This window comes from Brenneria uluponensis, assembly GCF_032395385.1.
Taxonomy (GTDB): Bacteria; Pseudomonadota; Gammaproteobacteria; order Enterobacterales; family Enterobacteriaceae; genus Prodigiosinella; species Prodigiosinella aquatilis.
Genome location: NZ_CP135917.1, coordinates 4,780,727 through 4,838,397 on the forward strand (window position 1 = coordinate 4,780,727; position 57,671 = coordinate 4,838,397).

Annotated in this window: 51 protein-coding genes and 1 riboswitch (2 of these 52 running past the window's edge); of the genes, 27 read left to right on the plus strand and 24 right to left on the minus strand. The window is 49.1% G+C overall.

Annotated features, from left to right (window positions below; all coding sequences use genetic code 11):
* The 8 genes from RS889_RS22295 to RS889_RS22330 all read right to left on the minus strand — a co-directional run.
* Window positions 1-16: the 5' end (the start) of a GvpL/GvpF family gas vesicle protein gene (locus RS889_RS22295; protein WP_084297577.1), read on the minus strand. The gene continues 806 nt to the left of window position 1, outside the view; only the first 16 of its 822 coding nucleotides appear in the window; the start codon lies at window positions 14-16; the stop codon falls past the left edge of the window.
* 195 nt (window positions 17-211) lie between these two features.
* Window positions 212-529: a hypothetical protein gene (locus tag RS889_RS22300; protein ID WP_021013975.1), complete on the minus strand. Its 318-nt coding sequence runs from the start codon at window positions 527-529 to the stop codon at window positions 212-214.
* A gap of 5 nt (window positions 530-534) precedes the next feature.
* Window positions 535-1,524 (minus strand): gas vesicle protein GvpN, encoded by a 990-nt coding sequence (gene gvpN / locus RS889_RS22305; protein WP_315708735.1) that lies wholly within the window; start codon window positions 1,522-1,524, stop codon window positions 535-537.
* A gap of 227 nt (window positions 1,525-1,751) precedes the next feature.
* Entirely contained in the window at window positions 1,752-1,985 is a 234-nt protein-coding gene (locus RS889_RS22310; protein ID WP_157831354.1) for a hypothetical protein, read from the minus strand.
* Between the two features lie 95 nt (window positions 1,986-2,080).
* Window positions 2,081-2,575: a hypothetical protein gene (locus RS889_RS22315; protein WP_021013973.1), complete on the minus strand. Its 495-nt coding sequence runs from the start codon at window positions 2,573-2,575 to the stop codon at window positions 2,081-2,083.
* 99 nt (window positions 2,576-2,674) lie between these two features.
* Window positions 2,675-2,893 carry a gas vesicle structural protein GvpA gene (gvpA, locus tag RS889_RS22320; protein ID WP_021013972.1) on the minus strand — a complete coding sequence of 73 codons (219 nt, stop codon included), beginning with the start codon at window positions 2,891-2,893 and terminating at the stop codon, window positions 2,675-2,677.
* Between the two features lie 762 nt (window positions 2,894-3,655).
* Window positions 3,656-4,420, minus strand: a complete 765-nt coding sequence (locus RS889_RS22325) for a 4'-phosphopantetheinyl transferase family protein (RefSeq protein ID WP_315708736.1) — start codon at window positions 4,418-4,420, stop codon at window positions 3,656-3,658.
* 332 nt (window positions 4,421-4,752) lie between these two features.
* Window positions 4,753-5,460 (minus strand): ABC transporter ATP-binding protein, encoded by a 708-nt coding sequence (locus RS889_RS22330; protein WP_021013970.1) that lies wholly within the window; start codon window positions 5,458-5,460, stop codon window positions 4,753-4,755.
* Window positions 5,461-5,476: 16 nt separating this feature from the next.
* Between RS889_RS22330 and RS889_RS22335 the strand changes: the two genes are divergently transcribed.
* Together RS889_RS22335 and RS889_RS22340 are read left to right on the plus strand one after the other, a co-directional pair.
* Window positions 5,477-5,704, plus strand: a complete 228-nt coding sequence (locus RS889_RS22335; protein ID WP_315708737.1) for a hypothetical protein — start codon at window positions 5,477-5,479, stop codon at window positions 5,702-5,704.
* Between the two features lie 440 nt (window positions 5,705-6,144).
* Complete coding sequence (locus RS889_RS22340; RefSeq protein ID WP_021013968.1) at window positions 6,145-6,702, plus strand: helix-turn-helix transcriptional regulator; 558 nt, start codon at window positions 6,145-6,147, stop codon at window positions 6,700-6,702.
* 478 nt (window positions 6,703-7,180) lie between these two features.
* Here the strand turns inward: RS889_RS22340 and argG are convergent, their stop codons facing one another.
* A complete protein-coding gene (argG, locus tag RS889_RS22345; protein WP_021013967.1) occupies window positions 7,181-8,533 on the minus strand; it encodes an argininosuccinate synthase in 1,353 nt (450 codons plus the stop codon).
* Between the two features lie 563 nt (window positions 8,534-9,096).
* Here argG and RS889_RS22350 point away from each other — a divergent pair.
* Window positions 9,097-9,672, plus strand: a complete 576-nt coding sequence (locus RS889_RS22350) for a DJ-1/PfpI family protein (RefSeq protein WP_315708738.1) — start codon at window positions 9,097-9,099, stop codon at window positions 9,670-9,672.
* A 47-nt stretch (window positions 9,673-9,719) separates the two neighbouring features.
* On the opposite strand, the gene xylR is transcribed toward RS889_RS22350, so the two are convergent.
* The 4 genes from xylR to xylF form a co-directional block, all read right to left on the minus strand.
* Window positions 9,720-10,904 carry a D-xylose utilization transcriptional activator XylR gene (gene xylR / locus RS889_RS22355; RefSeq protein ID WP_021013965.1) on the minus strand — a complete coding sequence of 395 codons (1,185 nt, stop codon included), beginning with the start codon at window positions 10,902-10,904 and terminating at the stop codon, window positions 9,720-9,722.
* Between the two features lie 118 nt (window positions 10,905-11,022).
* A complete protein-coding gene (gene xylH, locus RS889_RS22360; protein WP_315708739.1) occupies window positions 11,023-12,207 on the minus strand; it encodes a xylose ABC transporter permease XylH in 1,185 nt (394 codons plus the stop codon).
* Complete coding sequence (locus tag RS889_RS22365) at window positions 12,185-13,726, minus strand: xylose ABC transporter ATP-binding protein (RefSeq protein ID WP_315708740.1); 1,542 nt, start codon at window positions 13,724-13,726, stop codon at window positions 12,185-12,187. Before RS889_RS22365 ends, xylH begins: the two co-directional genes overlap by 23 nt.
* Before the next feature lie 207 nt (window positions 13,727-13,933).
* Complete coding sequence (gene xylF / locus RS889_RS22370; protein ID WP_315708741.1) at window positions 13,934-14,932, minus strand: D-xylose ABC transporter substrate-binding protein; 999 nt, start codon at window positions 14,930-14,932, stop codon at window positions 13,934-13,936.
* Window positions 14,933-15,417: 485 nt separating this feature from the next.
* Between xylF and xylA the strand changes: the two genes are divergently transcribed.
* From xylA to RS889_RS22390, 4 genes are all read left to right on the plus strand, one after another.
* Complete coding sequence (gene xylA / locus RS889_RS22375) at window positions 15,418-16,737, plus strand: xylose isomerase (RefSeq protein WP_315708742.1); 1,320 nt, start codon at window positions 15,418-15,420, stop codon at window positions 16,735-16,737.
* 295 nt (window positions 16,738-17,032) lie between these two features.
* Window positions 17,033-18,490 carry a xylulokinase gene (gene xylB / locus RS889_RS22380; protein WP_315708743.1) on the plus strand — a complete coding sequence of 486 codons (1,458 nt, stop codon included), beginning with the start codon at window positions 17,033-17,035 and terminating at the stop codon, window positions 18,488-18,490.
* Between the two features lie 222 nt (window positions 18,491-18,712).
* Window positions 18,713-19,264: an isochorismatase family protein gene (locus tag RS889_RS22385; RefSeq protein ID WP_315708744.1), complete on the plus strand. Its 552-nt coding sequence runs from the start codon at window positions 18,713-18,715 to the stop codon at window positions 19,262-19,264.
* A gap of 7 nt (window positions 19,265-19,271) precedes the next feature.
* Window positions 19,272-20,198: a GlxA family transcriptional regulator gene (locus tag RS889_RS22390; protein WP_021013958.1), complete on the plus strand. Its 927-nt coding sequence runs from the start codon at window positions 19,272-19,274 to the stop codon at window positions 20,196-20,198.
* A gap of 2 nt (window positions 20,199-20,200) precedes the next feature.
* Here the strand turns inward: RS889_RS22390 and RS889_RS22395 are convergent, their stop codons facing one another.
* The gene (locus RS889_RS22395) at window positions 20,201-21,193 is read right to left on the minus strand and encodes an acyltransferase (RefSeq protein ID WP_315708745.1); all 993 of its coding nucleotides are present in this window, start codon (window positions 21,191-21,193) and stop codon (window positions 20,201-20,203) included.
* 179 nt (window positions 21,194-21,372) lie between these two features.
* Complete coding sequence (gene exaC, locus RS889_RS22400) at window positions 21,373-22,911, minus strand: acetaldehyde dehydrogenase ExaC (RefSeq protein WP_315708746.1); 1,539 nt, start codon at window positions 22,909-22,911, stop codon at window positions 21,373-21,375.
* A 358-nt stretch (window positions 22,912-23,269) separates the two neighbouring features.
* On the opposite strand from exaC, the gene fdhD reads away from it, so the two are divergent.
* The 3 genes from fdhD (at window position 23,270) to RS889_RS22415 (ending at window position 27,102) form a co-directional block, all read left to right on the plus strand.
* Entirely contained in the window at window positions 23,270-24,061 is a 792-nt protein-coding gene (fdhD, locus tag RS889_RS22405; protein ID WP_315711162.1) for a formate dehydrogenase accessory sulfurtransferase FdhD, read from the plus strand.
* Window positions 24,062-24,286: 225 nt separating this feature from the next.
* Window positions 24,287-24,913 (plus strand): superoxide dismutase [Mn], encoded by a 627-nt coding sequence (sodA, locus tag RS889_RS22410; protein ID WP_021013954.1) that lies wholly within the window; start codon window positions 24,287-24,289, stop codon window positions 24,911-24,913.
* A gap of 296 nt (window positions 24,914-25,209) precedes the next feature.
* On the plus strand, window positions 25,210-27,102 hold the full coding sequence (locus RS889_RS22415) for a methyl-accepting chemotaxis protein (RefSeq protein WP_315708747.1): 1,893 nt from the start codon (window positions 25,210-25,212) through the stop codon (window positions 27,100-27,102).
* Between the two features lie 793 nt (window positions 27,103-27,895).
* On the opposite strand, the gene RS889_RS22420 is transcribed toward RS889_RS22415, so the two are convergent.
* From RS889_RS22420 to RS889_RS22440, 5 genes are all read right to left on the minus strand, one after another.
* On the minus strand, window positions 27,896-28,258 hold the full coding sequence (locus tag RS889_RS22420; protein WP_021013951.1) for a YibL family ribosome-associated protein: 363 nt from the start codon (window positions 28,256-28,258) through the stop codon (window positions 27,896-27,898).
* Window positions 28,259-28,395: 137 nt separating this feature from the next.
* Window positions 28,396-28,992, minus strand: coding sequence for an MltR family transcriptional regulator (locus RS889_RS22425; protein WP_425475164.1), 597 nt, complete (start codon window positions 28,990-28,992; stop codon window positions 28,396-28,398).
* A 79-nt stretch (window positions 28,993-29,071) separates the two neighbouring features.
* A complete protein-coding gene (locus RS889_RS22430) occupies window positions 29,072-30,220 on the minus strand; it encodes a mannitol-1-phosphate 5-dehydrogenase (RefSeq protein WP_037381046.1) in 1,149 nt (382 codons plus the stop codon).
* 60 nt (window positions 30,221-30,280) lie between these two features.
* Window positions 30,281-32,191 carry a PTS mannitol transporter subunit IICBA gene (locus tag RS889_RS22435; protein ID WP_315708748.1) on the minus strand — a complete coding sequence of 637 codons (1,911 nt, stop codon included), beginning with the start codon at window positions 32,189-32,191 and terminating at the stop codon, window positions 30,281-30,283.
* A gap of 492 nt (window positions 32,192-32,683) precedes the next feature.
* Complete coding sequence (locus RS889_RS22440) at window positions 32,684-33,394, minus strand: DUF3053 domain-containing protein (protein ID WP_315708749.1); 711 nt, start codon at window positions 33,392-33,394, stop codon at window positions 32,684-32,686.
* Window positions 33,395-33,844: 450 nt separating this feature from the next.
* Window positions 33,845-33,939: riboswitch (guanidine-I (ykkC/yxkD leader) on the plus strand.
* 68 nt (window positions 33,940-34,007) lie between these two features.
* On the opposite strand from RS889_RS22440, the gene RS889_RS22445 reads away from it, so the two are divergent.
* From RS889_RS22445 to RS889_RS22510, 14 genes are all read left to right on the plus strand, one after another.
* Window positions 34,008-35,060, plus strand: a complete 1,053-nt coding sequence (locus RS889_RS22445) for a putative urea ABC transporter substrate-binding protein (RefSeq protein WP_315708750.1) — start codon at window positions 34,008-34,010, stop codon at window positions 35,058-35,060.
* Window positions 35,061-35,075: 15 nt separating this feature from the next.
* The gene (locus RS889_RS22450) at window positions 35,076-35,888 is read left to right on the plus strand and encodes an ABC transporter permease (protein ID WP_315708751.1); all 813 of its coding nucleotides are present in this window, start codon (window positions 35,076-35,078) and stop codon (window positions 35,886-35,888) included.
* Between the two features lie 12 nt (window positions 35,889-35,900).
* Window positions 35,901-36,677 carry an ABC transporter ATP-binding protein gene (locus RS889_RS22455; protein WP_021013944.1) on the plus strand — a complete coding sequence of 259 codons (777 nt, stop codon included), beginning with the start codon at window positions 35,901-35,903 and terminating at the stop codon, window positions 36,675-36,677.
* A 14-nt stretch (window positions 36,678-36,691) separates the two neighbouring features.
* A complete protein-coding gene (locus RS889_RS22460) occupies window positions 36,692-37,411 on the plus strand; it encodes an urea amidolyase associated protein UAAP1 (protein WP_021013943.1) in 720 nt (239 codons plus the stop codon).
* Window positions 37,412-37,413: 2 nt separating this feature from the next.
* The gene (locus tag RS889_RS22465) at window positions 37,414-38,049 is read left to right on the plus strand and encodes an urea amidolyase associated protein UAAP2 (RefSeq protein ID WP_021013942.1); all 636 of its coding nucleotides are present in this window, start codon (window positions 37,414-37,416) and stop codon (window positions 38,047-38,049) included.
* Window positions 38,050-38,139: 90 nt separating this feature from the next.
* Window positions 38,140-41,766, plus strand: coding sequence for an urea carboxylase (uca, locus tag RS889_RS22470; protein ID WP_315708752.1), 3,627 nt, complete (start codon window positions 38,140-38,142; stop codon window positions 41,764-41,766).
* A 310-nt stretch (window positions 41,767-42,076) separates the two neighbouring features.
* On the plus strand, window positions 42,077-43,297 hold the full coding sequence (locus RS889_RS22475; RefSeq protein WP_315708753.1) for a PfkB family carbohydrate kinase: 1,221 nt from the start codon (window positions 42,077-42,079) through the stop codon (window positions 43,295-43,297).
* Window positions 43,298-43,367: 70 nt separating this feature from the next.
* Window positions 43,368-44,318, plus strand: a complete 951-nt coding sequence (locus RS889_RS22480) for a tripartite tricarboxylate transporter substrate binding protein (protein ID WP_021013938.1) — start codon at window positions 43,368-43,370, stop codon at window positions 44,316-44,318.
* Window positions 44,319-44,357: 39 nt separating this feature from the next.
* Window positions 44,358-44,795 carry a tripartite tricarboxylate transporter TctB family protein gene (locus RS889_RS22485; RefSeq protein WP_021013937.1) on the plus strand — a complete coding sequence of 146 codons (438 nt, stop codon included), beginning with the start codon at window positions 44,358-44,360 and terminating at the stop codon, window positions 44,793-44,795.
* Between the two features lie 9 nt (window positions 44,796-44,804).
* Complete coding sequence (locus tag RS889_RS22490) at window positions 44,805-46,310, plus strand: tripartite tricarboxylate transporter permease (RefSeq protein WP_315708754.1); 1,506 nt, start codon at window positions 44,805-44,807, stop codon at window positions 46,308-46,310.
* A 37-nt stretch (window positions 46,311-46,347) separates the two neighbouring features.
* Window positions 46,348-47,349 (plus strand): dihydroxyacetone kinase subunit DhaK, encoded by a 1,002-nt coding sequence (locus RS889_RS22495; protein WP_315708755.1) that lies wholly within the window; start codon window positions 46,348-46,350, stop codon window positions 47,347-47,349.
* Window positions 47,346-47,948 (plus strand): dihydroxyacetone kinase subunit L, encoded by a 603-nt coding sequence (locus RS889_RS22500; protein ID WP_315708756.1) that lies wholly within the window; start codon window positions 47,346-47,348, stop codon window positions 47,946-47,948. Before RS889_RS22495 ends, RS889_RS22500 begins: the two co-directional genes overlap by 4 nt.
* Before the next feature lie 42 nt (window positions 47,949-47,990).
* Window positions 47,991-48,902 carry a dihydrodipicolinate synthase family protein gene (locus tag RS889_RS22505; protein WP_315708757.1) on the plus strand — a complete coding sequence of 304 codons (912 nt, stop codon included), beginning with the start codon at window positions 47,991-47,993 and terminating at the stop codon, window positions 48,900-48,902.
* A gap of 356 nt (window positions 48,903-49,258) precedes the next feature.
* The gene (locus tag RS889_RS22510) at window positions 49,259-50,260 is read left to right on the plus strand and encodes a WaaS/CpsH family glycosyltransferase (RefSeq protein ID WP_315708758.1); all 1,002 of its coding nucleotides are present in this window, start codon (window positions 49,259-49,261) and stop codon (window positions 50,258-50,260) included.
* 216 nt (window positions 50,261-50,476) lie between these two features.
* Here the strand turns inward: RS889_RS22510 and glyS are convergent, their stop codons facing one another.
* The 3 genes from glyS to RS889_RS22525 all read right to left on the minus strand — a co-directional run bounded on the left by glyS (window position 50,477) and on the right by RS889_RS22525 (window position 54,455).
* A complete protein-coding gene (gene glyS, locus RS889_RS22515) occupies window positions 50,477-52,606 on the minus strand; it encodes a glycine--tRNA ligase subunit beta (protein ID WP_315708759.1) in 2,130 nt (709 codons plus the stop codon).
* Between the two features lie 9 nt (window positions 52,607-52,615).
* Window positions 52,616-53,530 (minus strand): glycine--tRNA ligase subunit alpha, encoded by a 915-nt coding sequence (gene glyQ, locus RS889_RS22520; protein WP_021013930.1) that lies wholly within the window; start codon window positions 53,528-53,530, stop codon window positions 52,616-52,618.
* A 118-nt stretch (window positions 53,531-53,648) separates the two neighbouring features.
* Window positions 53,649-54,455, minus strand: coding sequence for a sulfite exporter TauE/SafE family protein (locus tag RS889_RS22525; RefSeq protein WP_021013929.1), 807 nt, complete (start codon window positions 54,453-54,455; stop codon window positions 53,649-53,651).
* Between the two features lie 208 nt (window positions 54,456-54,663).
* Between RS889_RS22525 and RS889_RS22530 the strand changes: the two genes are divergently transcribed.
* The 3 genes from RS889_RS22530 to ghrB all read left to right on the plus strand — a co-directional run bounded on the left by RS889_RS22530 (window position 54,664) and on the right by ghrB (window position 56,976).
* Window positions 54,664-55,212, plus strand: coding sequence for a DNA-3-methyladenine glycosylase I (locus RS889_RS22530; protein ID WP_315708760.1), 549 nt, complete (start codon window positions 54,664-54,666; stop codon window positions 55,210-55,212).
* A gap of 11 nt (window positions 55,213-55,223) precedes the next feature.
* A complete protein-coding gene (locus tag RS889_RS22535; RefSeq protein ID WP_315708761.1) occupies window positions 55,224-55,655 on the plus strand; it encodes an N-acetyltransferase in 432 nt (143 codons plus the stop codon).
* A 358-nt stretch (window positions 55,656-56,013) separates the two neighbouring features.
* Entirely contained in the window at window positions 56,014-56,976 is a 963-nt protein-coding gene (gene ghrB / locus RS889_RS22540; protein WP_315711164.1) for a glyoxylate/hydroxypyruvate reductase GhrB, read from the plus strand.
* Between the two features lie 155 nt (window positions 56,977-57,131).
* Here ghrB and RS889_RS22545 read toward each other — a convergent pair whose 3' ends face one another.
* A protein-coding gene (locus RS889_RS22545) for an aldose 1-epimerase family protein (RefSeq protein ID WP_315708762.1) crosses the window boundary here: on the minus strand, window positions 57,132-57,671 show its 3' portion. 669 nt of this gene lie beyond the right edge of the window; 540 of the gene's 1,209 nt are visible here — the last part of the coding sequence; its start codon lies beyond the right edge, outside the window; its stop codon occupies window positions 57,132-57,134.

Genomic DNA, 57,671 nt, shown 5'->3' on the forward strand with positions numbered 1-57,671 from the left:
TATCAATACTCATCATGCACTCCTCAATGAAATACGTTTACTTTTGGCGCATTGCACACGGTTCAATCGTCGATATTCTTCTAAATAAATACGTCCAAAATCAGCGAGAATTTGTGACTTCCCCGTCATGTTGACGCATGTGCGAAAGCTCTTCACCATACGCGGTGTACGGATATGAGCGAGGGTGCGAATTTTGTTCATAATGACAACCTCAATACTTGATTCGCAAACCAGAAGACTTTTTCTTCTTCTCGGCCGCCTCTGATTTATCATTATTTTCAGCCACAGCACTCGCCGCTGTCGCGTCTGCAAGCAGCGCTGCTTTTTCTTTATCAATATCCGCGATACGCTCATCAATACTGGCAATACGCGATGAGGCAGCCTCACGTTCTCGTGTTCGCCGCCAACGCTCTAATTCCAGCGCACCTATCTGAAAATAATCACGATAGGTTTGATGCTCACCACTCACTCGACCTGAATGAGTTTTTATGTCTGACAGTGTTCTGAGAGGACGAGTACTTATAGCCATGATAATTACTCCACTGCTTTTATTTTTTGTGCGGATGCTTTAACCGTGTCTGAACCTATTGGTGGACAGATTTTACGAATAACGCCATCGACCATTTCACGGTATATAGAACGTCCAGCGTGTTGTATTTTGGCAGCGTCCATACTCAAGACGTCGTAGCAGATAGCATGGAATAATTTGTCACCATAACGTGGTTTTATTCCTTGCTGGTGTAGGATGTGGGCGATGGCAATTCCTGCACGTAACCCATGTTTGGTTTCGTGTTCGTTACCACGCAACTCTCTGATTATATCAACGATATATGCCGCTTCTTTTAATTCCAATTCAGAGCGCGCATGCAGTATCTGTAGTTCAGTATCCCGATCGACAAGACCAATGTTGATAGTAATCATACGATCCATCAGAGCGTCCTGGGTCTTATGCGTACCGGCATACTCTTCTGGATTGGAGGTAAAAATAGCGCGAAATTCTGGGTGTACATCGAGATACCCTTCCCCTACACCACGTAAACCAGGAAGGTTTAAAATCCCTTCGGATAATACGGATAACAGCACATTATTGGTTTCTGCTTTGGAACGATTGAACTCATCATAGATCAGCATGTCGCCGTTACGACACGCGGTGGTCAAACGGTTATCCACCCACATGCGGTTCATCTGTTCTTCAGTTTTAAGTACTGAATGAATGTAGTTATCCACCAGGCTGCTTTTACGATAGCCGATGTCTTTCCCCGTCAAATCGGAGCTCACAAATTCTTCGTTACCTTGCAACATGGTAACGGGACGACCCCATAGTGCTGCGAGATGAAATGCCAGGGTTGTTTTCCCTATCCCAGATGGGCCGGCAAAATGCACGGGATAGCCAGCGCGTAAATAAACCAATGCGCGTTCTATAATGTCGTTCACATAAGAAGTCGCTACAAAATGTTCACTCGCTTCCGGAACGACAAGATCATCGTCTACGGTATACTGCGAAACGGTATTTTGCTTAATCATGGAAATACTCCTGTGCCAAACCGTGTACGCCCTAGCCAACACCAGTTCTACGAAATGGCCAAATCAGTGATCGTCTTAGCCGCTAGAATCGGTCGATTTTAGCGGCTTCTTATATTTCGATTTAACTCAGCGATTAATCGAAACTGTATGCCCAATAATGTCACTCCGTGTTTGTGAGCAGACTGTTCATCCACCTCACCCTCCATGGACGACAGAGGCTAATACCGCTACTTACCTTTTTTCGGGCCTAAATACTCACCGAGTTTCTTCTTAGGCTTTTTAGTTTGTTTATCGACTGTATGCTCAGCAACGTTCTTTTTCTCAAAAACCGTCGCTGGTGGCGTGGTTGGCAATGTCGGTGCGGTCGTTTGCACAATTTCGGGTAACGCTGGTTGTTCACTGCTAGGGGCTAATGAACCTTTGCTATCAGGTACTAACGAATCTTCGCTGCCAAGTGCCAACGGATCTTCACTGCGGAGGACTACCGAACTTTCACTGCCAGGCGCCGACAAATCTTCACTACTTACCGCCAGAGTATTATCAAGAGGACGAGTGGCTAGACTGCGAGGCTCGTTTTTTTTTTAGCCAGGGTCATGCCGAAAAATACAGCATGGGCAGCCATTCTGTCCTTCTCAGAAGCACTAAGAAAAGCAGCGACATCGTTTGCCACGTTGGCAATGAAATCAGCTCGTTCTTTAGCACAGCGTTCAGCCATACTTTTACGCTCAGCATTAAAACCGTCTAATAAAGCTAGCGTTTTCTTCGACATATCCGTCACGAAGGTGGCACGTTCTTCACTCTGTTGACGACTCATTACCTCGCGGGTATGACAGAAGTCACTCAACATCCGATTAACGCCTCTGACATTATCGGCAACGAATGTCGCGCGTGCGCGTGCGTCTTGAGCCGCGTTTCTAGCCCGAGTTGTAGAAAAACCGGCAATCTGCGCACTCACACTGGAAACTCGCGCATTTTGCTGTGCTATGCGAGATTCATGACTGTCATCAATATTCTTACGCAGCTGCGCCATACCGTCTGTTAAGCATCCCATAGGATTCTCCTTATGTGATAGAGCACTCTTGAAGCGTTGAAAAGTACTCAAGCAGCTGAATGACTCAGCCACTTGGGCACTTTTATTCTGCTTACTTAATTACGCTGGAGTCGCTGCACTGGCTGTAAGGCCAATCGCTTCTGCGTATTTCAAATAAGTTTCAACAGAAGCAATAACAACACGTGCTTCGATGGATAACAGTTCAATACCAACCAATGAGACTTTGACCCAAGCGTCAATCACAATGCCTTTGTCCAGAATACGGTCTACTACTTCAGCCAAGCTGGAAGAGTCTGTTGATTTTTGTACTTTAGCCATGATGGCGTCTCCTAGAAAATGTTAATAAATTACATATGTAATTAGGTTCTACGTACAGACTTGTTACTGCACGCCCATGTAGAATGCAACTCATGCGCCAACCTATAGGCATCAGCGCTCTATTAATGTTAATGAATCCACCATAATGAATTAACTAACTAAATAATAAGGTTATTTTTTATATAATTTATTTTTAATATGCTCATGAAGGAAAATTTTTTCTATCAAAAATAAGGTTACTGACATTAAACACGGGCCGGAATTACCATATGGCTATGGCGTCAATTCCCTAATTCAGGTAAATCATTCCACATTCCGCTGGTCATAATTTAACACCTCGATAACATAAACATGTTATTCATTAACAATTCGGCGCGCTGTTTTATGTAAACTATAAAGGATCAATTAAAATTCTAGCGTTCAAAAGGAAGCGTAGCGGATTGGTCATGATGTCGCCCTTACACACAATAAATTTCGAGTGACAGGAACGCGAGAAGTGAAAGAATTCCGATAGATTACAATTTAAGTGATAATGATTCGTTTACTTTTCCGACCCGAAAAGATGACACATAGATTGTCAGCGATTATTTCAGCTATTCTACAATTTCAGACAATAATGCATCATGTCGGCCCGGCATAATGCAGATAAGGGAAAGCTTTCGCTTGGATAAGCGGGTGCAAGATTACAGGGATGTACTCAATCGTAAAGTTCAGGTTGATACGGATATTACCTGAATCTCTAAAACCGGTTAATAAAGTAGCTTACAACCAAGGTGTTAACGTAGCTTGTTCATTGATAATGAACATTTTCCAGTTCACTGGTTGTTGAGATACCGCAGAAGGGAAAATGCAATAGCTGAGTGCCACAGAAGGCGTCCCTTCGAGCCATCGTTCATTGAGCTGGCAGTCCACCGGTTGCATTTCATCAACAACGGTGACACCACCAGACAACCCGGTCAGACAACTAAACGACGTTAGTGACTTAAACAACCCGGTACCCAGTGCCTTGATATAGGCCTCCTTTCTGGTCCATAGCCGGGTAAACGCCGTTATGAATTGTGTCTCTTCTTCATACTGCGACAGCCACTGCAACTCATCAGGGTGAAAAAACCGCTTTGCAACATCCCGCTTTCGCAGAGACTGTCCTTGCAAGCCTTCCACATCCACGCCGACCCGGGAACCATTGGCAATAACGAAAGCACAGGCGGCGGCGGTATGAGAAATATTAAACTGAACGGCTGGATGATGCGGTAAAAACGGTTTTCCCCACGGCCCTCGGGCAAACTGAAGCTCAACTGCCGTTTGATGACAGTACGGTGCCAACAATAAACGAGCAATACCCTCCGCCAACTGACGAGACGTCAATACGCTCGGGTTTACCATATTGCAAGCCTGACCAGCCATCGCCTGTAATGCCGGACTATCCAGCGCCGAACGCCCAACCACGACACAACACGGGTCGGAAGAGAAAACATCCGCCAGCTCACCCAAAGAGCGGGTATGTATTGACGATGTAGCCTTCAGCATTCTTAACTGTTCTCCAGAATCAGGGACTGGACAGCCTCTCGATGAGAGGCTGTGAGTTTGATGACAAAGTCTATATAGCGGCAATAATGAGAAGATCGTAAAGACGCTGCAAGTCCCTCCCTGTAAGCTCAAGCCGCGCCATCCCTGGCGCGGATGCTTTACTCTTCTCCCTCATTATTACCGTTCTGACGCTATACATAGGCTGTCAGTCCAATGCCACTGCATGATTTTGTTGTAGTGCAAAACGAAAGAGAGATCTCACCAACACGCCACCCACTTTACTACACAGCTCGAATGGGCAGATTTCAAACAACATACCCACGGTATTATAATTATACCGCTGGCCTTAACTGCCCATTCTCACCGTCAGCTACGACCTGCCCATCAAACAGGACAACCATACGCCGGGCACGCCTGGCCGAGTGGGAATCATGCGTCACAATACAAATAGTGGTACCGTCGTTATGTAACGTATCAAGAATATCCATTACCGCTTCAGCATTGGCGGAATCCAGATTCCCGGTAGGTTCATCCGCCAACAGGAGCGACGGACAGCCGACAATGGCCCGGGCTACTGCCACACGCTGCTGCTGACCACCGGACAACTGCGAGGGGTAATGGCGAACGCGATGTGACATGTTCACCATCTCCAAGGCCTGCTGTACTCGTTCTTTCTGTTGTGAACGTGAAATATCCCCACGATAGATCAACGGCAATGCGACATTCTCCTCAATCGTCAAATCACTGATAAGGTTAAACGATTGAAAAATAAACCCAATTTCCTTATTGCGTAGCCAAGCCATCTCTCTTTTGCTGATATCGTCAATCATTACCCCATTTAACCAGTAACGACCTTCTGAGGGAACATCCAGCAAGCCCATAATCGACAATAAGGTTGATTTACCACACCCTGAAGGACCAGCAATTGCTACATATTCGCCAGCATGAATGGAAAGGTTAATCTTGCTAAGGGCACGAGTTTCAATTTCATCAGCAAGGAAAACTTTATGCACATTATCAAGTTGAACCAGCACCGTCATGAGAAATCCTCAGTGTATGAATAGGGTCGAAACGGATGGTATCTTACAACTCCAGCCACGATTCTTTTATCTCTGGTTTTATGCCACCACCTTCCAGGTTACCGGTGTGGGCATCGTGACTCAGCTCTCCACAGGCGGCGCCTATTTGCTGAACCAGCCGAAAAATGACCCACACCAAAGTTTCAATATGAAAGTCTCCCAACGGATAATAGCAACTGCTATTACCGTTATTATTTTTCGTTGAGGAATTTAACATTTTCCGCACTAAAAATAGAATAAGAGAATGATATTCGTTGTGGATAATTCAGCGTAAAAATACTATTTCTTAAAATTCAATTACTATGCACAACGTTTATTATCATAGGTTAGCTAATACTATTCATTGCCAAAAAATCATCACATAACCACCGCTATACTTACCTTCCTTTATTCTCAATGAGATAGTCAATATTGAGACAAGGCGTCCCAATATCGCAATAATAAATCCCACCAATGGGACAATTCATAAAATATCCATTATGTATTCCCATAAAAATCGCCGTTACAAGAATGGCACACTATTTGCGTTAATTTATCTGCAATTGCTGTAATGACAATAATTAACAACTGGATTTCACCGCTGTTACTGGTATTTGTGATCAACAGATCCAGATAAAGGAAATTAATTTTTTTTGGGATAATGTCATGAATATACTACACGCTCACACACCCGCATTAGATAATGAAAGCTTCAATAACAACCTCATTCAGGATATGTATCGACGCCACCCTAACTTAAGAAAAGCATTGGAGGTGAATAATAAGGCGACTAATCTGGCCAGTATCATTGACTATATTATCGATAATATTGGCAACAATATCACTCTCGATCAGCTAGAAATGGTCAGTGGCAAATCCAAGTTTGATATCTGTCGGCTATTCAACCAAGTCTATAATATTACTCCTATGCGCTGGATATGGCGTGTGCGCATCACTCTGGCAAAGGAAATCATTCATATTTCGCCGAACTGGTCATTAACAGACATCTGTTATGCTTGCGGTTTTTCATCCCTGCCTCATTTTTCCCGCTGCTTTACCAAAACCTATAAAATACCGCCTCTAAAATATCGTAAGTCTGTGTTTTCAGACAAAGAACGGCCTCGGACAATGAACAACATGAGCTTTGATATTATTTTTGGCAAACAACGTCATATTTTTTCTCGCGCCGTTTTATTGGATAACATTCAAAACCTATGTAATTAATTCGTTATATGCTTAGCCTGTTATCAACGGCCCTTTTCAAGGGCTTTTTTTATCCCGCTGAAGAGTGACGTCACCCGCTATACCCACAGCATGGGGGATATCGCCACTTTTCGTTTATACCTATCATCTTTCACGTTACAGGTGCGCGACCTACCCTCCGTTACCCGGACATCCTTGACTTGCATCAGCCCCTGAAAATTCACCCGGTTGCCACCTTCTCGCCTATTGAAACCTACCGTGTTTAGTAACGATTTCCAGCATGTTCTGATATAAATTTTTCCAGGTACTTTGCCAATAAACAGATTTACTTTTTTGTCCTGAATTGCTGAAAACAGCATAGTATGAAGTTATTATTGCAATAATGAGCACTCAAAATTAAAAAAAATAAATAAAATCAGTAAGATAAAATCCAGTTTAGACTAATAAAAAGGGCATATTGAAATATGCCCTTGATGATTTTCTTCAGTATGACGGCCGGTTATTTCTTCGATTTATCCTGTAGCAGATCGTGATTTTCTACCTGGGGTAAACCTGCGCTACCAGAAGAAATCAGACCGGTTTCCACGTAATTGAGTAGTTTTTCACGCGTATCAGTAATGTCCAGATTACGCATGGTCAATTGGCCGATACGATCATCTGGGGAGAAAACCGACTCACCTTTTTCCATCGTCAGGCGTTCTGGCTGGTAAGTCAGATTGTCAGACACGGTATTCAGGATGGAGTAATCGTTGCCGCGACGCAGTTCAACCGTCACTTCACCCGTAATTTCACTGGCGACCCAACGCTGTAAAGCATCACGCAGCATCAATGCCTGCGGGTCAAACCAGCGCCCCTGATACAATAAACGTCCTAACTGGCGACCATGGGCATGGTACTGCTCAATGGTGTCTTCATTATGGATACCGGTTACCAGACGTTCATAAGCGATGTGTAGCAGCGCCATTCCCGGGGCCTCGTAAATACCACGGCTCTTCGCTTCAATGATCCGGTTTTCAATCTGATCACTCATACCCAGGCCGTGACGACCACCAATACGGTTGGCTTCCATCATTAACTCAACGTCATCGTTGAACGTTTTACCGTTCAAGGCCACCGGATAGCCACGCTCAAAACGGACCACGACCTCTTCTGCGGACACCTTCACACTCTCGTCCCAGAACTTCACCCCCATAATCGGGTTCACAATCTTCACACTGGAGTTCAGGAATTCCAGATCCTTCGCTTCGTGCGTGGCACCCAGCATGTTGGAATCAGTCGAATAGGCTTTTTCCGCAGACATCTTGTAATGAAAACCCGCGTTGACCATAAACTCGGACATTTCCTGACGACCACCCAGCTCATCAATAAAATCCGTATCCAGCCATGGTTTGTAGATTTTCAACTCCGCATTGGTCAGCAGACCATAACGGTAAAAGCGCTCAATATCGTTACCTTTATACGTGCTGCCATCACCCCAGATATTCACACCATCTTCTTTCATCGCAGCCACCAGCATGGTACCGGTTACTGCACGCCCCAACGGGGTAGTATTAAAATAGGTGATGCCTGCGGTGGTATTATGAAACGCGCCACACTGGATAGCGGCAATTCCCTCGGCCACCAGTTGTTTACGACAATCGATCAACCGGGCATTTTCTGCGCCATATTCCATCGCCCGGCGGGGAATAGCCTCGTAATCGTCTTCATCTGGTTGTCCCAGATTCGCCGTATAAGCATAAGGTACTGCGCCTTTCTGACGCATCCAGAGCAATGCCGCACTGGTATCCAGACCACCGGAAAAAGCAATACCGATACGTTCACCAATCGGAAGATGTTTCAGAATCGTCGTCATAACTATTAATCCCTGCTCGAAGTTCGATGGTATTAAGCTTAGCCGCTTCACCACCAGGTTACGCAATACATTAGGAGAAGACGGGGCGGGTTGACGACGTTTTCTATGCTGATCGTCACAACAGATGCCGCACCTTCACAATGCATATTTATGCAAAATTTGTGAGTGATAATTTAAGCATCTTTTCTGCTGAACCGGAAGAGAGGAGTCGCATTTTAAGGAAAAAAATTCATTCCCGTCAGCACGGGTTACCGCGACTACATTTATGGCTGGCAGGCGGTCAGCGATAATGGTGACGTTTTACACTTATCTGGGTTCGTGAAGGTTGTTTAACCATAAACCCATCAGCATCACGTCCTCGACCGAAAATGGCGACAACGAAGGTTTCGGCAGAACAATGGCCAAGCGCGTGAGTATAACGCGATTTTTCCGCCAGTCTAAGTAGCAAAAATCGGTTACGAGACGCGCTATACAATAATAAAACCTTGTTTCATTTTATTCGATTTTCTTTGCTATCCTTCGTGTGATGAATTGTTCCCCCCTTGCATATTGCTGGAGATGCTATGTCTAAGAAAGTCGCCGTTCTACTGGCTCCTGGGTTTGAAGAGGCAGAAGCGGTTATGGTGATTGATGTGCTGCATCGCATGAAACTGAAGGTTGAGACACTGTCCTGCCAGGACATGTTGGAACTACGCAGCTATCACAATATCCGTATGTTTGCGGATGCGTTACTGGAAAGAAACATGGACATCCTGTTTGATGCGATAGTCATCCCTGGTGGCCCACAGGGAACCGCCAATCTGGCAGCAAATCCGCTGGTTGTAGAGTTTATTCGCCGCCACGATGCAGCCCAAAAGCTCATCTGCCCGTTATGTTCTGCTGCAGCCCGCGTGCTGGGTGGCAACAACCTGCTGAAAGGACGCCGCTATGTGTGTTCGGGCGACCTGTGGCAGGGTGTTACCGATGGTGTCTATGTAGACCAGAAAGTGGTGGAAGACGGTAACCTGATCAGCGGCAAAGGACTCGGTGTGGCGTTTGATTTCGCCTTTACCATTGCCAGTCGTCTTACTGGCGACAACGTCGACGCCAATTTCCAGGTGGAGCATATTGATTATGATTACTGGCGTGCGCCAGCATAATCAATACGTTGCGCGGTCTGAATGACCGCGTATGGCATTATTCTGAGTCAATCACTGTAATCGACTTCCCCGTAACGATCCCGATATTCCTTGGGTGTCACACTGTAGCCTTTTTTAAAAACCGAATAGAAATAAGGTAGGGACGGATAACCGCACATTAGAGAGATCTCATTGATCGAAATAGAGGTCGAGATCAAAAGATTACGAGCACGATCCAGCTTTTCTTCGTGAATTACCCCATGAATGGTCTGTTCCATCTCATCCTTGAAGCGCTTTTCCAAATTAGAGCGGGACAATCCTACCGCATCCAGAACCTGCTCGACCTTAATGCCTTTACAGGCGTGATAACGAATAAAATGCATTGCTTGAATGACCGCCGGATCGTGTACCGAGCGGTAGTCCGTAGAACGGCGTTCAACCACCCTGACTGGCCGTACCAGAGTACGTTGCAATGGCAGATTATGGTTATTCAACAGTTGATGTAGCAATTTTGCCGCCTGGTATCCCATCTGTCGGGTTCCCTGAGCGACAGAGGACAATGCGATACGAGACAGGTAGCGGGTCAGTTCTTCATTATCAATACCAATGACACACAACTTTTCCGGCACAGCGATATTCAAATGTTCACAGACCTGCAACAGATGGCGAGCACGAGAATCAGTAACCGCAATGATGCCGGTTTGCAACGGTAATGTTTGTACCCAGTCGGCCAGACGGTTTTGCGCATACTGCCAGTTGTCTGGTGTCGTTTCCATACCCTGATAAACCACCCCCTGATACCGCTCCGAAGCAACCAACTGACGAAAAGCATACTCACGTTCCTGCGCCCATCCTTTTCCCACCGATGCAGGTAAACCATAAAAGGCAAAACGATTCAATCCCTTATTTTTCAGATGCATAAATGCACTTTCAACCAGTGCGTAATTATCAGTGGCAATGTAGTGTACCGACGGGTAATCGGCCAGATTATGATAAGATCCACCGACACCGACCAAGGGGATATTCACTCCCGCTAACAACTCGACGATCTCCTTGTCGTCAAAATCAGCAATAACCCCATCACCAAGCCAATCTTTGATATTGTCTATTCGACAATGAAAATCCTCTTCAATGAAGATATCCCAGTCACATTGAGAGGCCTGGAGGTATTCACCCACACCTTCTACAACCTGCCGGTCATACACTTTATTCGCATTGAACAGCAACGTAATACGATAGCGTTTCTCAAACATGATGATGATTTTCCATCCGGAATTGTGCCTTTCTGAATAGCACAGCTACCCGACGACCCCAAATAATTTCCTTATTATTGCGAGTCGCCACGAATTTCCTGCCATTAATACCGTTAAATCAGACAATTCTCTTGGTAGCAGTATCCATCCACACAGCCAGTAATAAAATGCCACCCTTCACGATATACTGCCAGAATGTTGGGACATCCAGCATGCTCATGCCATTATCCAGTGATGCCATGATAAAGGCCCCCATCACCGCACCAGCAACACTACCCACTCCGCCAGCAAGACTGGTTCCACCAATCACACAGGCCGCGATAGCATCCAGCTCGGCAATATTCCCGGCTGACGGGGAACCGGCACCAAGACGAGAACTGAGTACTAACCCGGCGACCGCCACCATCAGGCCATTAATGGCAAATACGGCCATCTTGTTGCGTTCCACGTTAATCCCAGACAGACGAGCCGCATCCAGATTACCGCCAACTGCATAGATACGACGTCCGAAAGCGGTGCGGGTTGCCATAAAAATCCCGGCCAGCATGATCAAGGTTAATAGCAGAACCGGTGTCGGTACTCCCCGATAATCATTCAAGAGATAAACCGCGCCCAGTACAATCACGGCAGTGAATGCCTGACGAGTGACATCACCCGCAGCAGCGACAACCGGTAAACCAAGATGCATGCGGTGACGACGTTGACGCCATTGCCACAAAACAAATAGTATCAGCCCCAGAGCACCCAGCATAAAACCGATACCCGATGGTAGGTAACTTTGACCAATTTGAGACATCGCCGTACTGATAGGGGCAACGGTCGTACCATTGGTAATCCCAATCAGCGCCCCGCGAAACGCCAGCATCCCCGCCAGCGTGACAATAAAAGAGGGCACTTTGCGATAAGCGACCCACCAACCGTTCCAGGCACCTAACAGCAACCCCAGCAACAGCGTCACGATAATAGTCAAAGGCAACGGCCAGCCAAACCAGACATCAAAGATAGCCGCCACTCCGCCCAATAACCCCATCATCGACCCCACCGACAAATCGATTTCTGCGGAGATAATCACGAAGACCATACCCACCGCCAGAATGCCGGTAATTGACGTCTGGCGCAGAAGATTGGAAATATTGCGTGCGCTAAGGTAAGACCCCTCGGTCATAAACGTAAAAAAGAGCATGATCACAATGATAGCGGCGATCATGACGTAAACCTGCAGATTGATATGTTTTAGACGATGTAGTACCGATTCCGGTGCTACGATGGCGTTATGCCGATCAGACAACGACGTTTTCAGCATGATGCTCACTCCTTAATGCAGCTTCCATTACCTGTTCCTGAGTCAAATCATGATTAGGTAAATCAGCTTTGATACGCCCCTGGTGCATAACCAGAACCCGATCACTCAGGCCCAGCACTTCTGGCAGTTCGGAAGATATGACAATGACGGCGATCTGTTGCTTAACCAACTGATTGATAAGTTTGTATATTTCGTATTTCGCACCGATATCGATTCCCCGCGTCGGTTCATCGAGAATCAGGATTTTTGGTTCTAACAATAAGCACTTCGCCAATACTGCTTTTTGCTGGTTCCCACCGCTAAGACGGGCAATGGCGAGTTCCGGTGATACCGTTTTGACCTTCAGGTTAGCGATTGACTCCCGTAACGTGTTTTGTTCCTGGGCATCATTCAGTATCGAAAAAGGCCCCGTAAACTGATCAAGCGCCGCCAGCGTAATATTCTGCGCTACGCTCATCACCGGAATAATGCCATCTTTTTTACGGTCTTCCGGCACCATGGCTATGCCCAGCGCCATTGCTTGACGGCAATGACTGATAGTGACACGTTTCCCCTGAAGATAGATTTCACCCTGCCAATGGCCGGGATAAGAACCGAATAGACACTGGACGGTTTCCGTTCGACCAGAACCCACCAACCCGGCTATCCCCAGAACTTCGCCACGATGCAGGGAAAAAGAGACATCATCAACCCGACGAATATGTCGGTTAACCTGGTGCCAGGCAGTCAGATGTTCGACGCGCAGAATTTCCTCGCCAATAGTGTGCGGCTCATTCGGATACAGCTCCGTCAGTTCCCGCCCCACCATCATGGCAATGATTTGATCTTCACTCAGTTCCGCTGCCGGACGAGTACCAATATGTTTACCATCCCGGATGACACAAATCACATCGGAGATAGCCTTCACTTCGTTCAGCTTGTGGGAGATATAAATGCAGGCAATACCGTGGTGACGCAAATCCTGCACAATATCCAGTAAAATAGCGGTTTCCCGCTCAGTCAGAGATGCCGTCGGTTCATCCAGAACCAACAATCGCACCTGCTTATTCAGCGCTTTGGCAATTTCCACCAGTTGCTGCTGGCCTAAGCCCAGTTCTCCAACTTTGGTATGAGGATCGACATCCAGCTTTACCTGTTCCAGCATTTTCTGGCAGCGTAAATACATGTTGTCGTAGTCCATGACGCCATAACGTGACCATTCATTACCCAGGAAAATATTTTCCAGTACGGACATTCCCTTCACCAGCGCCAGCTCCTGATGAATAATGGCAATTCCCTTCTGCTCAGTGTCACGAATATGATTTGCTCGCAGCTCATCACCGGCAAACGTAATACTGCCTTCATAACTGCCATACGGATAAACCGCGCACAGCACTTTCATCAGTGTGGATTTGCCGGAACCGTTTTCACCGCACAGTGACAGTACCTGCCCCGCATCCAATTGCAGGCTGACATTGTCCACTGCCTTCACCACACCGAATGACTTGGTGATATTTTTCATTTCCAACAAACACGGCATAGCAACCTCCATAAAACCAGGTAGGTGCCAAATCTAATGAGAATAGCCCGATCGTTGATAGGACTACGCTACTCCCCTGACTCAGGAAAAACCGGTCAATAACCATCTACTATCAATCAGTTAACGTGTTGATGGCTCGGGGATAGGAGCACTTCAATGAACCCCATCCCCGAACTCACCCTGCGTATCACGCTTAAGTGATGCGCATCAGTTATAGACATCCGATTTTTTTTGGAAGCCATCAGCAATGACGGTGCTGTCAATATTCGATTTATCGACAGGAATAGGTGTCAGCAGGAAGGAAGGGATATCTTTCAGACCATTGTTGAGTGTGGCATTAGACTTCGGCGTTTTCCCTTTTCCCAGTTCCACGGCAATATCAGCGGCATCTTGTGCCAACTTGCTGATAGGCTTGTAGACCGTCATGGTCTGCGTACCGGCTACAATACGTTTTATGGCCGCCAAGTCAGCATCCTGGCCCGATATAGCGACCTTGCCCGCCAATCCCTGGGCAGACAATGCCTGAATCGCACCGCCAGCAGTCGCATCATTGGAGGCGACAACAGCGTCAATTTTATTGTTATTGGCCGTCAGGGCATTTTCCATAATTTTCAAGGCATTTTCCGGTAACCAGGCATCCACCCACTGGTCCCCGACAATATGAATTTTCCCACTATCAATCAGCGGTTTTAAGACTTTCATCTGCCCTTGCCGGAAAAGTTTGGCATTGTTATCAACCGGTGAGCCTCCCATCAGAAAATAATTACCCTGGGGTACTTTGCTTATCAGATATTTCGCTTGTAACTCACCGACCTTTTCATTATCAAAGGAAATATAAAAATCCACGTCGGCATTATTTATCATACGATCATAAGCCAGAACCTTAATACCTTCTCGTTTGGCTTCTGCAATCACATTACTTAATACCTTACCGTTATAAGGAATAATAACCAGGACATCGACGCCTCGATTGATCATATTTTCTATTTGATCCATCTGAGTCTCTTCATTACCGTTTGCCGATTGAACAAAAACCTTAGCCCCTTGTGCTTCCGCTTTTTTTACAAAGATGTCACGGTCTTTTTGCCAACGTTCGAGACGTAAATCATCAATCGCCATACCTATTTTTACTTCTTTGGCAAACCCGGGTTGAGCGATTATGGCAAGTGCGGCACAAACTGACAGTAAAAAGTGTTTAGCTTTCATCGTAGAGTACCTTTTTTTATACATACCTTAAATAATTTGAGTAGCAGGAAATCAGCAACCAGGTGAACCACCAGAAGCTTACAGAAGTAAGTGACTGAGGTGAGCAAAGGCAGCTAATACACCTGCAACGTGCAATATGACGGGTATAGATGCAGGACACAAAACTTCAATAACCAGCAGGATTGTTCACGTTAATCTGTTTTGCATCAATTACAGATTTTTATCCCTTAATTATGTTTTTTGGTTTAATTGTTATTTTTTGATAGCGGTCATGTTTTATTGTCGTTGCCGAGCCTGCTTATTCCAAACTTTGCGAAATGTATTCAGTGTTAAGTGTTAATGATGTCCATTTTTTGCGACACAGTGCACATTTAATAATTATCTCAATTTCAGTGTGAAATAACGTAATTGAGCAAATCACGGCAAGATCAGAATATGAATCATTGTCCCGAACTGTCATACGGGTGGTTTCTAAGGAGTTCACAATGCACGCTTATTTTGATCAAATTGAAAAAGTCCGTTTTGAGGGTACTAACAGTACCAATCCATTCGCTTTTCGTCATTACAATCCCGATCAGGAAATTCTTGGTAAGCGAATGGCCGACCATCTGCGTTTTGCCGTTTGCTACTGGCATACTTTCTGTTGGAATGGTTCCGACATGTTTGGTGTCGGCGCGTTCGAACGTCCGTGGCAACAGTCAGGTGACGCCCTGGCTCTGGCAAAACGTAAAGCCGATATCGCCTTTGAGTTTCTCAGCAAGCTGGGTGCCCCTTACTACTGTTTTCATGATGTGGATGTTTCACCGGAAGGCAACTCACTGAAAGAGTATCTGAACAATTTCGCTGAAATGGTGGATATTCTGGCAGCCAAGCAGCAGGAAAGTGGCGTGAAACTTCTATGGGGAACCGCGAACTGCTTTACCCATCCACGTTATGGAGCCGGGGCCGCGACCAATCCCGATCCCGAAGTGTTTGCCTGGGCCGCAACACAGGTGTTCACCGCCATGAACGCCACCAAAACGCTGGGTGGCGAGAACTATGTGTTATGGGGTGGCCGTGAAGGCTATGAGACACTGCTGAATACCGACCTGCGTCAGGAACGTGAACAGATTGGTCGCTTTATGCAGATGGTGGTGGAACACAAACATAAAATAGGTTTCCAGGGGACATTGCTTATTGAACCCAAGCCACAGGAGCCCACAAAACATCAGTACGACTATGACGTCGCCACAGTCTATGGTTTCCTGAAACAGTATGGACTGGAAAAAGAGATTAAGGTTAACGTCGAGGCGAACCATGCGACATTGGCCGGACACACTTTCCACCATGAAATTGCAACGGCCATTGCACTGGGTATTTTCGGTTCTGTCGATGCCAATCGCGGTGACCCGCAATCAGGTTGGGATACCGATCAATTCCCCAATAGTGTCGAAGAGAATGCCTTGGTAATGCATGAAATCCTCAAAGCCGGAGGGTTTACTACCGGGGGGCTTAACTTCGATGCCAAAGTCCGCCGTCAAAGCACTGACAAATATGACCTGTTCTACGGCCACATTGGTGCGATGGATACAATGGCGCTATCGTTGAAGGTTGCCGCTCGCATGATCGAGGATAACCAGCTTAATCAATTGGTTGCCAAACGCTATGCTGGCTGGAACAGTGAGTTGGGGCAACAAATCCTACAAGGTAAAGCATCTCTGGAAATGCTCTCAAAATACGCAGAAAGTCATCAGTTGGCGCCACATCACCAGAGTGGACGTCAGGAACGCCTGGAAAATCTGGTTAATCAGTATCTGTTTGATTAACGCGCTGACTTAACGCTTATATACCCTGAATAATTGGAGTTGCAGGAAGGCGGCAACGCAGCGAATCCCCAGAAGCTTACTCAAGCCAGCCTCTGAGGTGGCAGCGGCCCCAAAGGAACGAGGCCCAGGGATGGGCCGAGTAACTGAAAGAAGCACACGCACCGACAACGCTAAAGATGACGGGTATATATCAGTCAGCAATGAATAAGTAATAAAGGGAATGAACACCATCCCGTTCCCAATGTGAAAGAAAACGGTCTGACCAGGATAGGACAACAGCATAGCGAGGCACCGCATGTATATCGGTATTGATCTCGGAACATCAGGCGTTAAAGCCATTTTATTGAGTGAAACCGGCGAGGTTATCGCCAGTCACCATGCCACATTGACCGTTTCCCGCCCGCATCCGTTGTGGTCAGAACAGGAACCAGAGCACTGGTGGCAGGCCACTGATGAAGCGATGCGAGCACTGGCAGCACAGCATGATTTACACACAGTAAAGGCCTTAGGGCTCTCTGGACAGATGCACGGCGCCACCTTGCTGGACAAGCAGCAACGCGTGTTGCGACCTGCCATTTTGTGGAACGACGGACGTAGTGCCGCACAATGCCTGGAACTGGAGCAGTTGGTGCCCCGTTCCCGGCTCATCACCGGTAACCTGATGATGCCGGGCTTTACCGCACCAAAACTGAAGTGGGTACAGGAGTATGAGGCCGATATATTCAATAAAATCGACAAAGTGCTACTCCCAAAAGATTACTTACGCTGGCGGATGACCGGCGACTTCGCCAGTGATATGTCCGATGCCGCGGGTACATTGTGGCTGGATGTCGCCAAACGGGACTGGAGTGATGCGTTACTGCAAGCCTGTTCTCTTACCCGAGACCAGATGCCCACGCTGTATGAAGGCAATCAAATCACGGGTCATTTGCTATCCGATGTCGCAGCACGTTGGGGAATGAAACCCGTTCCGGTCGTCGCTGGCGGAGGAGACAACGCGGCAGGCGCTATCGGTGTGGGATTATACCAACCCGGTCAAGCCATGTTATCACTGGGAACTTCAGGGGTTTATTTTGCCGTCAGTGACGGTTTTCTCAGCAATCCCCAGCGTGCAGTACACAGTTTCTGCCATGCGCTACCTGATACCTGGCACCTGATGTCTGTGATGCTCAGTGCGGCTTCCTGCCTTGACTGGGCCGCCCGGTTGACCCGTGCTGACAGCGTAGCGGCACTACTGGCAGAAGCGGAGCAACACGTGAATGAAAAGGCGACGCCGGTTTGGTTCCTGCCTTATCTATCCGGTGAGCGCACACCCCATAATAATCCTCAGGCAAAGGGGGCATTTTGGGGACTGACACATTCGCATGGCCCGGCAGAATTGGCTCGCGCCGTGTTGGAAGGGGTTGGATTCGCGCTGGCGGACGGTATGGATGCCCTGCACATGACGGGCTTACAACCTGAACAGATCACGCTGATTGGTGGTGGTGCCCGCAGCGCGTACTGGCGACAAATGCTGGCAGACATCAGCGGGAAAACGCTGGAATACCGTACTGGTGGTGATGTTGGCCCCGCACTGGGAGCAGCCCGTCTGGCACAAATCGCACTCAACCCACAAATACCGCTGGAACAGTTATTACCACAACTCCCGCTGGAACAAACCCATTATCCCGATCCGCAGCGCCATGCCAGCTATGCGCAACAGCGGGAAACGTTTCAGAAACTTTATCAGCAACTCAGTCCGCTGATGGTGTAATTCACCAGGCTTGTATTGTAGCGGCTCGCGCCGCTACATAATTAGTCGTTGTGAATGCAACACATTAGCCACTGTAAATGAAAAAGAAGAACATTTCTGGCAACGTCGTTAAAGCGGGGATCAAGTCGTCCTGATTCAGCCTGGTTATGTCCTGATTTGGCCTTCTTTCCTCTCGATGATTACCGCATTATGGCTGTCACCAACACGATAAGGAGACAGACCATGTCACGCAGCGCGCTATTAATTATTGATGTACAAGAATCTTTTCTTCACCGCCCCTTCTGGCAAGAACAGGATGTACCAGCCTTTCAGAGCGAAATACGGCGACTGATCGATGGCTGTAAACGGCTGGGTGTCTCTCTGGTTGACGTTTTTCATGTTTCCGATACAGGACCGTTTTCTCTGGAATCCGGCTATGTTACCCGGTTGCCATTTTTGACCCATCAACCCGATATCCAGGTGCATAAACACGTGCACAATGCCCTGACTGAATCAGGATTGAATGAATGGTTACAGCAACAAAATATAGATCATCTGATTATTTCAGGCTTACGCACCGAACAATGCTGCGAAACCACCGCGCGGGTTGCGTCTGATTTGGGCTATCAGGTAACGTTTGTCACTGAGGCCACCATGACATTCCCGATGACTCACCGTGGGCAAACCCTTAGTGCCAGCCAACTGAAACACCGGACAGAAACTGTGCTTGTTGACCGTTTTGCCGCTATCTGTACCGTGGATGAGTGCCTGGAAAAACTTAATCACGCGGAGTAATAACATCATGACACGACAAGTCTATTTTCTGCTGTTACCCGGCGTATTAACCCTGGATGTCACAGGTCCGGCAGAAACCCTGCGACTTGCGGGTCGGTTTGATTTGCATTACATCAGCCCAGAAACCGATATCATCAGCTCAATCGGACTGACGCTGAGCCATTTACAACCCTTACCCCCGACGTTACCACCAGAAAGTATCCTGGTAGTTCCCGGTGTATATGATTCCAGCCGTTATTTCTCGACACCACAGGCCGACGTGGCACGACAGTGGCTGATGCAGCTAAAACCCATGTTGCAAGATCAGACGATAACACTGGTTTGCATCTGTTCTGGTGCGTTGCTGGCGGCACAAGCTACGCTGCTGGATGGATATCAATGCACCACACACCACGATGTGATTGAAGCTTTATCCCGACAAGCACCGCGGGCGTTGATTAAAGCAAACCGGATTTTTGTCGAAGACCGGGGCGTCTATACCAGTGCCGGTATCACCACCGGGATCGATCTTTCGCTGCATTTGATTAGCCGTTTTCTGGATCCGCAGCAATCGCTCCGCGTTGCCCGCGAGATGGTGATCTATTTCCGACGTTCTGGTAACGATGAACAACTTTCGCCCTGGTTACAGCATCGTAATCACCTTCATCCGGTTATCCACCGGGCACAGGATATATTATCCGCAGAACCTGAAGCAGCGTTGTCACTCACGCAGCTTGCCGACAAAGTCCACGTTAGCAGCCGCCACCTGACCCGGCTTTTCCGCGCGCATTTAGGTATCAGCGTACGTGAATATCATGAGCAGCTACGAGTGGCTGTGGCACAGCAGCGGTTACAGCAGGGACTAAAACTGGAAAAAGCCGCTTTGATGGCCGGTTTTTCATCCGGACGTCAACTACGCCGGGCGCAGCTGCGTATTTTGCAGCAGGAGCCGTGACATCAGCAAATCAGACGACGCTTATCTACTCGCTGTAACAGCATCGAAAACAGTAGGCTCACCATTAAGGCGACAGCAAATACATAAACAATATCCAGCACCGGATAATCGGTCAGTTCCAGATCGTGTGTGCGCAAAAAATGAATGACCAGTGCATGAACGCCATAGATCGCCAACGAATGGCGTGAAATCAACGCCAGTCCTGACGAAACATGTACATTCAGATAGTTTTTGAAAACAAGTAACAGACTGGTCGCTGCAATAAACACCAACGGACTACAGTAGGTATAGAAAGTCTGGGCAAAATCACCGTTAACTTCTGTTTGCTGCCGGGTTCCCACGGCGATCAACACCACACACAGTACAAACACCCCAACCGCGGCTCTCGCGACGTTCCGTGGTATATTCACCATCCCTAATGCCCTTCCTGTTATGGCATATAACAGATAGTAAAATGTGTCACCAGACACATAGAGATTCACCGGAAACCATTTGCGTCCATCGACCAGCCAGTCACCAGCGTTTGGATTCGCGATTACCGCCAGCACTACAATCACCGCCATCAAATAGCTGACTGATGTCAACCGCACACAAATCAAGGGCGACAGCAGGTAAATCGCGACGATGGCATAGAAAAACCACAAGTGATAAAACACCGGTTTCTGTAGTATATGGTTGATTGCATGGAGTGGATTCATCGGAGTTAATGTTGACATGTAGAGCAGCGCAACGACGCTGTAAAACAGAATGCATAAACCAATACGCAGAAAATGTTTCCCTCGCGCCTGACGTTCCCCAAAAAATAGATAGCCTGAAATCATAAAGAACAGCGGTACGCAAACCCGTGAAGCAGAATTCAGTATATTTGCCACTTCCCAATAATTGTCACCCGGCTCACCACCTGTCGTAACATACCAGGAGGTACTGTGGATAAGAACAACCATCATGCAGGCCACTGCCCGCAGATTATCAATCCACCTGATCTTATCTGTCATGCACAACTCCGCGACATGCTGTATTGACTCATCAATACAGAGATGACGCCAATGGGATCAGTACAGCTTATCGGTTGCATTGCATAACCTCAACGTCGCAACATCAGATTCGAGCTGAGGTAGAGAGGGGAGGAGGAATATCAGGGCCACCGAAGTAGCCCTGAAAAGGAAAAACCGCGTTAGAACAGACCCATCGGCTGCTCGGAGTAACTTACCAGCAGACATTTGGTTTGCTGATAATGATCCAGCATCATCTTGTGGTTTTCACGCCCCATACCTGACTGCTTGTACCCTCCAAACGCCGCATGTGCCGGATAGGCATGATAGCAGTTGGTCCACACACGACCGGCCTGAATACCACGCCCCATACGATAAGCAATGTTGGCATTGCGGCTCCATACCCCAGCACCCAACCCATATACCGTATCATTAGCGATTTCCAGCGCATCATCCATGGTTTTGAAGGTAGTCACGGCCAGTACCGGACCAAATATTTCTTCCTGGAACACTCGCATGCTGTTGTCCCCAAAAAGAATGGTAGGTTCCAGATAGTAACCCTGCGTTAAATCGCCAGGCAGTGTCTTACGATTTCCCCCCGTCAACACTCGCGCACCTTCTTTCTTGCCAATATCAATATAGTTAAGGATGGTATCCAACTGACCGGCAGAAACCTGCGCCCCCATCATGGTTTTGCTATCGAGCGGGTTGCCAACGCGGATAGCTTCCACTCGCTTGATGGCTCGCTCCATAAAGCGTTCATAAATAGATTCCTGCACCAGCGCACGGCTCGGACAGGTACAGACTTCCCCCTGATTAAAGGCAAACAGGGTAAACCCTTCCAGAACCTTGTCAAAGAAGCTGTCTTCTTTATCCATAACGTCAGCAAAGAAGATATTGGGAGACTTGCCCCCCAGTTCCAACGTTACCGGGATGACATTCTGCGCCGCGTAACCCATGATCTGCTGACCCACTTCTGTCGAGCCGGTAAACGCCACTTTAGCGATACGGGGCGATGTCGCCAGATACTCGCCAATCTCACTACCGGAACCGTTCACCACATTAAGCACACCTGGAGGTAACAGATCCTGAATCAGCTCCATCAGCATCAGCACGGAGAGTGGTGTCAGTTTGGCGGGTTTCAGCACGATACAGTTACCCGCGGCCAGCGCCGGAGCCATTTTCCAGCAGGCCATCAACAGTGGGAAGTTCCAGGGAATAATTTGCCCCACCACCCCCAGCGGCTCATGGAAGTGATAAGCCACCGTGTCTTTGTCGATTTCACTGATGGCACCTTCCTGTGCGCGAATACAGGCGGCAAAGTAGCGGAAATGGTCAATACCGAGCGGAACGTCTGCATTAGTGGTTTCACGAATCGGTTTACCATTATCCCAGGTTTCCGCACTCGCCAGCAGATCGATATTCTGCTCCATACGATCAGCAATGCGATTCAAGATCGTTGCCCGCTCTGCGGCCGACATGGCTCCCCATTCCGCCTTGGCTTTATGCGCAGCATCAAGCGCATAATCCACATCTTTATTACTGGAGCTGGCAACTTCACATAGTGGCTGACCGGTTACCGGAGTCAGATTAACGTAGTATTCTCCGCTAGCCGGTGGAACCCAGGCGCCACCAATAAAATTGTCATAGCGTTTTTTCAAAGTAAGAGCATATCCATATTCGCCGGGCATAAGCCGGCTTCCTGACGTGTCATGTGCCATTTCTGTCTCCTTTGGGCTGCACTATTTTTCATTACGCATTTACGCGTTATGCGGCGATGCCGCAGTGAAAATAAAATGGATACATCATTGGTAAAACAGAAATTATTGAATAAATTGTATGCGACGTTACGCGCTTGTGATAACAACAACACGATGAAAAAGACAACTCTTCGATTCAGCACACAATTTATCTTCACGCTGTTGCATGCTATTGCTGATCATGCGGATACGCTCACTGTTGTGGGATAAAAACTCGCATCCCCATGCGGGCAATGAAATAATGCCACAATGAAGTCACGGTTATCAGAAATGGGTAGCGCAGGTGAATAACGGTAATTTTCCAGTCGAGAGCGGACAGATGGCACCTGCGGGAGCGTGTCAGCAAACAATATGGCATCAGGGATCGCTAGAGCAGTCACAACAGGATTGGCTGGCAGAAGAAGTGCCGGTAGCACTGGTTTATAACGGCATCTCGCATGTTGTCATGATGGCGTCGCCAAAAGATCTGGAACTGTTTGCTCTGGGATTTTCGTTATCTGAAGGCATCATCCAGTCGCCGCAGGATATCTATGGTATTGATGTCGTGCCGGTGTGTAACGGTATTGAAGTGCAAGTTGAACTGTCCAGTCGCCGGTTTGCCGGTTTAAAAGCACAAAGACGGGCAATGGATGGACGTACCGGTTGTGGTGTGTGTGGTGTGGAGCAACTGGCAGAAATCGGCAAACCGGTAGTACCACTCCCGTTTAGCCAGACATTCTCGTTACATCAATTGGATACGGCACTGGGACAGCTGAAGAGTGTACAACAAATAGGGCAGTTGACCGGTTGTACTCACGCCGCCGCCTGGATTTCACCGGATGGAAACCTGCAAGGCGGCTGTGAAGACGTAGGCCGACACGTCGCGCTGGATAAATTGCTGGGAATGCGTGCCAGAAATCCCTGGCAACAAGGTGCCGTGCTGGTTTCCAGCCGCGCCAGTTATGAAATGGTACAAAAGTCAGCCATGTGCGGCGTTGAAATTCTGTTTGCCGTTTCTGCTGCAACCTCGCTGGCCGTTGAAGTTGCCAATCGTTGTAATCTCACACTGGTGGGCTTCAGTCGACCCGGACGTTCAACCATTTATACCCATCCGCGACGGTTGCGTGAATAGTTGTGCTTTCCCCCTGGCCTTAGACCAATTTGTTGCTAATTAGCACCATTACGGCATAAGAGCTTGTAATACAGGGATAAAAAAGGATAACTCACTAGCCAGAACTGCGAATAATCATTTTCAATATCATTTAATTAACTATAATGAACCTATTACTTACGCGGCGCTAACAAACACAGTGTCGCACCATAATAATTACGCCCGCAACAATTGGAGATGCTAAACATGAGTTATTCCCTGCCATCCCTGCCTTATGCTTATGACGCACTGGAACCTCATTTCGATAAGCAAACGATGGAAATCCATCACAGCAAACATCACCAGGCCTACGTCAATAATACTAATGCAGCGCTGGAGTCCTGCCCTGAATTTGCCAGCTTGTCTGTTGAAGAACTGATCACCAAACTGGACCAGGTGCCAGCTGAGAAGAAAACCGCACTGCGTAACAACGCAGGTGGACATGCCAACCACTGCCTGTTTTGGAAAGGTCTGAAACTTGGCACTACCCTGACGGGTGATCTGAAAGCCGCTATCGAGCGTGACTTCGGCAGTGTTGATGCTTTCAAAGAAAAATTTGAACAGGCTGCGGCTACCCGTTTTGGTTCTGGCTGGGCATGGCTGGTACTGAAAGCTGATGGTAAATTGGCCATTGCTTCTACCGCTAATCAGGATAGTCCGCTGATGGGTGAAGCCATTTCAGGTATCTCTGGCTACCCTATCCTGACACTGGATGTGTGGGAACACGCCTACTATCTGAAGTTCCAGAACCGTCGCCCAGACTACATCAAGTCATTCTGGAACGTGGTGAACTGGGACGAAGCAGCCAAACGCTTCGCTGAAGCCAGCAAATAATCCGGCTATCCTCCGCTAAGGGATTCACTGTTAAAAAGCCCGAAGTAACGTTTTGTTACTTCGGGCTTTTTTTTATTGGCTTAAAACTGTGATTTAACCCGTCAGATTGATATAAAGTTTTTTCTCAGTGCGCCGATAAGACTTCTGTGCCCTTTCTCAACTAGATTTCGTACAAGCTGCATCTGTTATGCGGATAATACGACATTTCATAAGACACATCCTGCTGGCGATTCCGGGTATTAAGGCATCCATACTTTACCTTAACGACCTAGCTCATTAATTATGGACGAAAATAAATGACGATGAAATTTGAAAATATTAAAGTCGGCAAGAAGTTAGGATTCGGATTCCTATTAATACTACTGTTAACTATCATCATTGCCAGTGTAAGTATAAAGTATGTAGAAACGTTAAGAGATCGTTTCGAAAAAATCACTTTAAACAATCAAATTAATGAAGCGATTAACCAGGCTCGTTATTATCGGGCATTATATATGTCCAATTATAACCCTGATGATATTAAGAAAAATGCTGAAAGCATTGATCATATTGTCAATATTCTGGCGATTATCCAGACAAAATCCTGGAGTAAAGATTACGATGACAGACTTCAGAAAATTTCACAGTTAATTAATGAATATAAAGAGAAACAGAAAGTTTACCTTGCAGCAGTAGCCAAAAAAAATGATGTCAGAAAGAGCTGGAACATTTCTGGTACGACACAACCGCTCAACGAGCTGGAACAACAGATAAAAAGTGAAAATAACCCTGAGTTACTGCTACAACTGACCAGGCTGAATCAGAAACTCATCACTGTCCGTTATTATGTACGCGGACTGCTCCTTTCTCGCAACAGCGAAGCAGAAAAACCATTAATTGCCGCACTGGTTGATGCCCAAAACAGTCTCAGTCAGCTTTATCAGGCGCTAAACAAAGACCAACAGACATTGATTGATCCTGTTGTTTCGACACTAAGTCACTACAAGACACAAATCCAAGCTTATCTCCCGGCGTATCAGGAAGAGTTAAATCAGGCCAAAAACATAGCGGACACCGCACAAACGCTCTCGAATATGGTCGTTAACATGGTTAATGAAGAGATACAGATCTCAGGGCGCGATATCAAAAATGCGGAGCTACAGATAGCCATTACTGCGCTGATTACATTGATTCTGGGTATCATCATCGCCTTGTTTATATCCCGCCAGATTACCCATCCGCTCAATCAAACCGTCACCATTGCCGAAGGTATTGCTACCGGTGACCTCACCATGCCCATTACCACCACCCGTCGCGATGAGCTGGGTATGCTGTTTGGTTCAATGGCAAAAATGAAAGCCAATCTGCATACCATGATTGACGAAATTCGCCTGGGTGTCAGCCAAATCACGACTGCCGCCAGCGAGATTGTTGCTGGTAACAACGACTTGTCAGCACGGACTGAAGCACAGGCTGCCGCCGTAGAGCAAACTGCAGCGAGTATGGAACAACTGACAGCCACCGTGAAACAAAATGCGGATAATGCCCATCACGCCAACAAACTGGTAGTAGATGCCACTCAAACCGCCAAAGAGGGCGGTAAGCTGGTAGAAAATGTGGTGCACACGATGTCCGAAATTGAGGGCAGTTCCAAACGTATCGCGGAAATTACCTCTGTCATTAACGGTATCGCTTTCCAGACCAATATTCTGGCCTTGAACGCTGCGGTGGAAGCCGCCCGTGCCGGTGAGCAGGGACGAGGGTTCGCGGTAGTCGCCAATGAAGTCCGTAACCTGGCGCAACGTAGTGCTCAGGCAGCCAAAGAGATTGAAGGTTTAATCGCCACTTCAGTCGAACAAGTCACACACGGTGCCAAACTGGTCAATAATACTGGCAAGACCATGACAGACATCGTCACTGCCGTTACGCACGTTCACGATATTATGAGTGAGATAACGGTGGCGTCTGACGAACAGAGCCACGGCATCGCACAAGTGAATCAGGCGATTGTGGATATGGACAGCACGACCCAACAAAACGCCGCCCTGGTTCAAGAGTCTTCCGCTGCCGCCAGCTCGTTGGAAGACCAGGCCATGATGTTGTCCAACGCTGTTTCCGCCTTCCGTTTGTCTTCTTCACAGGAACTGGAACCGATAACTCACGGTATTTCATTTACCCGTACAACACAGCAACTGCCATATAAAAAATAATGCGTTTGCCTTAATTCAGCGTAGCCTCTGGGCTACGCTGTTTTTCTGTCGCCAAGTTATATACTAAATAATGAGCGCTACTGGAAGGCACAAGTGAAAGCCCCCCCCCGATGATCATACTGAGGCAAGTAATTCGAGTAACTGAGGCAACTTAAAGCCTGACGAGTGCATCGCCTTACAGCATATTATGCAGATTTTTTACACATAATAAGTCACGCTGATAAAATCACTTCGGTATATTTCTTCAAAAAAAACGCTACTGAATAAAATGAATCGTGGGGAATTTTGGTTTATTCCACCGATAATTATTTGTACAGCGCCACTAATTGCATTAAGAAAACATAGAAATAAAATCTGAAAAGATGATTAAAAGCCCATGGAATAGTACTCGAACATAATGATAACTATCAGGATTAATATATTATTACTCACTGATTTTGAGAAACCATCAAGATTACTACATTTTATACCCAATAGATTTCAAGGTGCAGGAGGCGGCAAGAGAGAGTCCCGATGAGCTGACTCAGGTAAATGATTCGGGTGACACATCTGCAACTTGAAAGATCGCGGGTATAAATGAGAAGGCTATGGCTGACGCTTAGCCAAGCGTCAGAAGATACATTAATCAATAAAGTTAATACCACCGAAGTGTATATACCTGTCATCCGTCAGTTAAAAAACGGCAACCCATCTCTCATCACAGTGTGAATTATGCCGATACTCCCCCGATTTTCGTGGACGGGGCGGAGTGAACAAGCGCCCAGATCGTCAGTGGCGAACGATTGACCCGACATCAAAACGGTTTCGGCGCATACCCCGTCATTTCTTTCAGACCCATTTCACGGCCCAGGGCGGTCATGGGATGTACCACCACCAATCCACGGACCGTTTTTTTCAACGTCCCCATATCAGCCTGCTCTTTTTTGGTTATTATCCGGCGAAAAGGTAAACCAGTCAGTTTCTGTGCTTCTTTGCTGAGTTTCTGCTCGCAGACATTGCGCAACCGTTCGATCTCCGCTGCCAGTTTCTCACAAGCCGCCTGATTCTCCGTAATCGCGTCTGCTTCACCTTGCTGAATTAAGTGGGCCTGTTTGAGCGTTAACGCATGCAGTTGATCGCTCAAGCGTTTAATTTCGGCCTTTTCCTGCTTTTTCATCACTAAACCTGTTTTTTTATCAAAATAATGGTCATAAGCATACACCAAACCCCAGTGTATGCAGAAACGAAGGGAATCATTTAAACATGCCATGGCAAATGAAGACATACACGTTGATGTTAACGCGAGGAAAAGGGTTAGAACGCCTTTTTCAGACTGATTTGCGAGATAAGTTCGGTCAGCGATAGTACCAGTGTAGAACGAACCATTTGCTGATAACGCTGCTGCTGCATGGCAATCAGCATATTGTCGTCAGGATCACCACTTGCCGGCAGCGCGGGCGGCGACGGCAGGTTGACAACACAGTGAAATTCACTGACAGGGCCAAAGATCTCATCGTCAGTGAAACGATAGTCGTGGACATCATGGGTCAGTTCTTCCGCCAGGGCCATCAACAGTTCAGCATCCTCATACTCTTTACGGCTGATCATGCCCAGACCGTAAATCAGCTTCAACCGTACTGACAACTCACCCAACGGCCCGGTACCGGATAACAGCGGTTCGACGGCATATTTCACGGCATAATCATCTTTGCGAAATACCTGTAACATCAGAATACTGACAGCTTCCGCCAGCAACTGAACGGCCGTCAGCATAAAGCCTCGCACCGTTTTACCACTATTTAGCGATTCCAATACCCGGTTTTCAAATGCCTGAGTTTCATCCATCGTCACTTCTCGTACTTTAACCTCGCACACAGCCTTGCCCTTGCTATGCAAAAAGCGTTTTTTCACGGGCACACACTATTCATTATTCAAACGCACCCGATAGAGAAAGCAAGGGCAAAACCTGACTTGAGCCGAGACGCGCCGATCACTGCATGGCGTTATACACACTCACTGCCTGTCCGACAACCTTACTGTCAGCATCCAGACCGGAAATTTGTGCCAATGCGGCCTGTGGTCCCAATTTCTGCAGCAAATCCGCCAGTTCATTTGCTTGTGGATCCTGTTCGCTGCGGTAGTGCATCGCTGCCGCAATACCGATGACCAGATTATCGTGCGGCAACCCATATTCCAGTGTTCCCAGCAACGGTTTGATCAGACGATCACCCGCGCTCAGCTTACGTAATGGCTGGCGTCCGACACGCTCCACATCATCATGCAGATACGGGTTTTCAAAACGGCTAAGGATTTTCTGGATGTAAGCCTGATGTTTATCGGCATCAAAACCATAACGGTTGATCAGCACCGCACCACTCTCTTCCATTGCGCCTTGCACCACACGGCGGATTTCCGGGTCGAGAATAGCATCACGGATAGTTTTATGTCCGGTTCGCTGCCCCAGATATGCAGTAATGGCATGACCGGTATTCAGCGTAAACAGCTTGCGCTCCACAAACGCCATCAGATTATTGGTCAGTTCCATACCGGTAATGGCCGGGGGCTGACCGTTAAACTGCGTTTCATCCACAATCCATTCACTGAAAGTTTCCACCGTTACAGCCAGCGGGTCTTCGCTACCGGTTTCTGACGGTGGCACAATCCGGTCCACGGCGGAATCAACAAAACCAACATGTTCTGACACCCATGCCAAAGACGATTCCGGCAGATGCTTTAGCACCTGTTGTTTTAACTGGCTGGTGCCACGCACCATATTTTCACAGGCAATGATGTTCAGCGCTTGCTGGTTGCCGTTGTCATGGCGCTTCACCAGGCCTTGAGCAATGGTGCCAGCAATTTTCTCCAGAATTTGCGGGCCAACCGCCGTCGTCACCATATCAACGTCGGCAATCAGATCGATGGCTTGCTGGCTACCACTGTGCACCGCACTGACATTATTAACGGTATCCACCTGCATTTGTTCGCCAACGATATGAACTTGGTAGCTTTTTCGCTGATTGATGGCATCCAGCAACGGCTGGTTCACATCAGCAAATATCAGGGTGATACCGGCATCGGCCAGCAGCTTACCAATAAATCCGCGGCCGATATTACCGGCGCCAAAATGTAATGCTTTCATCATGCGTTAACCTTTCAAGACAAAACATAAAAAGAGGCCGCCCGAAGGCGGCGCTGCTCGTCAGGCACTCTTTTTACCGGACAACAGGTCGAGAACATCCTGTACATCATGAGTCTGCGCCAGGCGTTCAATCACTAATTCGTCATCCAGCGCATTGGTCAGGTTGGTGATAACCTGAATATGCTCGTTATTACGGGCGGCGATACCAATTACCAGGCGAGCGACTTCATCCTCTTCGGCGCCAAAACGCACCCCTTGCGGATACTGACAGAACACCACACCGGTTTTAATCACCCGATCTTTCGCTTCAATTGTCCCGTGCGGCACCGCGATAGACTCACCCAGATAGGTGGAGGTCATTTTTTCACGCTCCAGCATGGCATCCACGTATTCCGGTTCAACATAACCACGCTTCACCAACTGTTCACCCGCAAAACGGATCGCCTGCTCTTTATCGCTGGCCTGCTGATTCAAGAACACGTCTGCGGCAGTCAGTTGAAACAACGCCGGCTGACTGGTTTCACTTTCCGATACCACGGCGATAACGTCTGGCGAACCATGTTGTTCCGGCTGTGCGGCCTGCAAACGGGCGACCAGATCGCTGTACAACTGGCTATCCAGGAAATTCGTCAGCGAAATATGTTGTGCCTGTGGCGCATGGCGCATGGCGCGCTCCGTTAAATCACGGTGCGTGATAACCAGGTCGACATCGTCCGGCAGACTATTGATGGCATTGTTGGTGACGCTAATATTTTTCAGACCGGCATTTTGTACCTTCTTGCGCAACACACCAGCCCCCATGGCGCTGGAACCCATACCGGCATCACAGGCGACGATGATTTTGCGCACCGTACTCAGGTCACCACTAATACCGGTCGCGGCCTGACCTTTGGAGCCGGATTTCATTTCCTGCATGCGGCGGGTCGCCAGTTCCAGATCATCGCCTTCCTTGATTTTGGTGCTTTTCAGCAAAATCGAGGAAACCACGAAGGACACGGCAAATGCAGCAGTAACGGCCATAATGTTAGCGAAATAAGCACCTTTGGGCGTCATCGCCAGTACGGCCAGAATGGATCCCGGCGACGCCGGAGAAACCAGACCGCCGTGGAGTACACCCAGAGTGAACACACCCGTCATACCACCCAGAATAACCGCGAGAAGCAGACGCGGATTCATCAACACGTAAGGGAAGTAGATTTCATGAATCCCCCCCAGGAAGTGGATGATAGCCGCACCCGGTGCTGATTGTTTGGCATTGCCCCGGCCAAAAAACATATAGGCCATGAGTACGCCCATCCCCGGCCCTGGGTTGGCTTCAATCAGGAAGAAAATGGACTTGCCGGTTTCAGCAGCCTGCTGGATGCCCAGCGGTGAGAAAATCCCGTGGTTAATGGCATTGTTGAGGAACAGGATCTTTGCCGGTTCAACGAATATTGATGCCAACGGTAGCAGATTGTGTTGCACCATCAGATGCACACCGGAAGACAGGAACCTCGACAGTATTTCTACCATCGGCCCAATCGCCAGAAAGGCCAGAATCGCCAACAGCATACCGATAATACCGGCAGAAAAGTTGTTGACCAGCATTTCAAAACCACTTCTGATTTTGCCGTCAACCATCTTGTCAAAGCGCTTGATCGTCCAACCACCCAGCGGACCAACAATCATGGCACCGAGGAACATTGGAATGTCTTCACCGACAATGACCCCCATGGTAGTAATCGCACCGACCACGCCACCACGTTCTCCCCCGATCAAACGACCACCGGTATACCCGATCAGCAACGGCAGCAGGTACTTAATCATCGGGCCAACTAACTTGGCCAATGTCTCGTTGGGAATCCATCCGGTCGGGATAAACAGCGCAGTGATAATACCCCAGGCGATGAAGGCACCAATATTCGGCATCACCATATTGCTCAGAAAGCGGCCAAAATTCTGTATTTTGACCCTAGTATCTGGTGAGAGCATAAAAATACACCCCTATTATATAAAACACGCCGAGGAAAACGCGCGTGAGAATTATCGTGAGACGGCGTGAAATGTCCCGTCAGTATTACTGTATGCAGCGCGACTCTAACACGCTATTTTCATACCGCAACTCCATGGTATAAATGTGACAAAAATCACACATTTACCCCACAGTACCGATACAAATAGGTGATTTACTTCACAAAATTATAATAAAAAGGTCGTTTTGTATGAAATTCATTCAATTAGAGAGAAATGAAAAGTGATATAGATCACGCTTTTGGCTTGATGATTTGTTCTTGTTATGTGACTAGCATCACAAATAACTTTCTGTTCTGACGGGTTCGGCGGATAACGAAGCGACACATTGGGCCCTTGCAAGCAAGCGGCCTCACATAACACGATCGAGGTAAGTCAATATCAGGAACACCAGAGGAGCACCATACCCTGGAGCTCCTCTGGCATCCCGGTTAGCCAATCGGCATTATTCGTCTAATGGCCCGCTATCAGATTTTGCCCCTTCAAGGCGTTAACCAGATTCTGTTGCTGTGTCGCCAGATCCGACACCATACCGTTGTACTGATCCACTTGCTGCTGTGTGTGAAACTGCACATTGGAATCGTTGAAAACCACTTGATTACCCTGCGATTGTAAATAATCCCCCACCTTAATCAGGCTTTGGATAAACGATACACTGTCCGGCACGATGGATATCATCGCCGTAGCCGGCTTAACGACCACGCGGTTATAGAGTTTGTCATAGACCAGCTTCAGATCTTCAGGCTGCTTCAGTGCCTGTCTGGCATTATCGGCCTGCGTTTTCGCGTTCAGTGACTGTTGCCCCAGCAAATTCAATGCACCAATCAGTTGACGCAGGTTATTGCGCTGAGAAATATAATCCTGTGGCACACGAATATGAGAAACTTGCTCCAGCATGGGTTTCAGGCTGCCAGCGACGACTTGTTGCAGTTGCCGGTTAAACGTGGTCAAGACAGCGTAGTCCTGAACGTAATGTCCGAAAGACTGCTTCTGCTGTTCAGTCAGCACGGGGAGCTGCCGTTCTTCCTGTGGTTGAATACTCTGCAAGAATGCAGTAAACGCCTGACGCTGCTCCTTATCTTTGTCGCCACAGGCTGTAAGTTGTAATGCCATAAAAAACATAATCACTGGCAATAGCCAGCGTGAACGGTAATCCGCCAACATGTCTACTACTCCCGTTTTATTACTCCGCAGTGTTTAAATACGATACTTTTCACTCACTACGCTAAGCATAGACGACCCCACTTACCCGCAGGGCGAAAAACACGTATTTTGAACAGATGTCGCACCTCACCAAAGGTGACGCCTGTTCATTCTACGCTTTATTTGTCAAATTCCATGCACCGAATCATGCACCGAATAGATAGTTTTCTGCACAGTTACAGTGCAGAAACAGCCCCCCAACGGACGAGTGACACCACAAAAACCAGGCTAGCCAGCGCGAGACCGTGTCCATAAAAAATGGGTCGACGAGGCATTCTTGCCCGTGGATAACCAGGACAACACCCGGCCATTCAGACCTTGATTCAAGGTTGAACACAAGCTGGCAAGATTATTGCTTACCTTTAATATGGCAGGAGCGATAGCGGGCAACCGGTGTCGCCAGACAATTTGGTAATGGGTTACTAGGGTTCCGGTTTAACGACGCAGGTCCGAGAGTAACCGACCGCCCTCTGGCGGTTACACGGCGGGATAAAAGCCCGGGAGGATACAGCGAGATAGATGCTCGCCGCCCTCCTGCTTTTTATTGCTGCCCAACGTCAGAGGAATCGTCATTATGAAAACAATTCAACGCTTACTGCTTCTTTGTACTTTTGTACTATTCAGTACCACTGCCCTCGCGGCCAAACCCAGCTTTAAACTTTGCTGGTCTATTTATGCCGGCTGGATGCCTTGGGATTACGCCCAGCAACAGGGTATCGTCAAGAAATGGGCCGACAAATATGGCATTAATATCCAGTTTGTTCAGGTCAACGACTACATCGAATCTGTTAACCAATACACTTCCGGCGGTTTTGACGGCTGTACCATGACCAACATGGACGCGCTGACGATCCCGGCTGCCGGTGGTGTTGACAGTACCGCGCTGATTGTCGGCGACTATTCCAATGGTAACGACGGCATCCTGATTAAAGGCGCCAACAACCTCCATGCCCTGAAAGGCAAACCCATCAATTTGGTACAGTTCTCTGTGTCGCACTATTTATTGGCTCGGGCACTGGAAAAAAGCGGCATGACGGAAAAAGACGTCAAGGTGGTGAACACTGCGGATGCCGACCTGGTGGCGGCTTTTGGGACCAAGGACGTACAGTCCATCGTTACCTGGAACCCGCTGCTGGCCGAAGCTGAAAAGCAACCAGACAGTCACCTGGTATTCTCTTCCGCCCAGATTCCCGGTGAAATCCTCGATTTATTGGTCGTGAATACCGAAACCCTGAAAAAACATCCGGAACTGGGTAAGGCACTAACCGGCGCCTGGTATGAAACGCTGCGGACGATGTCCGGCGACTCAGCCAAGGCCCGCAGCGCTCGTACTTTTATGGGGCAGGACTCCGGCACTGATCTGGCCGGTTTCGACGCTCAACTGGCAGCAACGCATCTCTTCACCACACCACAACTGACGTTGGATTTCGTAAGCAGTCCTCAATTGAAAACCACCATGCAATCGGTAGCCGAATTTTCATTCCATCACGGTCTGTTAGGCGATGGTGCACCCAGTGCCGACGTGGTGGGCGTTTCGACACCAGCCGGACTGTGGGGTAATACAGGTAATGTCAAATTGCGCTTCAGCGACGAATTTCTAAAGCTGGCGGTGGCCAACAAGTTGTAATCCGGGAGACGCCAGATGCGCAAACTAATCAACTACCAGCCAGTGCCGCTAACACGCGGGATGATGGGGTTTCTGCCACTGCTGGCGCTGTTACTGATCTATCTGATGGCCTCCGACGCCCGGCTAGCCGTCAACGCGGCCGACAAATTGCTGCCCAGTCTCAGCACCATGGCAGACGCTATCCACCGTATGGCGTTTGAACCCAATGATCGCACTGGCCAGTATTTGCTATGGGTGGACACCGCCGCCAGCCTGCTACGCCTGCTCACGGGAGTAGCGCTGAGCGCGATGCTGGCGCTGGTGTTCGGCCTGTTCTGCGGCGCATTGCCATCGGTGCGGGCGGTACTGTCGCCACTGATTACGTTGTTTGCGCTGATCCCACCACTGGCCGTACTACCGATTCTGTTTATCTGCTTCGGACTGGGGGAAGTCTCCAAAGTCGTGTTGATCGTGGTGGGCATTACGCCGTTCATCATCCGCGATTTGCAGTTGCATGTGCAAAGCATCCCACGGGAACAATTGGTGAAAGCGCAAACCCTCGGTGGCAATAGCGCACAGATTTTATGGCGCGTGATCCTGCCGCAACTGATGCCGCGCCTGCTGGATGCAGTGCGCCTGTCATTAAGTTCAGCCTGGTTGTTCCTGATTGCTGCGGAAGCCATCTCCGCCACCGATGGGCTGGGTTACCGTATTTTCCTGATGCGCCGTTATCTGGCAATGGATGTCATCCTGCCATATGTGGCGTGGATCACGCTGTTGGCCTTTGCGCTGGACTACCTATTGCGGGTCATCAGCCGTCGTGGCTGGCCATGGTATTACGCCAAATAACCCGGAGTCATCATGGCATTGTTAACGCTTAAAAATCTCAGAAAACACTATGACGGACAAGTGGTGCTAGAGCAGCTCAACGTGTCAGTGGAAGAAGGTGAATTTGTCTCCATCGTTGGCGCCTCCGGCTGTGGAAAAACCACATTTCTGAATATGCTGCTGGGAACGGAGAGTCCCAGCAGCGGAGAACTGTTACTGGACGGCGCGCCCATCCCGCAAGAACCAGATGAACACCGCGGCGTGGTATTCCAGCGCTATTCCGTCTTTCCCCATCTCAGTGTGCTGGAAAATGTGATGCTTGGCGCCGAATTCACCGCGGCCCGCTGGTTGGGCCGCGTGTGGGGAAAACGTCGCCTGGTCATCCGCACACAGGCACAGGCGATGCTTAAGCAGGTCGGTCTGGAGCAGGCACAGCACAAGTACCCGCATCAGCTATCCGGTGGAATGCAACAGCGGTTGGCGCTGGCTCAGGCACTGATTAAACATCCGCGGATCCTGTTGCTGGACGAACCGTTTGGTGCCCTGGATCCGGGTATCCGCAATGAAATGCATCAGTTGATCACCCAATTGTGGCGGGAATACCGTCTGACCATTTTCATGATCACCCACGATCTGAAGGAAGGATTCTCTCTCGGATCGCGGCTATGGGTTTTCGACAAAATCCGCCACGACCCGCAGGCTCCCGAAGCCTGGGGCGCGAGCATTACTTACGATATCCCACTGGATCGCGCCCCAGCTGGCGTGCGCGATTCCGTAGGGGAACTGATGGAAGGGCGACGCGTCGCCTGAACGGAGGAAAAACCATGAACGAACGTTACCAAACCGAATTACCCGCCGGGTCGCACTGGTCGCTGATCATGCGCCGGGGTACCGCGCTGCGGATTACCGATACCGAAGGTGGCGCTAATCTCGGTATGCTGTTTTACAACCCGGAAAACCTGCTGGAACGCTATAACGCGCCGGATACACTGAAGTGCCAACACACTTTCCGTCTCACGGCCGGGCATTGTCTCTATTCCGACATGGGGCGCATTTTCTGTGGTATTGAAGCTGACAGTTTCGGCTGGCACGAAACCGTGTGCGGTACCGCGAATAGCGCACACATTGCCAAACAGTTCGGCACGCTGGACTATCAGCAGGCCCGCAATGAACGGCATCAAAACGGCTATGACAGCTTTCTGGTGGAACTGGCGAAATATGGTCTTGGCAAACGGGATATGGCCGCCTGTGTCAACTTTTTCGCCCGCGTCAGTGCCGCCGAAGACGGTACACTGCAACTGGAACAGCAAGGCCAGGCCGGAGCCAGCGTAACCCTCCGTTTTGCCATGGATACCCTGGTTATCATGCATACCTGCCCGCATCCGCTCAGTCAGGAAAGCGACTATCCGCACCATCCGGTGGCATTGACCATCGATCATGAACGGGCGCCATTGCCGGCATTGTGTCTCGAACGTGCAGAAAACCGCCGCGGGCTGCGCAATAACACGCTTTATTATCTGGCCGAACTGCCGCAAGGAGTCTGATGATGATCCAGACCAGCAACCGAGATATCCACACCGCCGGTTATCGTCGCACCATTAACGCCGGTGATTATTGGCTGTACCGCGTAATGGAAGGGCAAACGCTGCGTATTACCGATCTGGAAGGTAATCAAGCGGCCGATACGCTGTTTTTTAACGCTGACGATACCGCCGAGCGTTATAGCGTGACTGACACATTACGCAGCCAGCGGAATGTGTTCCTTTCCACCGGTAGCGTACTGCGTTCCAATGAAGAACGCCCGATGCTGGAAATTGTGGCGGATACCTGTGGCCGCCACGACACACTCGGCGGCGCCTGCGCTACCGAAAGCAACACCGTGCGTTACGATCTGGAAAAACGCCATATGCACGCCTGCCGCGACAGTTGGATGTTGGCAGTAGCAGAACATCCGGAGTTCAACCTGACCCGGCGCGACATCACCCACAATATCAATTTCTTTATGAATGTCCCGGTGACCAAAGACGGTGGGCTGACGTTCGCTGACGGTATCTCCGCGCCAGGAAAATATGTGGAAATGGTGGCAAAAATGAATGTTCTGGTGTTGATTTCCAACTGCCCGCAACTCAACAATCCGTGTAACGGTTACAACCCTACTCCGATTGAAGTTGCCATCTGGTAAGACATCACTTCCGGAACATACTGACGCGTGGGACGACCCACTGTATGCGTCTGTACTCCGCAGGACGACCTGCCCGTAAGAGATTCTGTCATGTTTGAGCGCGTACTGATTGCCAACCGTGGCGCCATTGCCGTGCGTATCATCCGTACCCTGAAAAGAATGGGTGTGCAGTCCATCGCCGTATACGCCGAGGCGGACCGCCATTCCCTGCATGTTCGTCAGGCAGACGAAGCTTGGCCACTGGGCGACGGTCCGGTGCGGGATACCTATCTGAATCAGGAAAAATTACTGGATATCGCCACCAAAAGCGGGGCGCAGGCGATTCATCCCGGTTACGGCTTTCTGAGTGAAAATGCCGGTTTTGTGAGCCGATGTGAACAGGCAGGCGTGGTGTTTCTCGGTCCGACAGTGGAACAGATATCGGCCTTTGGCCTCAAACATCGGGCACGTGAACTGGCCCGACAAAACGAGGTTCCATTACTGCCCGGCAGCGAGCTGCTCACCTCACTGGCGAGCGCCGGTGAACAGGCACGGATGATTGGCTATCCGGTAATGTTGAAAAGTACCGCCGGTGGTGGTGGCATCGGCATGCAGCGCTGCAACGATGAAGCTGAGTTGGTTGACGCTTTTACCCGTGTCAAACGGCTGGCGGGTAATAATTTCGCCGATGACGGCGTGTTTCTGGAAAAATTCATCGCCCGCGCCCGTCATATCGAAGTACAGGTATTTGGCGACGGTCAAGGCAACGTGATGGCATTAGGGGAACGCGATTGTTCCGCCCAGCGCCGTAACCAAAAAGTCATCGAAGAAACCCCGGCTCCCGGTCTGAGTGACCAGATACGGCAACAATTGCAGACCACCGCTGTCCGGCTGTGCCAAGCGGTCAACTATCGCAGCGCCGGTACCGTGGAATACGTCTACGATGAAACGCAGAAACAATTCTGGTTTCTGGAGGTGAATACGCGTTTGCAGGTGGAGCATGGCGTCACCGAACAGGTGTTTGGCGTTGATATCGTGCAATGGATGGTGGAGCTCGGCGCCGGTTGCCTGCCGCCGCTGACCAGCCTACACACCACGCCTCGCGGTCATGCCATTCAGGTACGACTGTATGCGGAAGATCCCGCCAAACAGTTTCAGCCCTGCGCCGGTCTGCTGAGTGAAGTGTGTTTCCCGGATAACCTTCCCGACGCAACACTGCGAATTGACCACTGGTTGGACAATGGCAGTGACGTTTCGCCGCTTTATGACCCGATGCTGGCGAAAGTAATTGTCCATGCCGTTGACCGCGCTGCTGCACTGCATGGTATGGCGCAGGCGCTGGATGCCACCTCTCTGTACGGTATCGAAACCAATCTCGCCTGGCTGCGCCATCTGCTGACACTCCCCGAGATCCAACAAGGTAATATCATTACCGCCACGCTGAGCAATGTGCTATGGCAACCCGCCACGCTGGAGGTAATCAGCGGTGGCACCCTCACCACCCTTCAAGATTCGCCCGGCCGTACCGGCTACTGGCATGTCGGTGTGCCGCCTTCCGGCCCCTTCGACAGCCGTTCATTCCGGCTGGGCAATCAATTATTGGGTAACGCGCCTGATGCCGCTGGGCTGGAAATTACCCTGCGCGGCCCGACGCTATGCTTTAACCATGATTGCGCCTTTATCATCACCGGAGCGAACATCAGTGCGCAATTGGACGGTGAACCGATACTTGGCTGGCAGGTGTGCAATGCCCGTCGTGGCCAGACACTGACTCTCGGTGACATTCGTGGCGCGGGCTGTCGTAGTTACCTGCTGCTGGCCGGCGGCCTGACTTGCCCAACGTATCTCGGCAGCCGCAGCACGTTTACTCTCGGCAAATTCGGCGGCCACGCCGGACGCCCACTACGCGCCGGAGACACACTGCATCTGACAGCACCGCAAACCCAGGAACAACCGGCGAGCGCGGCACGGGAGGACTGGAGTAACCGTTGGCAGTTGCGGGTGATTTACGGGCCACACGGGGCACCGGACTATTTCACATCCGAAGATATCGATAATTTCTTCAGCGCTGACTGGCAGGTGCACTACAACTCCAGCCGTACCGGTGTCCGACTGATTGGCCCTAAACCACAATGGGCGCGCCGTGATGGTGGCGAAGCTGGCATGCATCCGTCAAATATTCACGACAATGCCTACGCTTTTGGTACGGTGGATTTTACCGGTGACATGCCAGTAATTCTGGGGCTGGACGGTCCATCGCTGGGCGGGTTTGTCTGTCCGGCCACAGTGATTGCCGCCGATCTGTGGAAACTCGGGCAACTCAAAGCCGGTGACAACATCCGCTTTGTGCCGGTAACACTGGCACAGGCTGACGCACTGGCGCAGCAGGCTGAAACCGCCATCACCGCCGGACGGTGCCTGGACGATGAGAGTTTATATCTGGCTGATGAGTGTTTAACTGATGAAACACAACCAGGCCGTCCTTCACCGGTATTGTTCAGTCAGCCCGCACAAGGTGAGCGCCCCTGCGTTATGTGTCTGGCCGCGGGTGACCGTTTCGTACTCCTGGAATACGGCGCACAACAACTGGATATTGCCCTGCGTTTTCGGGTGCATGCGCTGATGCAGTGGCTGGAGCAGCATCCATTGCCGGGACAACAAGAACTGACGCCGGGCATCCGTTCCCTACAGGTGCATTTCGATAGCCTGCAATGCCCGCGAGATCGCCTGCTGGCACACTTACGGCGTGCTGATGACGCGCTCGGCGACCTGCGTGACGCAACCGTACCATCCCGCACCGTCTGGCTGCCGCTGAGTTGGGATGACGATGCCTGTCAGCAAGCCATCACCCGTTATACACAATCAGTACGACCCGGCGCGCCCTGGTGTCCGAGTAATATCGAATTCATCCGGCGCATCAATGGGTTGAATTCAGTGGATCAGGTCAAAGATATAGTATTCGACGCCCGCTATCTGGTGATGGGACTGGGTGATGTCTATCTCGGTGCGCCGGTCGCCACGCCGATCGACCCACGCCACCGGCTGGTCACCACCAAATACAACCCGGCACGTACCTGGACGGCAGAAAATTCTGTCGGTATTGGCGGAGCCTATTTGTGTGTATACGGTATGGAGGGCCCTGGCGGCTACCAGTTTGTTGGTCGTACGCTACAAATGTGGAACCGGGATCGCCAAACCGACGCCTTCCGCCAGCCGTGGTTGCTGCGTTTCTTCGATCAGATTCGCTTTTATCCGGTGTCGGCGGACGAGCTGCTGACGATCCGTGAACGCTTTCCGTGGGGGGATTATCCGTTACGGACAGAGGAAGGCCGGTTCTGTCTGGCAGATTATCAGCAGAATCTGATCGAACAGCAGGACGGGATTAACGCCTTTCAGCAGCGTCGTCAACAGGCGTTTGATGAAGAGCTGGCGCGCTGGCGCGCCGACGGCCAGTTCACTTTCGACAGCGGCCTGCACGACACTGACAGCACTGACGAGGTGATTCCGGATGACTGCTGCGGCGTGGAAAGTCAGGTGGCAGGCAGCGTCTGGCAATGGCTGGTAAAACCGGGGGAAAGGGTCAACGCGGGGCAAACGGTGGGCATCCTGGAGTCGATGAAAATGGAAATCCCGATTACCGCGCCAGTAACCGGGACGATTCGCACGTTACAACACCAACCTGGTCACCCGGTGCAGGCGGGACAATTGCTGATACTGATTACCCCCAGCGCGGCATGATACTGACTGGCATACCGGATAATCCGCTAATCAAAATACACCGGCTGATCAACCATCGGCCGGTCATTTTTGCGCCCGGATAGGCAAAAAATCATAAGGGATAATCAGCAATACCATGCAATACAATAAATACAATTTATTGATAAATAGAGATAAACGGCAGATGAAATAATAAAACAGGCTATTACTGTGGAATACATCACATTTTAAACTTGGTTTTGCTTTTGCTTTTTACACTCTCCTTTGATGAACCTCGCAACTCGCCCCTTATCATTCTGTTAACATTCTATTCCAGTTACCGGAGGCAACCATGTTCGTTGAAGAGCGTAGAAAAAAAATCTTTAACACACTACGTAGTCAGGGCCAGGCAACGGTAACCTCTCTTGCCAGGCAGTATGGCGTCACGAAAGAAACGATTCGTAGTGATCTCACTCAGCTCGAAGAAAGTGGCCTGGTTCAACGCTGCCACGGTGGTGCCATGATTGTCGAACATGTGATCAAACCCTTGTCATGGCAGACAATGGGGTTGAATGTCAGCGCGTTGATGCAAGAGTTAGTGAGTAAAAATCAGGATTTTCTGTACAAAGACAAGGGTCATCCCGTCTCTGGTAAGGTTTGTGTCTTAGGCTCCTTCTCTGTGGATATCATTGCTGTTGTTGACCACTTTCCTTTGGAAGGTGAGCTGCTGATGGCAAAGGAAAATCGATTCGGGCCAGGGGGGAAAGGGGCTAATCAGGCATTGGCTGCCAGCCGGGCTGGAGGAAATGTTCATTTTATTGCGAAAGTCGGGTGTGATCATTTCAGTACTTATGCACATGACCACCTGGTAAGTTCAGGTATTAACTCCTTCACGCTTTATCAGTCGTCAACCGTACCCACGGGCAGCGCCATGACCTATTTTTCGCAAGAAACGCACAGTAATATTACTGCCGTTTATCTTGGCGCAAATATTACGATAACGCAGGAAGAGATAGATGCGGTCCTCCTCTATTTACGCGATACAGATATATTACTCATACAGGGCGAAATAAATGTTGAAGCGCAGCTAAAAGCCGTTAAATTTGCTCATTCAGTGGGGACTCAGATCATTTTCAATCCTGCGCCTTACTCAAATGAAGCAAAAATGATTTATCCCTATGTTGATTATATTATACCCAACAAAATTGAAGCTCAAAAATGGTCAGGTATAGAAATAAGCGATTTAGCTTCGGCTAAGAAAGCCATGAAAAATATAGCCGGACCTGAAAAAAAGAAAGTCATTCTTAATTTAGGGAAAAAGGGGTGTCTGGTTTTTGATGGAAGTATATTCCAACATTTGCCGGCACTACCTTCAGTCATGGTTGATGCGATGGGTGCAGGCGATGCATTTAACGGTTCACTGGCGGCTGAATTGGCGAAAGGTTCTCAACTTATTGACGCGGTAAATTATGCATTAGCATTCACGGCGGTATTTGTTGAACACGAAGGGGTATCTAACATGCCGACTCATGAAAAAGTCACTCGTCGTTTAGAAATGCATCATGGCAATTAAATAATTATATAAAAATAGCACCAGTGGAATTTATTAAAATCGTTACCCTACCTGTATAACGAGGATTAGTATGAAAAAATCAATGATTAAGTTATTAACTCTGGCAACAATATTAACATCCAGCTCCGTATTTGCCGCATGGCCCGATAAACCCATTACGATAATTGTCCCCTGGGGCGCGGGAGGAAATACCGATACTGTCGCAAGGTTGGTTGCTCAGGGATTACAGAAAGAACTGGGCGTCAACGTCAACGTAGTTAACCGTACTGGCGGCAGCGGCGTAGTCGGGCATGATGCCCTGAAACGAGCCGCGCCGGATGGTTATACCCTTGGTGTGGTCACGGCAGAAATTGCCTTGATGCATCATCAGAAAATGACTGATCTTACTTACGCCGATTACACACCAATCAGCCGACTGGCCGTTATCTACGGTGGATTGCAAGTAGCAAAAGACTCGCCTTACAAGAATGCCACCCAACTCATCGACTTTATCAAAAAACATCCAGGTAAGTTGAAGGCATCAGGCAGTGGATTAAATTCCATCTGGCACCTTAATCTACTGGGGATGTTGAAAAGCGCCGGTCTGCCCGCCAGTAGCGTGAAATACATTCCGTCTCAGGGATCAAGCGCCGCATTACAGGAATTGGTTTCCGGGGGAATTGATTTCATCACTTCATCGCCAGGCGAAGCGAAAAGCATGGTTGATGCCGGAATGGTTCGCCATCTGGCAATAATGTCGCCGGAACCGTCAAAACTCTATGCCAATGTTCCAGTGTTTAAAAAAGCGACCGGCTATAACTGGACATTAACTGCCTGGAATGTATTAGCCGCTCCCAAAGCGTTGCCGAGTGATATAGAGAATAAATTGATTGCGGCGATGAAAAAAGTCTACCAGTCAGGAGAATTACAATCTTTTGCCAATAAGCAAGGATTTGAAGTCAGTGCATTATATGGCAATGATGTAACTCAGTTTATGGCTCAGGAAGACCAGAAATTCGGCGAATTGTTAAAAGCAGAGTAATACACCGGAGAGTGCTACGTAGGTAGCACTTGAAGAAAAATGAAAAAAACACTTATCTCACCTGTAATATTTTTTGCTTTCGGCTGTTTCCTACTGGGTTATAGTCAATATGTCTTAAGGGATATTGGTAATTTTGGCGCTGGATTTATGCCAGCATTCGTGGGTGTCGGTATTATTATATTTTCTCTATTAGAGTTTAGTATAAAAGCAGTGAAAAAATCGCGGTCATTACCCAATAAGAGCATGACCATCACTGGCAGTGTTATTGTTATTACACCCATTATTTTCTATCTATTATTTGTCGACTATCTTGGATTTATTATTACCACCAGCATTATATTATTTTCATTGATGTTAAAATTTATCAGAACGCATCGGATATGGATGACAATACTCGCTATTGTATTTTCATCGCTTATCTATCTTTTATTCGCCAAAGTTCTACTGGTAGCATTACCTGCCGGTAAATTATTTTAACCAGGAGCGATGATGGATCTGCTGATTAATGCTTTTTCATATATTAATCTAAGTGCCATACTGGCAATCATTGCTGCCGGATTATTTGGCTTGTTCGTTGGCGCCATTCCCGGACTGACCGCCACAATGGCGGTGGCGCTAATGGTGCCTTTCACCTTCTTTCTTGATCCGATTCCGGCCATTGCATTAATGATCTCCGTCGGCGCGTCATCTATTTATGCTGGCGATATTCCGGGGGCACTATTACATATTCCAGGAACTCCCGCTTCTGCGGCCTATGTTGATGATGCGCATGCGCTGGTTTTACAAGGAAAAACCAACCGGGTATTGGGATTAGGTTTAGTCAGTTCAGTTATCGGCGGGGTTATTGGTTCAATCATTCTGGCGGTTGCCGCGCCTGGATTAGCCAAATTTGCCTTGAATTTCAGTTCGTTTGAATACGTATGGCTGGCGTTGCTCGGTCTTAGTTGCGCCACATTAATTGCCGGTCAGGAAATTGTAAAAAGTATGCTGGCGCTATTTCTCGGTCTGGCACTATCAACCATCGGCTATGATGATTTTACCGGCCAGGCTCGTTTTACCTTTGGACAGGTGGCGCTGCTGGAAGGCATCAGTTTTATTCCCGCCATGATCGGTCTGTTTGCTATCGCCGGAGCCATCGAATACTACGCTAATCGTTTCAAAGAGCGACCACTCAGCATAAGTCAACTGCATGAAAAGAAAGTGTCTCTGAATATATTCAGTGGGTTGGGCAGCCTGTTGCTAAGGCGCAAGTTCAGTATCCTTCGCAGTAGTGTACTTGGCACACTGATTGGCGCACTCCCCGGTGCCGGAGCAGACATAGCGGCCTGGATCTCCTATGCGTTGTCCAAAAAATTATCCGCCACACCAGAGCAGTACGGGAAAGGCTCAGAGGATGCCATTGCCGATGCCTCATCCAGCAATAATGCCAGTCTGGCGGGTAGTTGGATCCCGTCTCTCGTATTTGGTATTCCAGGTGATTCTGCCGCAGCAATCATCATTGGGGTGCTGTACATGAAGGATATGCAGCCAGGCCCATCACTTTTTCTATTCCAGCCCGAAAAACTGTATGCGGTATTTATCCTGTTCTTTATCGCCAATCTGATGCTCATTCCCCTCGCATTGCTGGTCGTCAGCTTCCTGAAGAAGATTGTGACTGTCAATAAAGACATCGTTTATCCGATCGTGATTGTTTTCAGTATTGTGGGCGCATATGCGATCAATAACTCCATGGCATCCATTGTTGTCATGTTGGTCATGGGCATCATTGGTTATCTGTTACAGCGAGACGGTTACCCTATCGCCCCCATTATTCTCGGAATGATTCTGGGCCCACTGTTGGAAAAGAACCTTCTCTCTTCCCTGTTGAAATCTGACGGTAATTTACTGGCATTTGTCGAACGCCCGGTCGCCGGTGTTTTAGCCTTCTTATTTCTCATCGTCGTGGTTCTGCAAGTCATGGCCTTGATCAGATCCTTTCGAAAAACAGCCTGATTCTGACTATCGGAATAGCGTTTAAAAGGAGTGTGGTATGAAAAAAATAATGAACCATCCAGAACACTATGTTGATGAAATGCTGGAAGGATTATGCCTCGCACATAGTGAGTATTATCAGCAACCCGTTCCCCGGGTAATTACGCGCCGGGCGCCCGCGCAGAAAGGGAAAGTGGGTATCGTTACGGGCGGTGGCTCCGGACATTTGCCTATTTTTACCGGCTATGTGGGCAAAGGGTTGCTGGATGCCGCCGCCGTCGGCGACGTTTTTTCCTCTCCGTCCTCGATACAGATGGCGCAGGCCATCGGCTATGCCGACCAAGGTAACGGTGTGTTATTACTTTATGGTAACTACGGTGGCGATATCATGAACTTTGATATGGCAGCCGAAACCGTTGACTTTGAAAAGAATATTACCTGCCGCACCGTACTTCTGAGCGATGATGTTGCCTCCGCTCCGCCGCATGAAAAACACAAACGTCGTGGTGTGGCAGGCATGGTTTATGCGTTTAAATTAGCGGGCGCAATGGCTGAAACGTTGGCATCGCTGGATGAAGTGGCCCGAGTAGCGCAAAAAGCGGCAGACGCCACGCGTTCTATCGGATGCGCTTTGACCCCCTGTACGGTTCCCGCCGTTGGACAGCCAACGTTTTCTCTGGCAGATGATGAGATCGAAATGGGGATCGGCATACATGGGGAGCCAGGCATTTGGCGTGACAAACTGAGATCGGCGGATGAAATCGCCGACGAAATGTTACAACGCCTGCTCGACGATATGCCGCTGGCATCGGGAGATGAAATAACACTGCTCGTCAACTCTCTTGGCGCAACACCGCCAGAAGAGCTCTATATTCTCTATCGCCACTTACACCAACGCTTAAACGCGCTTGACATCACCCTGGTCATGCCACTAGTCGGACACTATGCCACCTCGATGGAAATGACCGGCGCCACGCTGACGATATGTAAGTTGGATGCCGAACTTAAGGCGTTGTTACAGCAACCCGCACAATGCGCATTCTGGACGGTATCAGCATGAACACTCTGACAACCGAACACTTAAAACAGGCCATCGCCCGCATTCAACAAGCCGCACTTGAACAGCAGGCATTTCTTTGCGCAGCAGATGCTCAACTGGGTGATGGTGATTTAGGGGTAACCTTTTCCCGTGGCTGGACACAAGCACGGGAAGATAGTGTAAACCTCGATGAGGACTGGGGTACGGCACTGTTTACTCTATCAAAATCATTTCAACTGGCATGTTCATCCTCTTTTGGCACGCTCATGGCAACAGCCTTTATGGCCGCGGCGAAATCTTGCAAGGGAAAAAAACAGCTCGCCTGTAATGATATTGCCCCTTTGCTCGCCACCGCAGTTACGGCCATGACACAGCGCGGTAAAGGTGAATTGGGCCAAAAATCAGTCCTGGATATCGTGAACGCCCTGGCTAATGAGCTCACATCGATCAGCACGTTCGATGAAATGAAGCACGCCGCCAGGCTCAGTTGCCAGCAAACACTGAACACATTTCGCCCCCGTCCTAATTTACTGGGCCGCGCCCGTATGTTCCCTGAAAAATCACAAGGTCTGGATGACCCCGGAATGTTAGCGATAAAGGTTCTGATCGATGCCTTGTAAACCCCATTTTGATCACATAACTGCACCTAACAGGATAGAAAAATGACAAAATTATTCGGCGTTACAACCGCCATGGTTACCCCGTTTACTTCAGACGATACCCCTGACATAGACGCCTTGGCTCAGCTAACTGAAATGCTGATCAGCCATGGGGTTAACTGTCTGTATCCCTGTGGCACGACCGGTGAAATGCTGAGAATGACACTGGCAGAAAGAAAAGCCATTGCCGAGACGGTCATTAAGACCGCTAAAAACCGAGTTCCCGTTTTTATCCATGTCGGTTGCATGCGCCAGGACGATACTATCGAACTTGCTCAGCACGCGGTGGCGGCAGGAGCGAAAGGTATTGGTGTGGTAACGCCACAGTTTTTTGGTTGTAACGATACGGAGATGGAGGAGTATTTTGTTGCCGTGGCGAACAGCATTCCCACAACCATGCCCGTTTATCTGTACAACATTCCACAGTGTGCGGCAAACGATCTCAAAACCAGTGTTATCAAAAATATTATGGCGCGCACGACAAACGTGGTCGGTGTGAAATACAGTTTTGCCGATATGGCTCGCACAGTGGAGTATCTCAATATAGCAGAGGGATTCTCCGTGTTACATGGCGCAGACAAACTCTTTGCCAGCATGTTGACCATGGGCTGCGATGGCACCGTTTCTGGCTGTTCATGTGTATTCCCGGAACCTTATGTGAAGGTTTATCAGGCGTTCAAACAGGGCAACCTTGCTGAAGCGCAACGCTGGCAAGCAATTGCGGTACGTTTTGGCGATTTACTGACCAATGGCGCGAATATGGCCGTTTTCAAAGCTGTGCTAAACATCCGCGGGCTCAATGCCGGCCACATGCGTAAACCACAGTTGGATCTGAATGCCGAACAAGTCGCTACCCTGCGTCAGGCATTAACCCAACTTTGCAGTGAAAGTGGCGTCAGTCTGACCCTGAATTAATAATTCAAGTCTGGCGCAACGTAATGGCATTATGCGAGTGTTTTAGCACGCATTGAGGGATAGCACCCTAAATAATTCGAGTTGCAAGAAGGCGGTAACGCAGCGCGTCCCCAGGAGCATACTCCGGTATGTGCCTGGGGTGAGAGAGGAAAGCCAGCACACCTGTATCTTGAAAGATGAAGGCTATTATAGATGCCGAGACGATAGCCGCCTGGTATGCATAGATTCAAATAATCATCCAATGTTATACTTTGTCGCAATAAAAAATATATTGTCACTATGATGTAGACATCAAATAATTATTCTTACTGCATCACGAATTAACATGGCGGTAGGCATTTTAAGGATGATGGATTATGCGTTTGCTGTTTATTTGCCCGAACTGGGCGGATCTGGCTACCCCAATCGTCAAGGAGATGCAAAGACAGGGTCATGACGTTATCCATATTGATCATCGTGATTTATCCACGTTTACCTATTTTGATTCACGCCACTGGTTCATCGCCAAAATCTATAAAATAATCACCGGAAAGAATTACAAACGTCTGTCCCTCGATAACCAGATCACATTGGGCCTGCATAATTTCTTTATCGGCAGAGAACCTTTTGACACCATCATCATGACGGAGCCAAAGCTGTTTAACGAACAACATTTTACGATACTGCAACAATATAGCCAAAAACTGGTCGCGGTGTTATGGGACAGCCTGAAGAAAGCCCCCAACAACGCATTATATCTCAGCCAGTTTGATCATGTGCTCAGCTACGATCATGTAGACTGTAATCAATATCACTTCACCAAGATAAACAACTATATTGATCCTGACTGGAAAAGTAATATGCTTTATCAGGACTGTGAATATGATGTCTTTTCCATTATGAGTTTTACTGAAGCAAGGTATAAACAGGCTATCTATTTTCTGGACCAGAACCCTGAACTCACATCAAATATTATTTTCTATGCTGATAATGATAAGAAAAGAAAACAGATAAAGGATACCAGGCTAAAAATAGCCAATAAACCATTGTTGGGTAATGAACTTGCACGTGAAATAGATAACTCTCGTTCTATTCTGGATTTACTACAGGGCCAGCAGTCTGGGTTGTCATTTCGTGTCTATGAGTCCATGGCTTATCAGCGCAAACTGATTACCTCCAATACTCATACTGTGGATTATGATTTTTATAACGATAACAATATTCATATCTTGAATCAGAGTTGGCATATCAATCCCGATTTTATCCACTCACCTTATAAACCGATTCCAGAAGAGATTTACAACCAATATACACTCTCCACCTGGGTGCAGAAGGTGATTCAGGAGATATCAAGCGATACAGGCAGCATTCCCGCCTAACCATGTATACCGTTGACAAACCTATGTAAGACGTCAGAGCGGTGACGACGGGAGAGAAGAGGAAAGCCAGCATTCGCACCAAGGATGGCACGGTTTGAGCTTACAGGGAGATACTTGCGGCATCTTTATGATCTCCCCATTATTACCGCTATACCCACTTTGTCATCAAACTCAAACGGGGCCGCAGCCCCGTTTGGTCTTTTCTACTCAATACCGTTACTGCAATACAGAGATATCCGCCACTTTCAGGAACAGGTTACGCAGTTCGTTGAGCAGCGTCAGGCGGTTGATTCGCACCTGCTGATCATCGGCGTTAACCATTACCTTATCGAAGAAGCTATCTATCGGTTCACGCAATTGCGCCAGTTCCACCAGCGCCTCCTGATAACGCCCTTCAGCAAACCACGGTGCCAGCTTACTGGTAAGTGCGGTGACATACGTCGCCAACTGAATTTCTTCTTTCTCTTTCAGTAATGCAGCCTGCACATTGTCGTTCAAGGGTTCTGTGGATTTCGCCAGGATGTTGGATACGCGTTTATTGGCAGCGGCCAACGCGGTCGCCGCATCCAGCGTGCGGAAATGACTCACCGCTTTCACGCGAGCATCAAAGTCCGCCGGACGCGTCGGACGACGCGCCAGCACCGCCTGAATAGTATCCACGCTGTGACCTTCTTCCTGATACCAGGCGCGGAAACGGCCTAGCATGAATTCGATCACATCGTCCACCACGTTAATGTTAGTTAACTTGTCGCCATACAGACGCACCGCTTCTTCCGTCAGCGTTTGCAAATCCAGCGGCAGATGTTTTTCCACGATGATACGCAACGCGCCAAGAGCCGCACGGCGTAAGGCAAACGGGTCTTTATCACCTTTCGGATGCTGACCGATACCGAAAATCCCGGCCAGTGTGTCCATCTTATCGGCAATCGCCAGCGCACAAGCTACCGGAGAAGACGGCAGTTCATCACCAGCAAAGCGCGGTTGATACTGTTCGTTGAGCGCGACGGCTACGTTTTCGTCTTCACCGTCATGACGCGCATAGTGCATACCCATCACACCTTGTGTATCGGTGAATTCGAACACCATGTTGGTCATCAGGTCGCATTTGGACAGCAAGCCTGCGCGTTTCGCGTGCTCAACATCAGCCCCAATCCGGGCCGCTACCCAGCCAGACAACACCTGAATACGGTCGGTCTTGTCGCGCAACGTACCCAGTTGCTGCTGGAACAGCACGGTTTGCAGACGCGGCAGATGATCTTCCAGACGTTTCTTTCGGTCGGTATTGAAGAAAAACTCGGCATCAGCCAGACGTGGGCGCACCACTTTCTCGTTACCGGCAATAATCTGTTGCGGATCTTTGGACTCAATATTGGCGACGAAAATGAAATTGGGCAGCAACTTGCCGTTATTGTCATACACTGGAAAATATTTCTGGTCGCCCTTCATGGTGTACACCAGCGCTTCTGCCGGTACCGCCAGGAATTTCTCTTCAAATTTCGCCGTCAGCACCACTGGCCACTCCACCAGCGAGGTGACTTCTTCCAGCAAGCTGTCGCTCAGATCGGCGTTACCACCAATCTTGTGGGCCGCAGCTTCGGCATCCGCTTTGATTTTGGCTTTACGAACGTCGTAGTCAGCCATGACCTTACCGCGTTCCAGCAGAATCTGCGGATACTGGTCGGCATTGTCGATAGTGAATTCCGACTCGCCCATAAAGCGATGACCACGAATAGTACGGGCGGAATCAATACCCAGCACCGTACCCGGCACCAATTCGTCACCCAACAGCATGGTCACCGTGTGTACCGGACGTACAAACTGGGTTTCTTTGTCACCCCAACGCATCAGTTTCGGGATCGGCAATTTAGCCAACGCGTTGCTGACCAATTGAGGTAAAAACTCAACTATTCTCTTTGGCCTATGTAAAATCAGTGCACACAGCTTTTGCTCTCTTCCGTTTTGAGGAGTTTCTCTGCTGATAACGCAATCAAATTCATCATTTATATCATTTAATGAATAGGTGCGACCGCTATCCAATTTACGCTCAATAACTTTTTCAACGAACGCTATACCTGCCCTCGTAAGCCATTCGTTAACTTCAGCGAGTCTTACAGGTGGTCCCCACAGCGTTTCTTCCTCTCCCATAATTTCCACGCTCAATGAATAAACTTTAAGCGCTAAACGTCTGGGTGAAGCAAACCATTTAATATCTTCTATGCAATATTCAGCCCGAACTGCATTTAGTTCATCACTAAAGTTGTCGGCAAAAGATTGCGCTAAATTACGGAGAGCCTTCGGCGGCAGCTCTTCCGTGCCAATTTCCACCAGAAAAGTCTTGTCTGTCATGACGGCCTCTTAGCTCTCTTTTTTATTGCACATCGGGAAGCCCAACGCCTCACGGGAGGCATAATAAGCTTCGGCTACCGCTTTGGTCAGAGCGCGTATACGCAGAATGTAGCGCTGACGTTCGGTAACGGAAATGGCTTTGCGAGCATCCAGCAGGTTAAAGCTGTGAGCCGCTTTCAGAATACGTTCGTAAGCCGGTAACGGCAGTGGATTTTCCAGCGCCAGCAACTGCTGGGCTTCTTTTTCATACTGTTCAAAACAGGTGAACAGGAAATCCACGTCGGCATATTCAAAGTTGTAGGTGGACTGTTCCACTTCGTTCTGATGGAACACGTCGCCGTAGGTGGTTGTCCCTAGCGGACCATTGCTCCACACCAGATCATACACACTGTCTACACCCTGAATATACATGGCCAGACGTTCCAGACCGTAGGTGATCTCACCGGTAACCGGCTTACATTCCAGACCGCCCACCTGCTGAAAGTAGGTGAACTGCGTCACTTCCATGCCGTTCAGCCACACTTCCCAGCCCAGTCCCCAGGCGCCCAGCGTCGGGTTTTCCCAGTTATCTTCCACAAAACGGATATCGTGAATGGTCGGGTCCAGCCCCAGCTCTTTCAGTGAACCGAGGTACAGTTCCTGAATGTTGTCCGGTGAGGGTTTAATAATCACCTGGAACTGGTAATAGTGTTGTAGCCGGTTTGGGTTTTCGCCGTAGCGGCCATCGGTAGGACGACGGGAAGGCTGCACATAAGCAGCGGCAATCGGCTCCGGGCCGAGCGCCCGCAAGCAAGTCATAGGATGGGAAGTTCCAGCGCCAACTTCCATGTCCAGCGGTTGGACAATGGTGCAGCCCTGACGCGCCCAGTAATCCTGTAACGTCAGGATCAGGCCCTGGAAGGTCTTGGTATCAAACTTTTGCATGTTGGATTCGCACGCGTACAAGTGGATTTATAATGAAGGCGCCAGTATACCCTCTGAATGCAAGATATACAGCCAGAATGCGGCAACAACTTCATCCTGATGAGGATTTTTAAGGAACCTAGCCACTGAATACGGTTTGCAACATTTTCAGACTGAGCAATACCAGCAACCCGGCGAACACCTTTCTCAAGGTAGCCACCGGCAGGCGATGCGCCAGCCTGGCACCCACTGGAGCGGTAAAAAAGCTGACGGCAGAAATCAATACCACCGCCGGCAGAGAGACATAACCAAGACTATACGCAGGCAGCCCACTTGCCGACCAGCCGTTGATCATATAGCCCAGCGCCCCGGACAGCGCAATCGGCAGCCCGACCGCCGCCGAAGTACCAATTGCCTGCTGAATACGCACGTTGCACCAGGTAAGAAAAGGGACCGTTAGTGAACCGCCGCCAATCGCCACCAGGGCGGAAATGCCGCCAATACTCAGACCCGCCAATGAAATACCCGCCATACCGGGTAACTGCCGATTGGGTTTGGGTTTTATGTTCAATACCATCTGCAACGCGACGTAAGCCATAAAACAGGAGAAAAAAATAGCCAGCACCCGTGTTGGAAGTAATGCTGCCAGCCAGGTTGCGGTAAAAGTACCGATTAGAATCGCCGGCGTAATCCGCCATACTACCGGCCACAACACGGCCTGATACTGGTGATGGGTGCGCAGGCTGGAAATGGCGGTCACCACAATGGCCGCCATTGAGGTTCCCAGGGCCATATGCACCAGATGCGTTTCCTGCACACCTTGAATGGCAAACAACGCCGTGAGTATCGGCACCATAATGCCACCCCCACCGATCCCGAGTAATCCAGCCATAAATCCGACCACGGCACCCAGTGCCAGATAGGCCAGTATCCACTCCATTCCCATTTGTATCCCCTGTCATTCTTTTAAATCAAAATAAATCAGCATTATTATTGTTGCCGGGGGTATCTGTTGCATCTGCATTCAGTTCAAGTAATCATTAATGTACTACTAACCACTGCGGCTGGCAGAACCCACTCCGGCCATGATCAATAGCAACATCGTCACAGAATGGCAACCGTATAACAGGCTAAACAAGCATAAGGAAATTATCGTGAAACGTTGTGGCTGGGTTACGCAGGATACGTTGTATCAGGATTATCATGATCAAGAATGGGGAAAACCCTGTACCGATAGCCTAAAGCTGTTTGAATTGTTATGTCTGGAGGGGCAACAAGCCGGGTTATCCTGGATAACTGTGCTCAAAAAGCGAGAAAACTATCGTCGCTGCTTCTACCAGTTTACTCCCCAGTTGATCGCCCGGATGACACAGGAAGATGTACAGGAATTGATGCAGAACAGTGGCATTATCCGCAACAGATTGAAAATAGAAGCCATCATCCACAACGCCCGCGCCTGGCTGACGATGGAAACACAAGGCGAGGTTTTTTCCGACTTTATCTGGTCGTTCGTCAACCACCAGCCGATCATCAACCATTACACTACGCTGGCGGAAGTCCCTGCCAAAACTGAACTTTCCGATACCATGTCGAAGGCGCTGAAAAAGCGTGGTTTTAAGTTTATCGGCTCCACAATCTGTTATGCGTTCATGCAAGCCGGAGGATTAGTCAATGATCATATGACAGACTGCGTTTTCCGCTAAGGACAGCACTTATGATCAGAATGTATCAACCACAAGATTTAGCCGCGCTGCTGCCACTTTGGCTGGAAAGCACCACGCTGGCCCATCCGTTTATTTCACCGCATTATTGGCAGGAAAGCCTTGAGTTAGTACGCAATCACTATATTCCCCGGTCGCAAACCTGGGTATATGAAGAAAAGGAAGGTATCGGGGGCTTTATCAGCGTAATGGATCAACGTTTCATTGGCGCGCTGTTTGTGCATCACCGCTTTTACGGTCAGGGCGTCGGTGCAGCCTTGATGGAACAGGTTCAACAGCACTTTCCCATTCTCAGTCTGGAAGTTTATCAACAAAACCACCGTGCTTGCGCATTCTACCGCAAACACGGATTTGTGGCCGTACAGGAAAGTTTTCAACGGGAAACCCAGGCAACCTTGCTGATTCTGCAATGGCATAAAAACTAATTATTCCTATTTTTGCCACTGCCTCACAATACCGTCTACTCAGTTTTCCCCCTTGTCTGGCATCGGGAATGCTGTCATGAATAACGCCACCTTCAAACTCACATTCACACGACCAGGGAACCGGTTTGTCCGTGGAATCCGCCTCGTTGTCCCCCGTCAGAAACCCGGCGGCTCAAGAGACGAGAAAACAGGATAACAAAAGTGGATTGTCACCCGATGTCATTCTCGTCCACAGACCCACTTGCAGTATCTCGCCAGCGCCCCCATCATGCCTGATATGATTTATCTTTCTGAGCCCCACGGGCATTAGCCTCTGCTGGGACGGGTTCTTAACTACCTCAATCTTTCGGAGTGAATGATGAAACCTGGCGTTATCCTCTACAGAAGCATTCCTGATGATTTACGTGCTCGTCTGGAACAGCATTTTACCGTCACCGCCTTTGATGGGTTGCCGCCCACAGATCACCCTGTGTTACAGCAGACTGAAGGTCTGATCGGTTCGAGCGCCAATGTCACGCGGGAATTTCTGGCCCATCTGCCACGCCTGCGGGCAGTCTCCACCATTTCAGTGGGATACGACAATATCGATGTCACGGCACTGAGTGAAAAAGGCGTGGTACTGATGCATACGCCGACCGTATTGACGGAGACCGTCGCTGATGCCGTGATAACACTGATGCTGGTGACGGCGCGCCGAACTGTTGAAGTGTCCGAGCGGGTCAAGGCCGGTGAGTGGCAAGACAGTATTGACAGTGACTGGTTTGGCGTAGATATGCACCATAAAACCATCGGTATTCTGGGAATGGGGCGTATCGGGCTGGCGGTCGCGCAGCGGGCACATTTTGGCTTCAGCATGCCGGTGTTGTATAACGCTCGCCACCACCATCAGGAAGCGGAAACCCGTTTTAGCGCTCGCTATTGCGAGCTGGATACACTGCTGGCTGAGTCAGATTTTCTGTGTATCACCCTACCGCTAACCGAGCAGACCTATCATCTGATCAACCGTGAAAAACTGGCCAAGATGAAGCCCAGCGCGATACTGATCAATATTGGCCGCGGCCCGGTGGTGGATGAACAGGCGTTGATTGAGGCATTGACCAACGGTACACTTCTCGCCGCCGGTCTGGATGTTTTTGAACAGGAACCCTTGCCGACAGATTCACCGTTGCTGAAACTGTCTAACGTGGTGGCATTGCCGCACATCGGTTCGGCGACCCATGAAACTCGCTATGGTATGGCAGCCTGCGCGGTCGATAACCTGATCGCCGCCCTGAGCGGAAACGTGAAAGAGAACTGCGTCAATCCGCAAGTGCTGAAATAAATTCAGCCTCCTCTTGGGCAGGCGTTCACAGCCCGATGTACGCTTTACCATCAAACAAAGCCCCCCCCTTGAACCGGGGAGGCTTCATTTTTGTGTTCCCGATCAAGGGAAATATATGTATTCCTTAACAGAGAGAAGTCAGCGTTAATTGCCCATCATTCCACTGCGATCGGTGTTTCCGTCAGCGTAGTCGTGCGATCACCCTGAATCGCTTTCACCTTCTGCTCGGCTTTCTGCACCGCAGCCGGGCTGCTCAGCAAACTATAGGTCAGTTCAAATACTGTACTCTGACCAGGTTGTAGATGTTTTACGCGACCCTGTTTGCGTTCAATGGTTACCGGATAGGCATAGCTGGTACCTGGTTCAATACCCGTCACATAACCTTGTCTTTTGCCATCCGTGTTTTTCCACAACGTCAACACTGGTAGCTGATGGGTATCAAACGCAATAGATACGCCTTTATCTCCGGCACGATTAACCAGTGCCGCCATGGTTTTACCGTCTTTATCCGCATAAGGCTGGATGTTGAATACCATTTCATCAAAGCCTTTGGTCGGGCCTTTATAAACCTGCCACTCTTTCAGACCCGCTTTGGCGTAATCGTTAAATGGCGAAATATCTTTTACTGGTGCCACAAAACGCGCCCCTTGCTCCAGAATCGGCGAGCTAAAGTTGCTGTGATAGATAATCTGGTA

Coding starts and splice junctions, on each gene's coding strand:
- RS889_RS22300 (WP_021013975.1), bottom strand. CDS start 529: ATGGCTATAAGTACTCGTCCTCTCAGAACACTGTCAGACATAAAAACT.
- gvpN (WP_315708735.1), bottom strand. CDS start 1,524: ATGATTAAGCAAAATACCGTTTCGCAGTATACCGTAGACGATGATCTT.
- RS889_RS22315 (WP_021013973.1), bottom strand. CDS start 2,575: ATGGGATGCTTAACAGACGGTATGGCGCAGCTGCGTAAGAATATTGAT.
- gvpA (WP_021013972.1), bottom strand. CDS start 2,893: ATGGCTAAAGTACAAAAATCAACAGACTCTTCCAGCTTGGCTGAAGTA.
- RS889_RS22325 (WP_315708736.1), bottom strand. CDS start 4,420: ATGCTGAAGGCTACATCGTCAATACATACCCGCTCTTTGGGTGAGCTG.
- RS889_RS22330 (WP_021013970.1), bottom strand. CDS start 5,460: ATGACGGTGCTGGTTCAACTTGATAATGTGCATAAAGTTTTCCTTGCT.
- RS889_RS22335 (WP_315708737.1), top strand. CDS start 5,477: ATGAATAGGGTCGAAACGGATGGTATCTTACAACTCCAGCCACGATTC.
- RS889_RS22340 (WP_021013968.1), top strand. CDS start 6,145: ATGAATATACTACACGCTCACACACCCGCATTAGATAATGAAAGCTTC.
- argG (WP_021013967.1), bottom strand. CDS start 8,533: ATGACGACGATTCTGAAACATCTTCCGATTGGTGAACGTATCGGTATT.
- RS889_RS22350 (WP_315708738.1), top strand. CDS start 9,097: ATGTCTAAGAAAGTCGCCGTTCTACTGGCTCCTGGGTTTGAAGAGGCA.
- xylR (WP_021013965.1), bottom strand. CDS start 10,904: ATGTTTGAGAAACGCTATCGTATTACGTTGCTGTTCAATGCGAATAAA.
- xylH (WP_315708739.1), bottom strand. CDS start 12,207: ATGCTGAAAACGTCGTTGTCTGATCGGCATAACGCCATCGTAGCACCG.
- RS889_RS22365 (WP_315708740.1), bottom strand. CDS start 13,726: ATGCCGTGTTTGTTGGAAATGAAAAATATCACCAAGTCATTCGGTGTG.
- xylF (WP_315708741.1), bottom strand. CDS start 14,932: ATGAAAGCTAAACACTTTTTACTGTCAGTTTGTGCCGCACTTGCCATA.
- xylA (WP_315708742.1), top strand. CDS start 15,418: ATGCACGCTTATTTTGATCAAATTGAAAAAGTCCGTTTTGAGGGTACT.
- xylB (WP_315708743.1), top strand. CDS start 17,033: ATGTATATCGGTATTGATCTCGGAACATCAGGCGTTAAAGCCATTTTA.
- RS889_RS22385 (WP_315708744.1), top strand. CDS start 18,713: ATGTCACGCAGCGCGCTATTAATTATTGATGTACAAGAATCTTTTCTT.
- RS889_RS22390 (WP_021013958.1), top strand. CDS start 19,272: ATGACACGACAAGTCTATTTTCTGCTGTTACCCGGCGTATTAACCCTG.
- RS889_RS22395 (WP_315708745.1), bottom strand. CDS start 21,193: ATGACAGATAAGATCAGGTGGATTGATAATCTGCGGGCAGTGGCCTGC.
- exaC (WP_315708746.1), bottom strand. CDS start 22,911: ATGGCACATGACACGTCAGGAAGCCGGCTTATGCCCGGCGAATATGGA.
- fdhD (WP_315711162.1), top strand. CDS start 23,270: ATGGCACCTGCGGGAGCGTGTCAGCAAACAATATGGCATCAGGGATCG.
- sodA (WP_021013954.1), top strand. CDS start 24,287: ATGAGTTATTCCCTGCCATCCCTGCCTTATGCTTATGACGCACTGGAA.
- RS889_RS22415 (WP_315708747.1), top strand. CDS start 25,210: ATGACGATGAAATTTGAAAATATTAAAGTCGGCAAGAAGTTAGGATTC.
- RS889_RS22420 (WP_021013951.1), bottom strand. CDS start 28,258: ATGAAAAAGCAGGAAAAGGCCGAAATTAAACGCTTGAGCGATCAACTG.
- RS889_RS22430 (WP_037381046.1), bottom strand. CDS start 30,220: ATGAAAGCATTACATTTTGGCGCCGGTAATATCGGCCGCGGATTTATT.
- RS889_RS22435 (WP_315708748.1), bottom strand. CDS start 32,191: ATGCTCTCACCAGATACTAGGGTCAAAATACAGAATTTTGGCCGCTTT.
- RS889_RS22440 (WP_315708749.1), bottom strand. CDS start 33,394: ATGTTGGCGGATTACCGTTCACGCTGGCTATTGCCAGTGATTATGTTT.
- RS889_RS22445 (WP_315708750.1), top strand. CDS start 34,008: ATGAAAACAATTCAACGCTTACTGCTTCTTTGTACTTTTGTACTATTC.
- RS889_RS22450 (WP_315708751.1), top strand. CDS start 35,076: ATGCGCAAACTAATCAACTACCAGCCAGTGCCGCTAACACGCGGGATG.
- RS889_RS22455 (WP_021013944.1), top strand. CDS start 35,901: ATGGCATTGTTAACGCTTAAAAATCTCAGAAAACACTATGACGGACAA.
- RS889_RS22460 (WP_021013943.1), top strand. CDS start 36,692: ATGAACGAACGTTACCAAACCGAATTACCCGCCGGGTCGCACTGGTCG.
- RS889_RS22465 (WP_021013942.1), top strand. CDS start 37,414: ATGATCCAGACCAGCAACCGAGATATCCACACCGCCGGTTATCGTCGC.
- uca (WP_315708752.1), top strand. CDS start 38,140: ATGTTTGAGCGCGTACTGATTGCCAACCGTGGCGCCATTGCCGTGCGT.
- RS889_RS22475 (WP_315708753.1), top strand. CDS start 42,077: ATGTTCGTTGAAGAGCGTAGAAAAAAAATCTTTAACACACTACGTAGT.
- RS889_RS22480 (WP_021013938.1), top strand. CDS start 43,368: ATGAAAAAATCAATGATTAAGTTATTAACTCTGGCAACAATATTAACA.
- RS889_RS22485 (WP_021013937.1), top strand. CDS start 44,358: ATGAAAAAAACACTTATCTCACCTGTAATATTTTTTGCTTTCGGCTGT.
- RS889_RS22490 (WP_315708754.1), top strand. CDS start 44,805: ATGATGGATCTGCTGATTAATGCTTTTTCATATATTAATCTAAGTGCC.
- RS889_RS22495 (WP_315708755.1), top strand. CDS start 46,348: ATGAAAAAAATAATGAACCATCCAGAACACTATGTTGATGAAATGCTG.
- RS889_RS22500 (WP_315708756.1), top strand. CDS start 47,346: ATGAACACTCTGACAACCGAACACTTAAAACAGGCCATCGCCCGCATT.
- RS889_RS22505 (WP_315708757.1), top strand. CDS start 47,991: ATGACAAAATTATTCGGCGTTACAACCGCCATGGTTACCCCGTTTACT.
- RS889_RS22510 (WP_315708758.1), top strand. CDS start 49,259: ATGCGTTTGCTGTTTATTTGCCCGAACTGGGCGGATCTGGCTACCCCA.
- glyS (WP_315708759.1), bottom strand. CDS start 52,606: ATGACAGACAAGACTTTTCTGGTGGAAATTGGCACGGAAGAGCTGCCG.
- glyQ (WP_021013930.1), bottom strand. CDS start 53,530: ATGCAAAAGTTTGATACCAAGACCTTCCAGGGCCTGATCCTGACGTTA.
- RS889_RS22525 (WP_021013929.1), bottom strand. CDS start 54,455: ATGGGAATGGAGTGGATACTGGCCTATCTGGCACTGGGTGCCGTGGTC.
- RS889_RS22535 (WP_315708761.1), top strand. CDS start 55,224: ATGATCAGAATGTATCAACCACAAGATTTAGCCGCGCTGCTGCCACTT.
- ghrB (WP_315711164.1), top strand. CDS start 56,014: ATGAAACCTGGCGTTATCCTCTACAGAAGCATTCCTGATGATTTACGT.